General features: G+C 68.9%; 39 protein-coding genes (1 of these 39 only partly in view). 25 read left to right on the forward strand and 14 right to left on the reverse strand.

Features of this window, described 5'->3' with window-relative positions; genetic code table 11:
- Nucleotides 1–182 precede the first annotated feature (182 nt).
- Nucleotides 183–1,733, forward strand: a complete 1,551-nt coding sequence (locus DDF67_RS13970; protein WP_109101473.1) for an ATP-binding protein — start codon at nt 183–185, stop codon at nt 1,731–1,733.
- A 64-nt stretch (nt 1,734–1,797) separates the two neighbouring features.
- Here DDF67_RS13970 and ahpF read toward each other — a convergent pair whose 3' ends face one another.
- From ahpF to DDF67_RS13995, 5 genes are all read right to left on the reverse strand, one after another.
- Nucleotides 1,798–3,378: an alkyl hydroperoxide reductase subunit F gene (gene ahpF, locus DDF67_RS13975; protein WP_109101474.1), complete on the reverse strand. Its 1,581-nt coding sequence runs from the start codon at nt 3,376–3,378 to the stop codon at nt 1,798–1,800.
- A gap of 126 nt (nt 3,379–3,504) precedes the next feature.
- Nucleotides 3,505–4,068, reverse strand: coding sequence for an alkyl hydroperoxide reductase subunit C (gene ahpC / locus DDF67_RS13980; protein ID WP_101718084.1), 564 nt, complete (start codon nt 4,066–4,068; stop codon nt 3,505–3,507).
- Between the two features lie 102 nt (nt 4,069–4,170).
- Nucleotides 4,171–4,350: a hypothetical protein gene (locus DDF67_RS13985; protein WP_109101475.1), complete on the reverse strand. Its 180-nt coding sequence runs from the start codon at nt 4,348–4,350 to the stop codon at nt 4,171–4,173.
- Nucleotides 4,351–4,435: 85 nt separating this feature from the next.
- Nucleotides 4,436–6,379: a sialate O-acetylesterase gene (locus DDF67_RS13990; RefSeq protein WP_233247659.1), complete on the reverse strand. Its 1,944-nt coding sequence runs from the start codon at nt 6,377–6,379 to the stop codon at nt 4,436–4,438.
- Between the two features lie 151 nt (nt 6,380–6,530).
- Entirely contained in the window at nt 6,531–8,987 is a 2,457-nt protein-coding gene (locus DDF67_RS13995; RefSeq protein WP_109101476.1) for a glycoside hydrolase family 3 protein, read from the reverse strand.
- A 136-nt stretch (nt 8,988–9,123) separates the two neighbouring features.
- Here DDF67_RS13995 and DDF67_RS14000 point away from each other — a divergent pair, with 136 nt between their 5' ends.
- The 3 genes from DDF67_RS14000 to DDF67_RS14010 are packed head-to-tail and all read left to right on the forward strand — an operon-like array spanning nt 9,124 to nt 13,537.
- Complete coding sequence (locus tag DDF67_RS14000; protein ID WP_109101477.1) at nt 9,124–11,091, forward strand: glycoside hydrolase family 97 protein; 1,968 nt, start codon at nt 9,124–9,126, stop codon at nt 11,089–11,091.
- Between the two features lies 1 nt (nt 11,092).
- Nucleotides 11,093–12,733: an alpha-L-fucosidase gene (locus DDF67_RS14005; protein WP_233247660.1), complete on the forward strand. Its 1,641-nt coding sequence runs from the start codon at nt 11,093–11,095 to the stop codon at nt 12,731–12,733.
- Nucleotides 12,734–12,781: 48 nt separating this feature from the next.
- Entirely contained in the window at nt 12,782–13,537 is a 756-nt protein-coding gene (locus DDF67_RS14010; RefSeq protein ID WP_109101478.1) for an SDR family oxidoreductase, read from the forward strand.
- A 192-nt stretch (nt 13,538–13,729) separates the two neighbouring features.
- Here DDF67_RS14010 and DDF67_RS14015 read toward each other — a convergent pair whose 3' ends face one another.
- The 3 genes from DDF67_RS14015 to DDF67_RS14025 form a co-directional block, all read right to left on the reverse strand.
- Entirely contained in the window at nt 13,730–16,003 is a 2,274-nt protein-coding gene (locus DDF67_RS14015; protein ID WP_199229243.1) for a TonB-dependent receptor, read from the reverse strand.
- A gap of 377 nt (nt 16,004–16,380) precedes the next feature.
- The gene (gene hutC, locus DDF67_RS14020) at nt 16,381–17,085 is read right to left on the reverse strand and encodes a histidine utilization repressor (RefSeq protein ID WP_109101480.1); all 705 of its coding nucleotides are present in this window, start codon (nt 17,083–17,085) and stop codon (nt 16,381–16,383) included.
- The gene (locus DDF67_RS14025) at nt 17,082–18,548 is read right to left on the reverse strand and encodes a formimidoylglutamate deiminase (RefSeq protein ID WP_456297802.1); all 1,467 of its coding nucleotides are present in this window, start codon (nt 18,546–18,548) and stop codon (nt 17,082–17,084) included. Before DDF67_RS14025 ends, hutC begins: the two co-directional genes overlap by 4 nt.
- Before the next feature lie 97 nt (nt 18,549–18,645).
- On the opposite strand from DDF67_RS14025, the gene hutI reads away from it, so the two are divergent.
- The 14 genes from hutI (at nt 18,646) to DDF67_RS14095 (ending at nt 36,105) form a co-directional block, all read left to right on the forward strand.
- The gene (gene hutI, locus DDF67_RS14030) at nt 18,646–19,854 is read left to right on the forward strand and encodes an imidazolonepropionase (protein ID WP_109101482.1); all 1,209 of its coding nucleotides are present in this window, start codon (nt 18,646–18,648) and stop codon (nt 19,852–19,854) included.
- Nucleotides 19,836–21,389 carry a histidine ammonia-lyase gene (gene hutH, locus DDF67_RS14035; RefSeq protein WP_109101594.1) on the forward strand — a complete coding sequence of 518 codons (1,554 nt, stop codon included), beginning with the start codon at nt 19,836–19,838 and terminating at the stop codon, nt 21,387–21,389. The genes hutI and hutH overlap by 19 nt, the downstream gene beginning before the upstream one ends.
- On the forward strand, nt 21,386–22,204 hold the full coding sequence (gene hutG, locus DDF67_RS14040; protein ID WP_109101483.1) for an N-formylglutamate deformylase: 819 nt from the start codon (nt 21,386–21,388) through the stop codon (nt 22,202–22,204). The genes hutH and hutG overlap by 4 nt, the downstream gene beginning before the upstream one ends.
- A gap of 21 nt (nt 22,205–22,225) precedes the next feature.
- Nucleotides 22,226–23,890 (forward strand): urocanate hydratase, encoded by a 1,665-nt coding sequence (hutU, locus tag DDF67_RS14045; protein WP_109101484.1) that lies wholly within the window; start codon nt 22,226–22,228, stop codon nt 23,888–23,890.
- Nucleotides 23,890–24,432 carry a HutD/Ves family protein gene (locus DDF67_RS14050; protein ID WP_109101485.1) on the forward strand — a complete coding sequence of 181 codons (543 nt, stop codon included), beginning with the start codon at nt 23,890–23,892 and terminating at the stop codon, nt 24,430–24,432. The genes hutU and DDF67_RS14050 overlap by 1 nt, the downstream gene beginning before the upstream one ends.
- A 39-nt stretch (nt 24,433–24,471) precedes the next feature.
- A complete protein-coding gene (locus DDF67_RS14055; RefSeq protein ID WP_109101486.1) occupies nt 24,472–24,972 on the forward strand; it encodes a chemotaxis protein CheW in 501 nt (166 codons plus the stop codon).
- A complete protein-coding gene (locus DDF67_RS14060; RefSeq protein WP_109101487.1) occupies nt 24,969–26,384 on the forward strand; it encodes a CheR family methyltransferase in 1,416 nt (471 codons plus the stop codon). The genes DDF67_RS14055 and DDF67_RS14060 overlap by 4 nt, the downstream gene beginning before the upstream one ends.
- 8 nt (nt 26,385–26,392) lie before the next feature.
- A complete protein-coding gene (locus DDF67_RS14065) occupies nt 26,393–26,965 on the forward strand; it encodes a chemotaxis protein CheW (protein ID WP_109101488.1) in 573 nt (190 codons plus the stop codon).
- On the forward strand, nt 26,965–28,635 hold the full coding sequence (locus DDF67_RS14070) for a methyl-accepting chemotaxis protein (protein WP_109101489.1): 1,671 nt from the start codon (nt 26,965–26,967) through the stop codon (nt 28,633–28,635). The genes DDF67_RS14065 and DDF67_RS14070 overlap by 1 nt, the downstream gene beginning before the upstream one ends.
- Before the next feature lie 7 nt (nt 28,636–28,642).
- The gene (locus DDF67_RS14075) at nt 28,643–30,739 is read left to right on the forward strand and encodes a hybrid sensor histidine kinase/response regulator (RefSeq protein ID WP_109101490.1); all 2,097 of its coding nucleotides are present in this window, start codon (nt 28,643–28,645) and stop codon (nt 30,737–30,739) included.
- The gene (gene cheB / locus DDF67_RS14080; protein ID WP_199229234.1) at nt 30,736–31,809 is read left to right on the forward strand and encodes a chemotaxis-specific protein-glutamate methyltransferase CheB; all 1,074 of its coding nucleotides are present in this window, start codon (nt 30,736–30,738) and stop codon (nt 31,807–31,809) included. Before DDF67_RS14075 ends, cheB begins: the two co-directional genes overlap by 4 nt.
- A complete protein-coding gene (locus DDF67_RS14085; protein WP_109101491.1) occupies nt 31,806–33,455 on the forward strand; it encodes a response regulator in 1,650 nt (549 codons plus the stop codon). The genes cheB and DDF67_RS14085 overlap by 4 nt, the downstream gene beginning before the upstream one ends.
- Nucleotides 33,452–35,266, forward strand: coding sequence for a response regulator (locus DDF67_RS14090; protein WP_109101492.1), 1,815 nt, complete (start codon nt 33,452–33,454; stop codon nt 35,264–35,266). Before DDF67_RS14085 ends, DDF67_RS14090 begins: the two co-directional genes overlap by 4 nt.
- A 176-nt stretch (nt 35,267–35,442) precedes the next feature.
- Entirely contained in the window at nt 35,443–36,105 is a 663-nt protein-coding gene (locus tag DDF67_RS14095; RefSeq protein WP_109101493.1) for a M23 family metallopeptidase, read from the forward strand.
- A 119-nt stretch (nt 36,106–36,224) separates the two neighbouring features.
- On the opposite strand, the gene DDF67_RS14100 is transcribed toward DDF67_RS14095, so the two are convergent.
- From DDF67_RS14100 to DDF67_RS14120, 5 genes are all read right to left on the reverse strand, one after another.
- Complete coding sequence (locus tag DDF67_RS14100; RefSeq protein WP_109101494.1) at nt 36,225–37,211, reverse strand: isoaspartyl peptidase/L-asparaginase family protein; 987 nt, start codon at nt 37,209–37,211, stop codon at nt 36,225–36,227.
- Between the two features lie 109 nt (nt 37,212–37,320).
- Nucleotides 37,321–40,149: a TIM-barrel domain-containing protein gene (locus DDF67_RS14105; protein WP_109101495.1), complete on the reverse strand. Its 2,829-nt coding sequence runs from the start codon at nt 40,147–40,149 to the stop codon at nt 37,321–37,323.
- Between the two features lie 129 nt (nt 40,150–40,278).
- Nucleotides 40,279–41,928, reverse strand: a complete 1,650-nt coding sequence (locus tag DDF67_RS14110) for a DUF5597 domain-containing protein (RefSeq protein WP_332888329.1) — start codon at nt 41,926–41,928, stop codon at nt 40,279–40,281.
- A gap of 582 nt (nt 41,929–42,510) precedes the next feature.
- A complete protein-coding gene (locus tag DDF67_RS14115; protein WP_109101496.1) occupies nt 42,511–44,025 on the reverse strand; it encodes a tryptophan halogenase family protein in 1,515 nt (504 codons plus the stop codon).
- 115 nt (nt 44,026–44,140) lie between these two features.
- Entirely contained in the window at nt 44,141–46,987 is a 2,847-nt protein-coding gene (locus DDF67_RS14120) for a TonB-dependent receptor (RefSeq protein ID WP_199229236.1), read from the reverse strand.
- A gap of 401 nt (nt 46,988–47,388) precedes the next feature.
- On the opposite strand from DDF67_RS14120, the gene DDF67_RS14125 reads away from it, so the two are divergent.
- The 7 genes from DDF67_RS14125 to DDF67_RS14155 all read left to right on the forward strand — a co-directional run bounded on the left by DDF67_RS14125 (nt 47,389) and on the right by DDF67_RS14155 (nt 56,542).
- Nucleotides 47,389–48,330, forward strand: a complete 942-nt coding sequence (locus DDF67_RS14125) for a 2-dehydro-3-deoxygalactonokinase (RefSeq protein WP_109101498.1) — start codon at nt 47,389–47,391, stop codon at nt 48,328–48,330.
- Complete coding sequence (locus DDF67_RS14130) at nt 48,317–48,937, forward strand: 2-dehydro-3-deoxy-6-phosphogalactonate aldolase (RefSeq protein ID WP_109101499.1); 621 nt, start codon at nt 48,317–48,319, stop codon at nt 48,935–48,937. The genes DDF67_RS14125 and DDF67_RS14130 overlap by 14 nt, the downstream gene beginning before the upstream one ends.
- Nucleotides 48,938–48,986: 49 nt before the next feature.
- Nucleotides 48,987–50,549, forward strand: coding sequence for a sodium/sugar symporter (locus DDF67_RS14135; protein ID WP_109101500.1), 1,563 nt, complete (start codon nt 48,987–48,989; stop codon nt 50,547–50,549).
- Entirely contained in the window at nt 50,546–51,451 is a 906-nt protein-coding gene (locus DDF67_RS14140; RefSeq protein WP_158278055.1) for an SMP-30/gluconolactonase/LRE family protein, read from the forward strand. Before DDF67_RS14135 ends, DDF67_RS14140 begins: the two co-directional genes overlap by 4 nt.
- A gap of 16 nt (nt 51,452–51,467) precedes the next feature.
- On the forward strand, nt 51,468–52,193 hold the full coding sequence (locus tag DDF67_RS14145; RefSeq protein ID WP_109101502.1) for a FadR/GntR family transcriptional regulator: 726 nt from the start codon (nt 51,468–51,470) through the stop codon (nt 52,191–52,193).
- 95 nt (nt 52,194–52,288) lie between these two features.
- Nucleotides 52,289–53,425: an efflux RND transporter periplasmic adaptor subunit gene (locus tag DDF67_RS14150; protein ID WP_109101503.1), complete on the forward strand. Its 1,137-nt coding sequence runs from the start codon at nt 52,289–52,291 to the stop codon at nt 53,423–53,425.
- Nucleotides 53,426–53,434: 9 nt separating this feature from the next.
- On the forward strand, nt 53,435–56,542 hold the full coding sequence (locus DDF67_RS14155) for an efflux RND transporter permease subunit (protein WP_109101504.1): 3,108 nt from the start codon (nt 53,435–53,437) through the stop codon (nt 56,540–56,542).
- Nucleotides 56,543–56,585: 43 nt separating this feature from the next.
- On the opposite strand, the gene DDF67_RS14160 is transcribed toward DDF67_RS14155, so the two are convergent.
- A protein-coding gene (locus tag DDF67_RS14160; RefSeq protein ID WP_109101597.1) for an aminotransferase-like domain-containing protein crosses the window boundary here: on the reverse strand, nt 56,586–57,671 show its 3' portion. 255 nt of this gene lie beyond the right edge of the window; only the last 1,086 of its 1,341 coding nucleotides appear in the window; the start codon falls outside the window, past its right edge — the gene reads right to left on this strand; the stop codon is at nt 56,586–56,588.

Genomic DNA, 57,671 nt, shown 5'->3' on the forward strand with positions numbered 1-57,671 from the left:
GCGACGCATACTCGGCCCGAACAACGCCTGGAATATCGAAATTCAATTCAGCTATCGCAAAAAGAGCATCGCGAATTCAAGGCCCGTTCACGCGACTAAATATGCAATGGATTGCTGATATTGGAATTTAACCTTGATGCGCTAGGCTGAAGTCTAGTCGGCGCTTCGGGGGACTTGGATCAATGGCTCAGGCGGTCGCCAAGGACGCCCTGCTCGTCAACGCCAGTTCGTTCTTCGAGGTCTCGCTCGACCTGCTGATCATTCGCGACCTGGCGGGCGTGGTGCTGAAGGCCAGCCGCTCGTGGGAGACGCAGCTGGGCCACCGGCCCGAGGAGATGGAGGGCCGACCGCTGCTGCGCCTGGTGCATCCCGACGACATGCCGGGCACGCGCGACAGCGTCGTCGAGGTCGAGAACCGCAGGGACGGCGACCCCGTCCTGGGCTTCATCAACCGCTATCGCCATGCCGACGGCCACTACCGCACGCTGGAATGGCGGGCCCAGCGCTCGGGCGACCGCATCTATGGCGTGGCCCGCGACGTCACCGACCGCGTTGCGGCCGAACGCCAGCTGATCGAGGCCAAGGCCGCGGCCGAGGCGGCCAACCGCGCCAAGAGCGACTTCCTGGCCAATATCAGCCACGAGATCCGTACGCCGTTGAACGGCGTCATCGGCATCGTCGACGCCCTGTCGCGCACCGCGCTGACGCCCGAACAGGTCGAGATGATCGAGCTCGTGCGCGACTCCGGCGCGACGCTGGAGCGGCTGGTGTCCGACTTCCTCGACGTCTCCAAGATCGAAGCCGGCCAGTTGCAGCTGGAGAACCGCTCGTTCAACCTCGACCAGGCGCTTCGACCCGGGGTCGAGGTCATGCGCCGCCGGGCGCAGGAGAAGGGCCTCTCCTTCACCGTCGAGCGCCCGCCGATGACTGGTGGCCGCCACCTGGGCGACGGCATGCGGCTGAGCCAGGTGATCGGCAACCTTCTGTCGAACGCCATCAAGTTCACCGACCACGGCGGGATCGTCCTGCGCGTCGTCTCAAGCGAGGCCGACGGCCGCACGCACCTGACCTTCGAAATCGAGGATACCGGCATCGGCTTCGACGCCGACCAGGCCGCGACGCTGTTCACCCGCTTTGGCCAGGCCGACGAGTCGATCAGCCGCCGCTTCGGCGGCACGGGCCTGGGGCTGGCGATCTGTCGGTCGTTGGTCGAGATGATGGGCGGCGAGATCTCGGCGACGTCGCGGCCCGGCGTCGGCAGCCGCTTCACGGTCTCGGTCAGCCTGCCCCGCCTGCAGGACGCCGTCGGGGTGGACGCCGCGGCCGTGCCGCCTCCCGAGCCCGTCGACCTGTCCGACCATCCCCTGCGCGTGCTGCTGGTCGAGGACCATCCGACCAACCAGCGGGTGGCCCAATTGATCCTGGCCAGCCAGGGCGCAGATGTCGTCACCGTGGGCGACGGCTTCGAGGCGATCGCCGCCTTCGGCGAAAGCTCTTTCGACATCGTGCTGATGGATATGCAGATGCCGCGCATGGACGGCCTGACCGCCACGCGCGCCATCCGCGCCCTGGAGATCGAGCGTGGAGCCGCACGCACGCCGATCATCATGCTCAGCGCCAACGCGCTGATGAAGCACCGCAACGAGGCCCTGACCGCCGGCGCCGACCTGCACGTGGCCAAGCCGATCACGGCCGCCAACCTGCTGGCGGGGATCCAGGCGGCGGTGGCCTGAAGCCAAGCAAAAGGCCCGGACGATCGCTCGCCCGGGCCTTCGCTTTTTCAGTCTCTAAAGCCGATCAGGCCGCTTCGGCCTGCTCCGTGGGAAGGCGGATCAGGTAGTCGAAGGCCGACAGCGAGGCCTTGGCGCCCTCGCCCATGGCGATGATGATCTGCTTGTACGGCGTGGTGGTCGCATCGCCCGCCGCGAAGACCCCCGGCATGGTCGTCTCGCCGCGATAGTCGACTTCGATCTCGCCGCGGTTGGAGAGGGCCACGCCCGAGTCCTTCAGCCACTCGGTGTTGGGCACCAGGCCGATCTGCACGAACACGCCTTCCAGGTCGACGCGGTGGGCCACGTCGTGGTTGCGGTCCTTGTAGGTCAGGCCGTTCACCTTCGAACCATCGCCATGGATCTCGGTGGTCATGGCCGAGGTGACGATGGTGACGTTGGGCAGGCTGGCGAGCTTACGCTGCAGGACGGCGTCGGCGCGCAGCTGGCTGTCGTACTCGATCAGGGTGACGTGGGCGACGATGCCGGCCAGGTCGATGGCCGCCTCGACGCCGCTGTTGCCGCCGCCGATCACCGCCACGCGCTTGCCCTTGAACAGCGGGCCGTCGCAGTGCGGGCAATAGGCCACGCCCTTGTTCTTGTATTCGGCCTCGCCGGGCACGTTGACGTTCCGCCAGCGGGCGCCGGTGGACAGGATCACGGTGCGCGACTTCAGGCTGGCGCCGTTCTCGAGCTTGACCTCGATCAGGCCGCCCGGGGCCTTGGGGGCCACCAGGCCGACGGCCTTCTGCAGGTTCATCACGTCGACGTCGTACTGCTTGACGTGCTGCTCCAGCGCCGTGGCCAGCTTGGGGCCTTCGGTGTGCTGCACCGAGATGAAGTTCTCGATGGCCATGGTGTCGAGCACCTGGCCGCCGAAGCGCTCGGCGGCGACACCGGTGCGAATGCCCTTGCGGGCGGCGTAGACGGCCGCGGCCGCGCCGGCGGGACCACCGCCGATGACCAGCACCTCGAAGGCGTCCTTGGTCTTGATCTTTTCGGCCATGCGGGCTTCGGCGCCGGTGTCGAGCTTGGCCAGGATCTGCTCGACGTCCATGCGGCCCTGACCGAACGGCTGGCCGTTCAGCAGGATGGTCGGCACGGCCATGACCTGGCGCTCTTCGACTTCAGCCTGGAACAGGGCGCCGTCGATGGCGACGTGACGGATGCGGGGGTTCAGCGCGCTCATGGTGTTGAGCGCCTGCACCACGTCGGGGCAGTTCTGGCAGGACTGCGAGAAATAGGTTTCGAAGCTGTAGTCGCCGTCCAGGGCCTTGATGCGCTCGATCACCTCGGCGTCGAGGCGCGGCGGGTGGCCGCCGACATGCAGCAGCGCCAGCACCAGCGAGGTGAACTCGTGGCCCAGCGGCAGGCCGGCGAAGCGCACATCGGCGTCGCCCGCCGCACGGGTGATGGCGAAGGAGGGCTTGCGGGCGTCGGCGCCGGCGAGGTTGAGGCTGACCTTGTCGGACGTCGCGGCGACGTCTTCCAGCAGGGCCAGCATGTCCTTGGAACCCTTGTCGTCGCCGAGCGACGCGACCAGTTCGATCGGCTGGCGCAGGTTCTGCAGGTAGGTGCTCAGTTGGGTCTTCAGACCAGCGTCCAGCATGACGGGCTCCCAGAAAACGAGGGGGAGGAGGAAGTGCGTTCGATTTTCGGGGGAGGATCGAACGCGGCGAACGATCGGAGGGTTGCGCCGCCGCTGTTCAGCGGCGGCGCGGTAGCTCAAGTAGTCTTAGATCTTGCCGACGAGGTCGAGCGAGGGGGCCAGGGTCTTTTCACCCTCTTCCCACTTGGCCGGGCAGACTTCGCCCGGGTGCGAGGCCACGTACTGGGCGGCCTTGATCTTGCGCAGCAGCTCGATGGCGTTGCGGCCGATGCCTTCGGCGGTCACTTCCATGAACTGGATCACGCCTTCCGGGTCGACCAGGAAGGTGCCGCGGTCGGCCAGGCCGACGCCCGGACGCATGATCTCGAAGTTGTTGGTGATCGCGCCCGAGGGGTCGCCGACCATGTGGTACTTGATCTTGCCGATGGCCGGCGAGCTGTCGTGCCAGGCCTTGTGCGAGAAGTGGGTGTCGGTCGACACGGCGTAGATCTCGACGCCCAGGCGGGTGAAGACGTCGTAGTTGTCGGCCAGGTCTTCCAGTTCGGTCGGGCACACGAAGGTGAAGTCGGCCGGGTAGAAGAAGAAGACCGACCACTTGCCCTTGGTGTCGGCGTCGCTGACCGTGACGAACTTGCCGTCCTTGTACGACTGGGCGGTGAAGGATTTGATCGTGGTGTTGATCAGCGACATGGGACGCTCCGTTGGAAAAGGATGCGTCGTAGGTATCGCGATGCAGCAAATAGGTCCAATCGATAAAATCAGTTCCGAAGATAGATCCTGCCTATTCGGCTTTCAGGAGGCCTTCTGCTCAAGCTTTGCCGTGGCCGGCGCTTGCGGCGCATAGGGTTCGGCGTCGGGCAGGCAGCGCACCAGGACCTCTACGGTGAGCTCTCGGTCGGTGATGATCGGCGGCGCCTCGCCGAACACCGCTCGCCAAAGTTCGGCCAGTTCTTCGCAGGTGCGGTCGGTCACGTGAAATCCTCGTTTCCGAGCAAAGAAAGCCTTATGCGGCAAGGGGTTGCTGGTTAACGAGCGTGGCTGGAAGCGTTTTTTCCCCTCATCGAGAGGGGGCTTGGAGAGGCAGCTCGAACGGCGTCGCAGGCAGACGGTTCTGGCCATAGAGGTTGAGGACCGGACTGTCGGCCCAGGCGAAGCGGACCTTCACCGCGGCGTAGCCCGCCGGAACCGCGAGACGTACCTTGTCGCCGTACACGGTCGCATCGACGAAGCGGCACGACTCGGCGGCGTCGCAAAGTTCGAATCCTGCAGGGCGCGCCGATCCGTAGACGAAAGCCGGCTGATCCAGCGTCACGACGACGTCGCCGCCCTCGCGCACGGCCGAGATCGGCGCGGGACCGGAAGCGTTCAGGCCTTCGCCATAGGCCAGCTTGCGGGCCAAGCCGCCCAGGCGCAGGCCCACCTGCAACTTGTCGGCCGGGTGAATGTCGTAGGGCGAGCCCAGATCGACGGCCGAGGCCAGGCCGGTGTACGGGTCGGCGGCGACCGTGCGACGCTGGACATCGCGCAGCTCGGCCCAGCGCGAGACGCCGGGCTTGTCGACCTGCGGCCCGAAGGCGGCCAGTTGCACCATCAGGAACGGCGCGTCCGGCGCGGCGAAGGCCCGGCGCCAGTCGGCGATCAGGGCCGGCATCAGCCGGGCGTATTCCTTGGCCTCGGTGACATTGGCCTCGCCCTGGTACCAGGCGAAGCCCTTGACGCCGTAGGGGGCCAGCGGGGCGATCATGCCGTTGTGCAGCGTCGACAGGCCCGAGGTTCCCAGCCACGGGGCGTGCGGCGGCAGGCCCGTGTCGGAAAGCTTCGTCGAGACCTTATAGCGCCAGCTTCCGCCCAGCGGGACAAACGATCCGTCGGCCAGTTTCAGCCCCTTGTCCTTGGCCGGTCCCCAGGCCCCGCCCCCGCCGCCCACGTCGATGGCGCGCACGGCGATGACGTTGCGGCCGGCCTTCAGGGTTCCGGCCGGCACCGCGTAGGCGCGCTTGAAGTCCCACCCCTCCTGCGAGCCGACCTGGCGGCCATTGACGAAGCTGGTGTCGATGTCGTCGACCGGCCCCAGCACCAGGGTCGCGGCCAGCGCGGCCTGGGCCTTGGTCAGGGTGATCTCGGCGCGCAGCCAGATCGTGCCGTCGAAGGTTTCGAGGCCTGGATTGGTCTCCCAGAACTGCTCGGCCGGCATGGTCGCCCAGGCGCGGTCGTCGAAGTCGGGCTTGGCCCAGTTCGCGGCATGGGGCTCGACCCTGGCCGCCCAGCGGTCGAGCATCGCGCCCCAGCGGGCCATGCCCTTGGCCGGGTCATTGGCGTAGTCGGCCAGCACCGACAGGCCCTCGTCATAGCCGCCCAGCGCCTTCAGGCCCTGGCCGCTGATCCAGTCCTGGATGATCGAGCCGCCCCACGTGGCGTCGATCAGGCCGATCGGCGCATGGGTGCTGTTGCGGATGTCGCGGCCCATGAAATAGCAGGCGGCCGAGAAGTTGTTGGCGCTCTCGTAGGCCGAGACCTTCCAGGCGGCCTGGGCGGGCAGCGTGTCGGTCGGGTTGGGCAGGCTGGTGCGGCCGGTCTGCAGCAGGCGCACGTGCGGGTCGGTGGCGGCGGCCGCCTCGGCCTCGCCGTTGAGGGCGCGGCGCAGCGGATACTCCATGTTCGACTGGCCCGAGCACAGCCAGACGTCGCCCATCAGGAGGTCGGAGACGGTCTGCGTTTCGGCGCCAGCCTTGACCGTCAGGGTCAGGGGCTCGCCCGACGCGGGACGCGCGTTCAGCAGGGCGACCCAGCGGCCCTTGGCGTCGGCGGTGGCCAGGCCCTGCTCGCCGGAAAGATCAAGGGCGACCACGGCGTTGGGCGCGGCCACGCCCCAAATCCGGATCGGCTGGTCGCGCTGCAGTACGGCATGGTCGGTGAACACCGAGGCCAGCAGCGGAGCGGCGGTCGCCGGAGCGGCGAAGGCCAGGGCGGCCCCGGCGAGCAGGTGACGGGTCAGGCGCACGCGAGGTCTCCGCTGCTTCAAGCTTACAATACCCCCTCCCTCGACGTCATCGCCCGGCTTGTCCGGGCGACCCAAGCGACATCGGCGGATCCAGCTTGGGTCGCCCGCATGAAGCGGGCGATGACTTTCTTATGGGGGGAGCGAGAGTGAGTCAGTCCGCCTTGGCCGGGCAGGTCGTGCCGGTCGGGTCGGTGGTCAGCTTCACGCCGCTGATCGAGACCGCCAGGGTTCCGGCCGTGGCCAGCGAGAACGGGGCCTCGACCTTGGTCACGTCCGTGCCGGCCGATTGGAAGCACTTCAGCGGCACCTTCAGGCTGGTCCACTCGCCGACCTTGGCGCCCGACAGCACCGAAGTGACGTCGAGCCTGCCGGCGCCGATGCCGAGGGTGGTCTTTGCCGAAGGCGCGGCGTCGACGCGCCAGTTCACCTGCAGGGCGATCTCGGCGTTGGTCTGGAAGGTCAGGTCGAAGGCCTTGTCGGCGGCGATCTCGGCGGCGGCCGGAACTCCGCCGGCGAAGGTCAGCTGGCGGCCGGCCTCCTGCACGTTGCCGGCGTCGACCGGCTTGATGTGCACCGAGGTGGTCGGCAGCAGGCGGAACTCGAACGGCGCCGGGGTCTTGCCGCCGACGAAGTAGTTGCTGTCGTTGGCCGCGATGGCGGTCACGCCCGAGACTTCCGACAGCTTGGGAACGGTGCGGCCGGCCTTGTAGGTCAGGCCGTAGCCGTAGGCGAACAGCGGCGCGTAGTTCTTGTCGCCCTTGTTCAGCGCAAACTGGGCGGCGGTTTTGGGCCAGCTGAACGACAGCCTGCCGTTGAAGTCGCGGCGCGGCTTGCCGGCGGCGTCGCCGACCAGGACGTCGGCGATCCCGCCGCCTTCCGAGCCCGGCAGCCAGGCGGCGACGAAGGCGTCAGAGGCGTTGATCTCGGGGTTCACCCACAGCGGGCGGCCCGACAGGAACACGGCCACCACGGGCACGCCAGCGGCCTTGAGCTTCTTCAGCAGCGCAAGGTCGGTCTTGTCGCCTTGCTGGTACTCGAGGGTCTTCAGGTCGCCCACGCCCTCGGCATAGGGCTGCTCGCCGAACACCACGACGGCGACGTCAGGCTTGTCGGCGAAGCTGCCGTCGACGCTGAGCGCAGCGCTGCCGCCCGAGGCCTCGACCGCCTCCTTGAAGCCCGAATAGATCGACTGGGCGTTGGGGAAGTCGCTGTTCTTGTTGTCGGTCCCCTGCCACGACAGGGTCCAGCCGCCCGTCTGCTGGCCGACGTCGTCGGCGCCCGAGCCGGCGACCAGCACCTTGGCGCTGGCCTTGATCGGCAGCACGCCGCCGTTGTTCTTCAGCAGCACCAGCGACTTGGCCACGGCCTCGCGGGCGATGGCGCGGTGGTCGGCGTTACCGAGCACGCCCTCGCGGCCTTCCCACGGACGGTCGGCGCGGAAGAGACCGAGCTTGGCCTTCACGCGCAGGATGCGGCGCACGGCGTCGTCGATGCGGGCCATCGGCACCTCGCCCGACTTGGCCTGGGCCAGCAGGCTGTCATAGAGGCCCTTCCAGCTGTCGGGGGCCATGTACATGTCCAGGCCCGCATTGGCGGCCTGGGCGCAGTTGGTCGGCGTGCAGCCCTCGACCTGACCGTGGCCGTTCCAGTCGCCGACGATAAAGCCGTCGAAGCCCATGCGCCCTTTCAGCACGTCGGTCAGCAGCGACTTGTTGCCGTGCATCTTCTGGCCGTTCCAGCTGTTGAACGAGGCCATGATGGTCATGGTCCCGGCGTTGATGGCCGGGACGTAGCCCTGGGCGTGCAGGCGGATCAGCTCGGCTTCCGAAACCTGGGTGTCGCCCTGGTCCTTGCCGTTGGTGGTGCCGCCGTCGCCCAGGAAGTGCTTGGCGCTGGCCGCCACATGGCCCTTCTGCAGAGCCTGGCCCTCGCTGACGGCGCCCTGCAGGCCCAGGATCATCTCGCGGGCGTACTGGCGGACGATCGCAGGGTCTTCCGAATAGCCCTCGTAGCTGCGGCCCCAGCGGTCGTCGCGCGGCACGGCCAGGGTCGGACCGAAGGCCCAGTCGAAGCCTGACACCGCTGTCTCCTGGCCCGTGGCGGCGCCGATCTTGCGGATCAGTTCAGGGTCATGGGCCGCGCCCAGGGCGATGTTGTGCGGGAAGAGCGTCGCGCCGACGAGGTTGTTGTTGCCGTGCACCGCGTCGATGCCGAACATCAGCGGGATGTTCGTCCCGCCGCGCTGGGCCGCCGCGTCGCGGAAAGCCTTGACGGTGTCGACCCAGGGGCCGATCGGCGAGCGGTCGGGCGCGCCCAGGGGCGGAGAGCTGCCGCCGGCCAGGATCGAGCCCAGCGGATAGGTCTTGAGGTCCTCGGCCTTGATCGAGGCGGTGTCGGCCTGGATCATCTGGCCGATCTTCTCCTCCAGCGTCATCTTGGCCAGCAGGCCGTCGACGAAGGCTTCAGTGGCCGGATCGACCAGGCCCTGGCTCTTGGCCGCGGGCCACAGGGCCGGATGGGCGGTGCTCTTGGGACCGTCGGCGGCGAAGGCCGGAGCCGACAGAAGGGTGGTCGCCATCAGGGCGATGGTCAGGGTCCTGGTGTTCATGCTCCCCCGCTCTTCCTTGCTTTGGGCGGTCTGGAAGCCGCCTGGATGTTACCGGTATCGAAAGCTCGACGCCGATGCATACACGGTCTAATTAATACGACAAACACTGAGACAACGAATTTTAGGGAGACGTTGCATGGGGGTCGTTCGGAGCGCCTTTCTGGCTGGAGCCGCATTGACAGCGCTGTATGGCGCGAAAGCCTCCGCCGAAACCCGCACCCTTTCCTCCCCAGATGGCGCTGTCTCGATCCAAGTCTCCGACGAGTCGGGACAGGCGCGCTATGCAGTCGCTTACCGGGGCAAGACCCTGATCGCCCCCTCGGGCCTGGGCCTTGAGCTCTCCAAGGGTGGTCGCTTTTCATACGGCGTGAAGATCGTCGGCGCGCAGACGTCGAGCGGCGAGGACGCCTACGACCTGCCGGCCGCCAAGGTCAGCCACGTGGCTCAAAAACGAAACGAACTGGCCGTCGACTTCCAGGAGGAAGGCGGCCGCAAGCTGCGGGTGATCTTCCGGGCCTACGACCAGGGGGCAGCCTTCCGCTATGTGCTGCCCGAGCAGGAGACGACCGCCGCCACGAACATCAACGACGAAGTGACCGGCTTTTCCTTCCCCAGGGACTACGGCTGCTGGGGGCTCAATCTCGGCAAGTTCGGCACCAGCCATGAAGGCGAGTTCGACGCCGTGCAGGCCTCGAAATTCCGCGAGCACAACCTGTTCGACGCTCCGCTGGTCTGCCAGGGCGACAACGCCGCCTTCGCCATCGCCGAGGCCGATCTGAAGGACTGGGCCGGCATGTACCTGACCGGCCGCGGCGACGGGCGCCTGGGCCTGTCGGTCAAGCTGTCGCCGCGCCTCGACGGTTCGGGCACGGCGGTGAAGACCCGGCTGGGCGCCGACGTGATCTCGCCCTGGCGGGTGATCATGATCGCGCCCAAGGCCGGCCAGCTGGTCGAGAACACGCTGCTGACCACGCTGAGCGCGCCGTCGGTGGTCGAGGACACAAGCTGGATCAAGCCGGGCAAGGCCGCCTGGGACTGGTGGAACGGCCCGGCGCTGAAGGCCGTGCCCGACGCCGGCATGAACCCACAGACCATCAAGGCCTATATCGACTTCGCCGCCGCCAACGGCCTGGAATACATGCTGATCGACGAGGGCTGGAACGTCGGGGCCGGCGGCGCCTCGGTGGTGCGTCCGGGCGTCGACGTCACCCGCCCCAAGCCCGAACTCGACCTGCCCGGCCTGATCGCCTACGGCCAGGACAGAAAGGTCGGCGTCTGGCTGTGGCTGAACTGGAAGGCCCTGGACGCCCAGATGGACGAGGCCCTGGCCCTCTACGAGCGGTGGGGCGTCAAGGGGATCAAGGTCGACTTCATGGACCGTGACGACCAGCAGATGGTCGACTTCTACCATCGCCTGCTGAAGAAGGCCGCCCAGCACCACCTGATGGTCGACCTGCACGGGGCCTATCACCCAACCGGCCTGATCCGCACCTATCCCCACTACCTGACCCAGGAAGGCGTGCTGGGGGCCGAATACAACAAGTGGAGCGCGCGGATCACCGCGAGCCACAACGTGATGCTGGCCTATACGCGGATGCTGCTGGGGCCGATGGACTACACGCCGGGCGGCTTCCGAAACGTGACGCCCGAGGCGTTCGAGCCGCGCGACCGCCTGCCGTTCGTGCAGACGACCCGCGGCCAGGCCCTGGCGATGTTCGTGGTCTACGACAGCCCCTTCACCATCGTCGCCGACAGCCCCGACACCTATGCCGAAAGCCCGGCGGGCCTGGACTTCGCCGCCGCCGTGCCGACTGCGTGGGACGAGGTGCGCTATGTGACCGGCGAGATCGGCCAGTCGATCGTGATCGCCCGCCGCAAGGGCTCTGAATGGTGGATCGGCGCGCTCAACAACGAGACCGCCCGGACGTTGAAGGTCCCGCTCGGCTTCCTGGGCAAGGGCGCGTGGAAGGCCGACGTCCGCCAGGACGGGGCGACGCCGACCTCTATCGAGGGTTCGACTCCATCCGTCTCCGCCACCTCGACCCTGACCCTGAAACTCGCCGCCAGCGGCGGCGCGGCCGTGCGCCTGACGCCGGTCCAGTAGAATGAGCCTGTCCATGCCCTTCACCCGCCGCGCCCTTCTGGGCGCGACCGCCGGCCTCGCCGCCTCGCCCGCCCTGGCCGCGCCCCAAAGCGGAACGGGACGCGGTCCCTTCAAGGCTTCCTGGGAGTCGCTGGCGGCCGGCTACAGGACGCCGGACTGGTTCCGCGACGCCAAGCTCGGCATCTGGTCGCACTGGGGTCCGCAGTGCGTGCCAGAATACGGCGACTGGTACGGCCGCCAGATGTACCAGCAGGGCAACCCCTTCTACGAACACCACGTGAAGACCTACGGGCACCCGACGCAGTTCGGCTTCATGGAGTTCATTCCACGCTGGAAGGCCGACGCCTGGGATTCCGAAGCCCTGATGAAGTCCTATGTCGCCGCCGGCGCGAAGTTCTTCATGTCGATGGCCAACCACCACGACAATCTCGACCTGTTCGACAGCCGCCACCACGCCTGGAACTCGACGCGGGTGGGGCCCAGGCGCGACATCGTCGGGACCTGGGAAAAGGTCGCTCGCCGTCACGGGATGAAGTTCGCCGTCTCCAACCACGCCGCCCACGCCTGGCACTGGTGGCAGACCGCCTATGGCTATGATGCAGAAGGCCCGCTGAAGGGCCAGCGCTACGACGCCTTCCGCCTGAAGAAGGCCGACGGCAAGGGCAAGTGGTGGGAGGGCCTGGATCCGCAGGAGCTCTATACCGGCCCGAACATGGTGATCCCCGATGGGATCAATTCCATCGCGCAGGCCAACGCCTGGCACGACAAGCACGACGGCGAGTGGATCGAGACCCCGCCGCCCAACAACCCCGCATTCGTGCGCAACTGGCTGCTGCGTCAGAACGACCTCGTCGACCGCTACAGGCCCGACATGGTCTATTTCGACAACTACGCCCTGCCGCTGGGCCAGGCGGGGCTGGAGGCGACTGCGCACTTCTACAACAACGCCATGCGCCAGTTCGGCAGGACAGACGTGGTGGTGACCGGCAAGAAGCTGACGCCTTTCCAGCGCAAGGCCATCGTGGAAGACGTCGAGCGCGGCTTCTCCGACCGCCTGCGCGACGAGCCCTGGCAGACCGACACCTGCATCGGCAACTGGCACTACGATCGCGGGCTCTACGAGCGCAACGGCTACAAGACCGCCAAGGACGTGATCCAGCGCCTGACCGACGTGGTCAGCAAGAACGGCACGCTGATGCTGTCGATCCCCCAGCGCGGCGACGGCTCGATCGACGACAAGGAGGCCAAGGTGCTGGCCGACATGGCCGGCTGGATCGCCGTCAACGGCGAGGCGATCTACTCGACCCGTCCGTGGAAGATCTACGGCGAGGGCCCGACGCGTCTCGTCGAGGGCATGCAGAACGAGGGCGACGCCAAGCCGTTCGAGGCTCGCGACATCCGCTTCACCACCAAGGCCGGCGCGCTCTACGCCCTGCCGCTGGTCGAGCCGGGCCGCGAGATGGTGATCGAGAGCCTGGCCGTGGGCGCGCCGCATGCGAGCGGCGAGGTGCGCAGGGTCTCGCTGCTGGGCGGCGATCCCCTCCCCTTCACCCGAGACGCCAAGGGCCTGCGCATCACCCTGCCCGAACGCCGCCCGGCCTTCACCCCGGTGGTGAAGATCGAAGGACCGGGGCTGGCCTAAGTCTTTCAAACGCCCGTATGCTCCCTCCGGAACGAGGGAGCATAAGCCATGACCGATCTTTCCGGCCGCACCGTGCTGATCACCGGAGCCTCATCGGGCATCGGCGCGAACCTGGCGCTCGCCGCCGCCAAGGCCGGCGCGCGGGTGGCGGTCGCGGCGCGGCGGGCCGACCGGCTGGCGGCGCTGGTCGGCGAGATCGAGGCGGCCGGCGGCGCGGCCCTCGCCGTCTCCATGGACGTCGAGGACGAGGCCTCGGTGATCTCCGCCTACGACGCTTTGGAAGCCGCCTGGGGCCCGCCCAACTCGGTAATCGCCAACGCCGGGATCAACGTCCGGGCCTCGGCTCTGGATATCGCCATCGAGGACTTCGACAAGATCCTCGGGGTCAACACCCGCGGCGTGTTCCTGACCGCACGCGAGGGCGCGCGGCGGATGATCAAGGCCGGCGTCGAGGCGCGCGGCCGGGTGCTGCTGGTGGCCTCGATCGGGGCGCACAAGGTCCTGCCGGGCATCACCGCCTATTGCGCGTCCAAGGCCGCCACGGCCCACATGGGCAAGAGTCTGGCTCGCGAGTGGGCGAAGGCGGGCATCAACGTCAACGTCCTGTGCCCCGGCTACATCCGCACCGAACTCAACGACGAATGGTTCGACAGCGAGGGCGGTAAGAAGCTGGTCTCGGGCTTCCCGAGGAAGCGGCTGATGGACACCTCCGACCTGGAGGCGACGGCGCTGTACCTGTCCTCGGACGCCTCGCGCTCGGTGACGGGGTCGGTATTCACCGTGGACGACGGGCAGTCGCTATAAAGACCCCCCCTGAAGGGGGAGGAGATCGCGTAGCGATCGGTGGGGGGAGTTGGTGCGAAGCCGGCCAACGCAGCGGCAGCTGAAAACGTCCCCCACCGGCCTTCGGCCGCCTCCCCCACAGGGGGAGGTTCCAAGAAAAACGCCCCCCGAACCGAAGTTCGGAGGGCGCTCTTTCAGTTCAGAAGCTCAAGATCAACGCAGTTTGGCGCTGAGCGAGATCCCGACGATGCGCGGCTCGTTGTAGACGGCCGCCATGTAGTTCTCGATCACGCCCTTGAGGTTCTTCTCGTTGGTGATGTTGCGACCGAAGAGAGCGATCTCGTAGGCGCCGTCGCCGCCTTCGTAGCCGAGCTTCAGCCCGCCTTCGAAGTTGCCCTTCGAGTAGAACTCGGCCGTGTCGTACAGCACGAAGTTCGTATAGCCCTGCTTGTTCCAGTCGGTGGCGGCGAACAGCTTGCCGTCGGCGCCCACCGGCAGCTCATAGCGCGCCGTGAAGCTGAGGTTGTACTCGGGCGCGTTGGGCAGCGGCTGGCCGTCGATCTGGGTGAAGTAGTTCGTGCCGAAGGCGCCCGGGATCGCGATCGTCGGCGTCTTGACGGTGCAGACCACCACGCTGTTGAGCGCGCAGACCTGGGCGTAGACCCGCTTGTCGTTGATCTCGCTGTGCAGCAGGCTCAGGCCCGCCGTCAGGGTCAGGTTGGCGATCGGGCGCCACTCGGCGTCGGCTTCCATGCCATAGGCCTTGGCCTCGTCGGCGTTGAACAGCACGCCGTTGCCGTTGGCGTCGTTGCCGTTCAGCTGGATGTCGCTGACCTTGTAGGTGAAGGCCGAGGCGTTCAGGCGCAGGCTGTTGTCGAGCAGGACGCTCTTGAAGCCGGCTTCCCACGACAGGATCGTCTCGGAGTCGGCGGTCGTGAAGTCGGAGTTGAACACCGCCGAACGGCCCTGGATGGTCGGACCGCGGAAGCCCTTGGCCACCCGCGCATAGACGCTGAGGTCGGGGTTCACTTCATAGAGGGCGCTCAGGTCCCAGCTGGGCTGCTCGTCCGACAGGCGCACGAAGCGACGACCCGTATAGGTGTCGGCGCCGGCGGCGGTCAGCGAGGTCTTGGCCAGGCGGGTCTTCTTGGCGTCGTAGGTGTCGCGCGCACCGGCCGTGATGGTCAGGGCGTCGGTCACCTTGTAACTGACCTGGCCGAACAGGGCCCACGAGGTGTTGAGGTTGTCTAGGCGCACCCAGTTGTTGGGATTGCGCGCCGCCACGCCGGTGTTGAGGAAGTAGCCGCGCTGGTAGAAGTCGGTGGTGTCGCGCGAGTCGAAGTACAGCGCGCCGACCTGCCATTTCAGGCGGTCCTCGCCATTGCTGGCCAGGCGGATTTCCTGGGTCAGCTGGTCAAGGTCGCGGATCTGGCCCATCGACTGGCCAAAGCCGTTGGCCACGCCGCCGACCGGGAAGTTGGCGCCGGCGCCGCCGTCGGTGTCGCCGCGGCTGTAGCCGCTGGTCGTCTCGTAGGCGCTGATCGAGGTCAGGGTCATGCCGCCGAAGTCGTAGGCGACGTTCAGCGAGGCGCCTTTGGTGTCATAGGCCTGCGGATTGTCGTGCGCCTCGTCGTAGGCGACGCTGTCGCGCGGGGCGTTGACGACGTTCGAGCCCTTCTTGATGGCGTTGCGCAGGAAGAGGGTCGAGGTCCCCTCGTAGTTGCGCACGTGGGCCGCGGCCAGGACCGTCAGCTGCTCGGTCGGCTTGGCCAGGATCTGCAGACGCGCGTCCTTCTCGTCGAAGCCGCCCATGGCGTTCTTGCGCGGGGTGACGGTGCCGTCGAGACTCGTGCCGGCGAAGGTGTTGTCCACCCAATCGTCGCGGTGCTGGTACAGGGCCGAGACGCGGAACATCAGCTTGTCGCCGGCGATCGGGCCGCCGATGCCGCCGTCGAAGGTGGTCGTGCCGTAGGTGCCGTACGAGGCGCTGGCGCGGCCCTGGAAGGTCTCGCTGGGGCGGATGGTGTCGAACTTGACGATGCCGGCGGTGGTGTTGCGGCCGAACAGCGAGCCCTGCGGACCGCGCAGCACTTCAACCTGCTGGACGTCGAACACCGGGTTCGACTTCAGCACCACGTGCTCGAGGACGACGTCGTCTTGGATGATCGACACCGGCTGGGAAGCGCCGAGGTAGAAGTCGATATTGCCCAGGCCCCGGATGTAGAAGCGCGGGAAGATGCGGCCCGTGGTGGTCTCGGCGTAGAAGCTCGGAACCTTGCCCGACAGCGAGATGATATCGTCGCCGCCGCCCTGGATGGCGCGCAGCTGGTCGCCGGCGACCACGCCGACCGACACCGGCGTGTCCTGCAGGTTCACAGAGCGGCGCTCGGCGGTGACGATGATCTCTTCGAGGCTGGTGGAGTCGTTGGCTTCCTGGGCGTTGGCGGCGGCGGCGAACGCGAGCGCGCCGAGCGCGCTGGTCAGCATCAGCGCCGACCGGCCGAGGGTGGTCTTGAACACGAAGTAATCCCCTTTTTACGTGGAAGTGTCTGCGGTTGTTGATTATTTCCGCAACACGCCGTTCGGATAACAGCCGCTTGCAAAGCTGTCATGACACCCGCCGCGGACAGACGGGGATAAAGTCCGCCCGCGAACAATAAATCGGCAGAACGCCGTCAGATCTGCGACAGCCCCAGCCACAGCACGCCGGCCAGCACGAACACGAAGGCCAGCTGGGGGTGAACCAGACGATCGTGGTCTTCGCAGCGCGCCGAACAGGTTGGAGGCGTAGACGCGCACTTGGTCCCGGGCGGCGGCGCGGCATGGGCCGAGCGGTCGACGCGAGGCGCCTGAAAGACCGCGCCTCAGCGCGCCGGGCCGAACCGCGCGATCAGGTCGTAGGCTTCGCCGGGGAACAGCTGGCGCACGCGGGTGACCGGCTCGCCGGCCCTCCAGGTGCGGCGCTCGACGGCCAGCAGGGCCGCGCCGACGTCCAGGGCCAGCAGCTCGGCGACGGCGGGCTCGGCGCCGATGGCGCTGATGCGGCTTTCCGCTTCCGTCCACGGCACGTGGTGCAGCAGCCAGGCGCCGGGCGGCTCGGCGGCGAAGTCGGCGGCGGCGGCCTCGGGCACGGCCGCGAGGCTGATCAGCCGATCCTCCAGGGCAAACGGCCGGCCGCCGGCTACATGCAGGCCGCGCAGCGCGACCAGGTCGCCCTCCCCCGCCAGCTCGACCTCGTCGCCGTCATCAGGATCGGCGGGACGGCGCTCGGCCGCCAGCAGCACGAAGCCATAGGTCTCGCCCCGGGCGGTGATCTCGGCCTGGATGTCGGGAATGTCGAGGACGGTGGAGTGCACCCTTGGCCGGGCGACGAACGAGCCGGCCCGGCGGCGACGGACGATCAGCCCGGCCTCGGCCAGGGCCGACATCGCCTTGTTCACCGTCATCCGCGAACAGCCGTACTGGGCCATCAACTCGGTCTCGGAGGGCGCGCGATGACCCGGCGCCCAGGCGCCGGAACGGATCAGCCCCTCGATCTCGTCGCGAATGCGCTGGTGCAGCGGGATCACGACAGCAGGTCCTTCAGAACCCGGCGATAGCGCTCGGCGATGGCCTCGCGATGCCGGTGGCGACCGCCCGAAACCACGGGTCGACCCGCACGCCAGACGCTGTCGATCGCCCCGAAGCGACCGGCGAAGACGAGGCTGTCGATCAGGGCGTCGCCGTTGCGACCGACGATGGCCGGATGCTCGCGATCGAGGGTGACGAAGTCGGCCGGCGCGCCCCGGCGCAGGCCCGGTCGGCCAGCGCCCAGGGCCTGGCTGCCGCCCGCCACGGCCGCGCGCCACAGCTCGCCGCCGGTCGAGCGCCTGGGGCCGCCGGCCAGCACGTTGCGGGCCCGGCGGGTCAGGCGCTGGGAATATTCCAGCACCCGCAATTCCTCGGCCGCGTCGATCAGCACGTTGCTGTCCGAGCCGATCCCGAAGGCGCCGCCGGCGGCCTGGTAGTCGTGCGCCGGAAAGACGCCGTCGCCGAGATTGGCCTCGGTGATGGGGCAAAGACCCGCGACGGCGCCGCTCTTGGCCAGACGCTCGGTCTCCACCGCGTTCATATGGGTGGCGTGGACCAGGCACCACTGCTTGCCGACCTCGGCGTGGTTCATCAGCCAGCGCACCGGACGCTGACCGGTGGCGGCCAGGCAGTCGTCGACCTCCCTGGTCTGCTCGGCGATGTGGATGTGGATCGGTCCGCCGGCCGCCAACGGCGTGATGGCGGTCAGCTCGTCGGCGGTGATGGCGCGCAGGCTGTGCGGCGCGATCCCGACAACCGCGTCGGGCAAGCCGGCGATGGCGGCGCGGCTGGCCTCCATCAGGCGGGCATAGCCGTCGACATCGGTGACGAAGCGCTTCTGGCCCTCGCCGGGCGCGGCGCCGCCGAAGCTCGAGTGGGCGTAGAACACCGGCAGCAGGGTCAGGCCGATGCCCGTCTCCTGCGCCGCCGCAGCGATCTTCGCCCCCATCTCGGCCGGGTTGTCAAAGGTCGCGCCGTCCCTGTCGTGGTGCAGGTAGTGGAACTCGCCGACGCGGGTGAAGCCGCTTTCCAGCATCTCGACCTGACCCATGGCCGCGATGGCCTGCAGGGCGTCGGGATCCAGCCGCTCGACGAAGCGGTACATAAGCTCACGCCAGGTCCAGAAGCTGTCGCCCCCCTCTCCGCGCGCCTCGGTCAGGCCGGCCATGGCCCGCTGGAAGGCGTGGCTGTGCAGGTTGGGCATGCCCGGCAGGGCCGCGCCCAGGCGAGGTTCGCTGCCGGCCGCGACGTCGGTGTCGATGCGGGCGATGCGGCCCTCGGAGAGGGTCAGGCGCACACCCTTGGCCCAGCCGTCGGCCAGCAAGGCGCTTTCGCACCAGACGACGACGTCCTTTGGAGCGGCCTCGGTTGCGACGGGCTGCGGAGCCGGGTCGCAGGCGGTCTCGATGACGACCTCTTCCGGCGCGTCGTCGGGGCCTTCAAGATTCTCGGCGTCGCTCACTGGACAATCCTCGTCGCTCGCGAATATGTCTATACATATTGAACCGCGCCGCAAGGGTCGCGGAGCACGACTCAGGACGTCACGGGAGGCGCTGGCGATGCGGTGCGATCGGGTTTGGATCAAGGCCCGGCTTGCGACCCTGGCCGAAGGCGCGCCTGGACTGGGCATCGTCGAGGACGGGTTGATCGCCGCCATGGACGGCCGGATCGTCTATGCTGGCCCCGCCGATGAGGCCCCCGCCTTCGACGCGGCCGAGACTGTCGATTGCGAAGGCCGCTGGATCACGCCGGGCCTGATCGACCCCCACACCCACCTGGTCTTCGGCGGCGACCGCGCCCACGAGTTCGAACTGCGGCTGGCCGGCGCCAGCTACGAAGAGATCGCCCGGGCTGGCGGCGGCATCGTCTCGACCATGAAGGCCACCCGCGAAGCGAGCCAGGACCAGTTGGTCGCCGCCGCCTTGCCCCGCCTGGACGCCCTGATCGCCGAGGGCCTGACGACCATCGAGGTCAAATCCGGCTATGGCCTGTCGCTGGAGCACGAACTGAAGAGCCTGCGCGCCGCCCGGGCCCTGGCCACGGCCCGCCCGGTGTCGGTCAAAACCACCTTCCTCGGCGCCCACGCCCTGCCGCCGGAATTCAAGGGCGACGCCGACGGCTATATCGACCTGATCTGCAACGAGATGATCCCCGCCGTGGCCGCCGAGCGGCTGGCCGACGCGGTGGACGGCTTCTGCGAAGGCATCGGCTTCTCGCCCGCCCAGATCCGCCGCGTGTTTACGACCGCCCGCGCCCACGGCCTGCCAGTGAAGCTGCACGCCGAGCAGTTGTCGAACCTGCATGGCGCCGCGCTCGCAGCCGAGTTCGGAGCGCTGTCGGCCGATCACCTGGAGCATCTGGACGGGTCGGGCGTCGCCGCCATGGCCAAGGCCGGCACGACGGCGGTGCTGCTGCCCGGCGCCTACTACTTCGTCCGTGAGACCAAGCCGCCGCCCATCGACGCCCTGCGCGCGGCCGGCGTGCCGCTGGCCCTGGCGACCGACTGCAACCCCGGCACCTCGCCGCTGACCAGCCTGCTGCTGACCCTGAACATGGCCGCCACCCTCTTCCGCCTGACTGTGGACGAGTGCCTGGCCGGCGTCACCCGCGAGGCCGCCCGCGCTCTGGGCGTGCTCGCCGATCGCGGCACGCTGGAGGCCGGCAAGGCCTGCGACCTTTCCATCTGGGACGTCGAGCGTCCCGCCGAACTTGTCTACCGCATGGGCCTCAACCCGCTCCATGCGCGCGTCTGGAGCGCCCAATCGTGACCGAAGTCGTCGTCCTCAATCCCGGCGAGGTCAGCCTTGCCCAATGGAAGTCGGTCTATCGGGGCGCGGCCGCGCGGCTGTCGGATCAGGCCTGGCCGGTAATCGCCGAAAGCGCCGCGGCGGTGACCCGCATCCTGGCCAAGGGCGAGCCGGTCTACGGCATCAATACGGGCTTTGGAAAACTGGCCAGCGTGCGCATCGGCGACGAGGACCTGGCCACGCTCCAGCGCAATATCGTGCTGTCCCACGCCGCCGGCACGGGCGAGCCCTCGCCGGTCGCGGTGATCCGCCTGATGATGGCCCTGAAGCTGGCGAGCCTGGCTCAAGGCGCCTCGGGCGTGCGGGTCGAGACGGTGAAGCTCCTGGAGGCCATGCTGGCCCTGGGCCTGACGCCGGTAGTGCCCGGCCAGGGCTCGGTCGGCGCCTCGGGGGACCTCGCGCCGCTGTCGCACATGGCCGCGACCATGATCGGGGTCGGCGAGATCGACGTCGGCGGCGTCAGGAAACCGGCTCTCGAAGCGCTTAGCCGAGCCGGCCTCGCGCCCGTCGAGCTGGGTCCCAAGGAGGGCCTGGCCCTGTTGAACGGCACCCAGTTCTCGACCGCCAACGCCCTGGCCGGCCTGTTCGAGGCCGAGGTGCTGTTCCAGTCGGCCCTGGTCACCGGCGCGCTTTCGACCGAGGCCGCCAAGGGCTCGGACACCCCCTTCGACCCGCGCATCCACGCCCTGCGCCGCCACGCCGGCCAGATCGAGACCGCCGCCGCCCTGCGAAGCCTGATGGCGGCCTCAGACATCCGCGCCTCGCACCTGAAGCAGGACGAGCGGGTTCAGGACCCCTACTGCCTGCGCTGCCAGCCGCAGGTGATGGGCGCCGCGCTCGACGTCCTGCGCCAGGCGGCGTCGACACTGGCCACCGAGGCCAACGGCGTGTCGGACAATCCCCTGATCTTCCCGGAGGCGGACGAAGCCCTGTCCGGCGGCAACTTCCACGCCGAGCCCGTGGCCTTCGCCGCCGACATGATCGCCCTGGCGGTCTGCGAGATCGGCTCGATCGCCGAGCGCCGCATCGCCATGCTGGTCGACCCCGCGCTGTCGGGCCTGCCGGCGTTCCTGACGCCCAAGCCCGGCCTCAACTCCGGCTTCATGATCCCGCAGGTCACGGCCGCGGCCCTGGTCTCGGAGAACAAGCAGAAGGCCTATCCGGCCAGCGTCGACTCCATCCCGACCTCGGCCAACCAGGAAGACCACGTGTCGATGGCCGCCCACGGGGCGCGCCGCCTGCTGTCGATGGTGGAGAACGCGACGGCGGTGATCGGCATTGAACTCCTGGCCGCCGCGCAGGGCTGCGACTTCCACGCGCCGCTGACCTCCGGCATCGCTCTCGAGGCGGTGCGCAAGGCGGTGCGCGAGAAGGTGCCGCATCTGTCGGACGACCGCCACTTCCATCCCGACATGGAAGCGGCCAACATCCTTGTGCGGACCGGTGCGATCGTGAGCGCGGCGGCCGGCGTTCCCTTGCCCGGAGCGACCACATGAACGACTGGCTGGAAGTCTGGCGCGGCGACGCGCCCCTGATCGTCAGCATTCCCCACTCGGGATCGTACATCCCCGACGAGATCGAAAAGCGCCTGGTTTCGCCCTGGCTGGCCCGCAAGGACGCCGACTGGTGGGTGGAGCGGCTCTACAACTTCGCCGACGACCTGGGCGCGACGACGGTGCGCACCTGCCTGTCGCGCACGGTGATCGACGTCAATCGCGACCCGTCGGGCGCCTCGCTCTATCCCGGCATGGCGACCACCGCCCTTTGCCCCACCGACACCTTCGACGGCGAGCGGCTCTACGCCGAGGGCCAGGAGCCGGACGCAGCCGAGATCGCCGCCCGCCGCGAGCGCTGGTTTGTGCCCTATCATGACGCCCTGCGGACCGAGATCGATCGGCTGCTGGCGCAGCACGGCAAGGTCGTGCTCTACGACGCGCACTCGATCCGTTCACGGGCGCCCAGGCTGTTCCCCGGCGAGCTGCCGGTGTTCAACATCGGCACCAACAGCGGGGCCAGCTGCGACCCGGCGCTGGCGGCGGCGGTCGAAGCCGCCTGCGAAAGCTCCGGCCAGCCGTTAGTCACCAACGGCCGCTTCAAGGGCGGCTGGATCACCCGCCACTACGGCAAGCCGGAGCGCGGCATCCACGCCGTGCAGATGGAACTGGCCTGCCGAGGCTATATCGACGACCCCTCGCCCCGCATCACCCCGCAATCCTGGCCCTCGCCCTACCGCCCGCTGAAGGCCGCGCCGATGCGCAGCGTTCTGGGCGACGTGCTGAAGGCCTGCGTGGACTTCGCTTTCAAGGCCTGACGGCTGCGCCGAAAGATCTGAATGACCCGCCTCGACAACACCCGCGTCATCCGCCCGGCCACCGGTACGGAACTCACCGCCAGATCCTGGCTGACCGAAGCCCCGCTTCGGATGCTGATGAACAACCTGCATCCCGACGTCGCCGAACGGCCCGAGGAGCTGGTCGTCTATGGCGGCATCGGCCGCGCGGCGCGCGACTGGGAAAGCTACGACAAGATCGTCGAGACCCTGCGCCGGCTGGAAGACGACCAGACCCTGCTGGTCCAGTCGGGCAAGCCGGTCGGCGTGTTCCGCACCCATGCCGACGCGCCGCGCGTACTGATCGCCAACTCCAACCTAGTGCCGCGCTGGGCCAATTGGGAGCACTTCAACGAACTGGATAAGAAGGGTCTGGCCATGTACGGCCAGATGACCGCCGGCTCGTGGATCTATATCGGCGCCCAGGGCATCGTGCAGGGCACCTACGAGACCTTCGTCGAGATGGGGCGTCAGCACTATGCGGGCGACCTCTCCGGAAAATGGCTGCTGACGGCGGGCCTGGGCGGCATGGGCGGCGCCCAGCCGCTGGCCTCCGTGTTCGCCGGCGCCTCGTGCCTGGCCATCGAGTGCCAGCCGTCGCGGATCGAGATGCGGCTGCGCACCGGCTATCTCGACAGGTCGACAAACAGCCTGGACGAGGCCCTGGTCTGGATCGAGCAGTCGTGCGCGGCCAAGACCCCGATCTCGGTCGGCCTGCTGGGCAACGCCGCAGAACTGCTGCCGGAGATGTTCAAGCGCGGCATCCGTCCCGACCTCCTGACCGACCAGACCAGCGCCCACGACCCGATCAACGGCTACCTGCCGGCGGGCTGGAGCCTAGAGCAGTGGGCCGACGCCAGGGAGCGTGACCCGGCCAGCGTCAACAAGGCCGCCCGCGCCTCGATGGCCGTGCACGTCCAGGCCATGCTCGACTTCCAGGCCGCTGGCGTGCCCACCGTCGACTACGGCAACAACATCCGCCAGATGGCGCTGGAGGAAGGCGTGGCGAACGCCTTCGACTTCCCCGGCTTCGTGCCGGCCTATATCCGCCCGCTGTTCTGTCGCGGGATCGGCCCTTTCCGCTGGGCCGCGCTGTCGGGTGATCCGGAAGACATCGCCAGGACCGACGCCAAGGTCAAGGAACTGATCCCCGACGACCGACACCTGCACAACTGGCTCGACATGGCCGGGGCGCGGATCAAGTTCCAGGGCCTGCCGGCCCGCATCTGCTGGGTGGGCCTGGGCGATCGCCACCGTCTGGGCCTGGCGTTCAACGAGATGGTCGCCAAGGGCGAGTTGAAGGCGCCGGTCGTCATCGGCCGCGACCATCTCGACAGCGGCTCGGTCGCCTCGCCCAACCGCGAGACCGAGGCGATGATGGACGGCTCCGACGCCGTGTCGGACTGGCCGCTGCTGAACGCCCTGCTCAACACCGCCTCGGGCGCCACCTGGGTGTCGCTGCACCACGGCGGCGGGGTGGGCATGGGCTTCTCGCAGCACTCGGGCATGGTCATCGTCTGCGATGGCACCGACGCGGCCGCCAAGCGCATCGAGCGGGTGCTGTGGAACGACCCGGCCACGGGCGTGATGCGCCACGCCGATGCGGGCTACGACATCGCGTGGGACTGCGCGCGAGAGCACGGCCTGGACCTGCCGGGTATTCTCTAGTGCGCCACCTGCCCGCCGCCGATCGCACACCCGCGCAGTGGAAGAACGGCGGTGGGACGACCTGGGAGATCGCCGCCCAGCCGCCGGGGGCGGACCTATCCGCCTTCGACTGGCGGCTGAGCGTCGCGCAGGTCGCTAAGGCCGGTCCGTTCTCGGTCTTTCCCGGCGTCGACCGGGTGCTGACGGTGATCGCCGGAACCGGCCTGCGGCTGACCATCGAGGGACAGGGCGAGGTCGTGCTGGACGAGACCTCGCCCCCCATGCCCTTCCCCGGCGACGCGGCGGCGTCCGCAACGCTGGACGCGGGCCCGATCCGCGATCTGAACCTGATGGTCCGACGCGGCGCCTGGCGGGGCTCGGTCCGGCGCATCGACGGCGCAGCGACGGTCACCGCCGAAGCACAGATCACCGTGCTGGTGGCGCTGGCCCCGGCGCGGGTCGGCGACCAGATCCTGGAGGCCGAGGACGCGCTGATTGTCGATACCGATGCAACCTTGACCATGAACGGGCGTTTGCTGCTGATCGGCCTCGATCCGGCCTGACTCGCGGGCAGGCAGGATCGATCCGTTGCGGAGCCTAGAATGACCAGCAGTCTCTATGTGACCTTCCGCGCCGGCGCGCTGGAAGCGGCCCTGCCGCAGGCCGCGGTAGCCGAGATCCTGCCTGTGCCGGAGCTGGTCGCCGCGCCCGGCGCGCCGCGCGTGCTGGCGGGCTTCGTCAATCTGGGCGGCGAGGCCGTCGCGGCCCTGGCGCTCGACCGCCTTCTGGAGTCGGAGGGCGGCGACCCCGCCCCCGCCCTTTACCGCCACCTGATCCGTCTGCGCCCACTGGCAGGGGCGCCGGCCGTGACCCTGCTGGTCGACCGCGTCACCGACGCCGCCGCTCATGCGCCCGACACCCACCCCGTCGAGGAGGCCGACAGCCTGGGCGGCTGCGTAGCCGAAACCGCCCTGATCGACGGCCGCCTGACGCCGGTCCTGTCGCCTGAGCACCTGCTGCTGGCCGAAGAGAAGGCCCGCCTGGACGAGTTCGCCCGCCGCGCGCAGGAGCGCCTGGCCCAGTGGGAAAGCACCCCCGCGTGAAACCGCCACGGGCGGCGCCCCTCGCTCTCGCCGCCGACGAGCCGTTCCAGCGCCTGAAGCGAGCGGTGATCGCGCGCACCGGCCACCACTATTACGCCGACAAGGACGACGTGCTGTGGGACCGCGTACAGCGTCGTCTGCTGGCCAACCGCGACCGCGACGTCACGGCCTATCTGCGACGACTGGACGGCGACGACGGCGAGGCGGAGTGGGCCGCGCTCGAGACCGAGATCACGATCGGGGAAACGTTCTTCTTCCGCTACGCCGAGCAGTTCACGGCGCTGCGCGAAACGATCCTGCCCGACATCCTGGAGCGTAAGGCGCAGGACAGGCGGATCCGGATCTGGAGCGCCGGCTGCGCCACGGGCGCCGAACCCTATTCGATCGCCATCCTGCTGTCGCAGATGCTGGGCGAGGCGATCAGCGACTGGCGGATTTCGATCCTCGGCGGCGACATCAACGCCGCCTTCCTCGACACCGCGCGCAAGGGCCAGTTCGGCCGCTGGGCGCTGCGGGCGGTCAGCGACGCCGATCGCGGCAAGTGGTTCACCGAGACCGCCCGCAACACCTGGACGCTGAAGAGCGCCTATCGCGGCCTCGTCCGCTTCGAGCGCCAGAACCTGCTCGACCTCCTGGGCCCCGCCCCGCCGCTGGAGCTGACCGAGTTCGACCTGATCCTGTGCCGCAACGTGCTGATCTACTTCCACCACGATGTGGTCGAGCAGTTGGTGGGCGCGCTGGGCGGCCGGCTGGCGGCCGACGGCTGGCTGCTGCTGGGCCATGCCGAACCCAACCCAGCCTTCGGCAAGCTGCTGGACGTCACCCAGCTGCCGGGCACGGTGGCCTATCGCCCGCCAAATCCCGAACGACCGCTCCAGCCGGGCCCCAGCTTCGAGGCCTTCGCCGCGCCGGAGCCCGAGCCCGCGCAGCATCTCCCCCCGGCGGAGGCTCCGTTGCCCCCGTGGCGGCCCGCGCCGATCCCGACGTCCGTCCCTACGCCCGCCCCGCCGGCCACCGATCTGGTGGAAACCGTTCGACGCCTGGCCGACGGCGGCGACTATCCCGCCGCCGAAGCCGCCTGCCGCCAGGCCCTGGCGGTCGCGCCCGAGGATCCGGCCCTGCACCTGCACGACGGCCTGGTGCTGCGCGCGCTGGGACGTCCGGCTTCGGCCGAGGCGGCGTTCAAGCGGGCGATCTATCTCGATCGCGGCTTCGCCATGGCCCACTATCACCTGGGGCTGCTGCTGCTCGACCAAGGAAGGGCCAAGGCCGCCGCCCGCTCGCTGAAGACCGCCGCGCAGATCGCGGGAACCGTTCCTGCCGACACGCGTTTGGCCCACGGCGCAGGTCTGGACGCCGGCCAGCTGCGCAAGAGCGTCCGTCTGCTGCTGCAGTCGCTCGTGGGGGTTTGAAGAACGACATGAGTAAGGCCGACGCCTCAGGCGGCGACGGAACGGGGGGACTTTTGGACGATGCGCGCGCCCGGGCGATCCTGGCGGCGCGCACCCGTCGGCTTGCCGAACGCCGGACCGCGCCCGAACCCGAAACGGCCCTCGAAGACGTGATGCTGTGCCAGGCCGGAGCGGGCCTACTAGCGCTGCCCCTGGCCGCTATCGAGCGCGTCACCCCGTTCGAGCCCCGCCGCCTGACGCCGACCGGCGGCCGGCCCGGCCTGCTGGGCCTGGCCAGCGTCAACGGCCGCCTGCGCCGCGTGCTCGACCTTTCCCGCCTCACCGGCTCGGCGCCGGCCGCGCCAGACGCCCTGGGCTTCGTAGTCGCCCTGCGCGGCGCGGGGAACCTCGCCCTGCGCGTCGACGCCGCGCCCGGCGCCGCCAAGATCGCTCGCGAGGCCTCCGGCGACGCCTTCGAGGGCGGCGTGCGGGGCGTCGTCGCGCAAGGCCCCGGCGATCTCGCCGGGCGCACCGTCACCCTTCTCGATCTCGACGACCTCGTCGCCGACCACGTTTCCGCCGCCTTGGGGGCAAGAGCCTAGTGACCATCGCCAACCGCATCATCCTCGGCTTCGCGGCCGTCACCGTCCTGCTGCTGGGGGTGGGCCTGTTCGGCCTCGTCCAGATCGGCGTGGTCAAGGACACCACCGAGACCATCGTCACCCGCGACATGGCCGTGGTCCGTCAGATCGCCCAGATCCGCACCACCGCCAACGAGATGCGCGCGGCGAGCGACGCGGTGATCACCAGCTACCTGTCGCGCTCGGCCGGCGGCGTGGGCGGCAACGAGGAAGACCCCGTCACCCGCTGGCGTCAGCGCGGCGTCGACATGGACACGGCGCTGGAAAAGGCCGCCTCGGCCGCCCGCGACTATCGCCAGGGCGCCCTGTCGGCCGAGCGCGCCGACGCCTGGCGCCGGATCGAGGATTACCTGAACCAGACCGCCGCCTCTTCGCGCCAGGGTCGCACCGACACCGAGAACCTGTTCAGCGCCATTCGCCGCAACGACAGCGCCGGCGTGGCCGCCGCCCAGACCGCCCTCGTCCAGCGTCGCGGCGAGTTCGGCCGCGGCATCCAGGGCGCGGAAGACGTGCTGGACGACGCCATCCTGTCGGGCCAGCGCCGCATCAACGACGTCTACAAGGTCAGCCAGGTGTCGATCATCGTCGCCCTGATCGTGGCTTCGATCGTCGCGGGCGCCATCACCTGGGCCATCCGCGGCTCGATCGTCGGGCCGCTGGGCGCCTTCATGGGCTTCGTGGCCAAGGTGGGCGAAGGCGACCTGACCGGCCGCGCCGCCGCCGTCAGCACAGACGAGATCGGCAAGCTGGGCGGCACGCTGAACACCATGGTCGACGGCCTGATCGTGCTGGCCCGCCAGAGCCGCGAGGCCACCGAGAACCTCAACGCCGCCACCGCCGAGATCCGCGCCTCGACCCAGGAGCAAGCCGCCAGCGTCGAGGAGCAGTTGGCCGCCGTGCAGGAGACCGCCGCCACCGTCGACGAGATCACCCACTCCGGCGCCCAGATCGGCAAGCGCGCCCAGGAGGTCATCGCCTCGGCCCAGGCCACCGCCCACACCAGCAACGAGGGCCTGCGCGCCGTCGACGAGACCGCCAAGGCCATGGACGCCATCCGCGAGCAGGCCGAGGCCGTGGCCGAGAACATCGTCGCCCTGTCGGAGAAGACCCAGGCGATCGGCGACATCATCGCCACCGTCAACGATATCTCCGAGCGCTCGCACCTCCTGGCCCTGAACGCCGCCATCGAGGCCGCCTCGGCCGGCGAGAATGGGCGCAGCTTCGCGGTCGTGGCCTCGGAGATGAAGATGCTGGCCGACCAGGCCAAGGAAGCCACCACCCAGGTGCGCTCGATCCTCGGCGACATCCAGCGTGGCATCAACGCCTCGGTGATGCTGACCGAGGAGGCCGTCAAGCGCGTGGCCGCCGGCAAGGAGCGTACCGACACCACCCAGCGCACGATCACCGAGATCACCGGCCGGGTGCAGGAAAGCGTCCAGACCTTCCAGCAGATCGTCGCCTCGACCAACCAGCAGCAGCTGGGCATCGAGCAGGTGATGGGCGCGCTGCAGAACATCCGCCAGGCCAGCCAGCAGACCGCCGCGGGCACCCGTCAGCTTGACGAGGCCGCCGCCAATCTGTCGGACCTGTCGCGCCAGCTGCTCGCCCTGTCCGAGCGCTACCGGACCTGATCGCGACGTGCCCGACATCCGGCGACAGCTTCTGGCGGCGTTCGACCTCGAACACCGCGAGCACCTGCAGGCGATCCGCCAGGCCATAGCGGCCGGCGGCGAGGCAGACGCGCGCGAGATCTTTCGCCGCGCCCATAGCCTGAAGGGCGCGGCCCGGGCCGTCGACCTGCCGGTCGTCGAGGAGCAGGCCCACGCGCTGGAAAGCCTGTGCGCCGAACTTATGGACGGCGCGCGCATGCTCGACGCGGCCACGGCCGCGACGCTGGAAGGGCTGCTCGACGCGGTCGAGGACGCCGCCGCAGCAGCCTACGCCCCACCCGCGCCCAAGCCCGCCGAGACGACCGCCGCGGCTCCCGCGCCCGAGGAGGCGGTCGAGCTGGTGCGCATCGACGTCGAGGCCGTGGCCGGCCTGTCGCGCGCCATGCAGACCCTGTCGGGCGACGTGCTCGACCACGGGGCCATCGACGAGGACCTGCGCCGCCTGGCGTCCGACGCCCGCAAGCTGGAGCGTCGCTGGCGCGACGCCCGCTCCGCCGCCGGCCGCGTGCGCGAGGTCGAGCAAGGCCTGAAGGACCTGTCGCGCGCCCTCAACGAGCTGTCGGTGCGCCGGGTGAGGGCCGGCTGGGCGCTGGACCAGGGCCTGTCGGACCTGCGCGGCCGCGTGGAGGAGATCAGCCAGGCCCCGGCCGAGACCGTGTTCGGCGGCTTTTCCTCGATGGTCCGCGACATCGCCCGCGAGGCCGGGGTTCCCGTCGACGTGCGCGTCAGCGGCCTGGAGACCCGGGCCGATCGCCGGGTGCTGCAGGCGCTGAAGGACCCGGTGATGCACCTGCTGCGCAACGCCGTCAGCCATGGTCGCGAGGCGCCCGAAGCCCGCGCGGCGGCGGGCAAGCCCGATCGCCTGACCGTGGTCATGGCCGTCTCGGCCGCGTCGGGACGCCTGCGCATCGAGATCGCCGACGACGGCCCCGGCCCCGACCTCGCCCGGCTGGAAGCCGCCGCCGTCGACAAGGGCCTGATGCAGCCCCGCCCCGAAGGCGCGCCCGCGCCCACGCCCGAGGAACTTCTGGCCCACGCCTTCGCGCCGGGCGTCTCAACCGCACAAGGGATCGACCGCCTGGCTGGACGCGGCATGGGCCTGTCGGTTGTCGCCGAGGCCGTCCGCAAGCTGCGCGGCGAACTGCGCCTCACCGCCGGCCGCCCCTGGGGCGCGCGGGTGGTGCTGTCGACCCCACTGTCGGCGGCGCGACAGTCGCTGCTGTTCGTCGACATCCAGGGTCGCCAGGCCGCCCTGCCCTCGCTGGGCGTGCGCCGATTGTTGCGCCTGGACGCCACCACGCTGGAAACCGTGGAAGGACACCCGGCCGCACGGATCGCCATCGATGGGGACGACGTTATCGTCCCAATGGTTCCGCTTTCCGCTCTCCTGACCGGCGTCGCCGCCGAAGTTCCCGTTCACGCCGGCGCGGTGTCGGCCGTGCTGCTCAGCCACGGCCGCCGCCACGTGGCCATGGCTGTCGACGCCCTGTGCGACGTCCGCTCGGCCCTGGTCGAGGACCTGGACGCCGACGATCTCGACGCTGACTTGATCGCCGGCGCGGTGCAGCTCGACGACCAGGCCCCGGCCCTGGCGCTCGATCCTGACGCCCTGGTGCGCCGCTGGCTGCGCGACCAGCGCCATCTGGCCGCGGGGGGCCTCGGCTTCGCCGAGAGCGCCGACGACGCCGACGAGACGGCCCGCACCATCCTGGTGGTCGACGACTCCATCACCACCCGGACGCTGGAGAAGAGCATACTGGAGGCTCAGGGCTATCGCGTGCTGCTGGCCGTCGATGGCCTGGACGCCCTGAACCTGCTGCGCTCGGGCCAGGCGATTATCGACCTGGTGGTCGCCGACATCGAGATGCCGCGCATGGACGGCTTCTCGCTGCTGCAGGCGGTGAAGGCCGACGCGGCCCTGGCCGCCACGCCGGTGATCCTGATGACCTCGCGCGCCGACGCCGCCGACGTGCGCCGGGGCCTCGACCTGGGCGCCGAGGCCTACATCACCAAGCAGAAGTTCGACCAGCGCGAGCTGCTGGCCGCCATCGGGCAGTTGCTGTGAAGGCGTCGGGCAAGCCCGTGCGGGTGATGATCGTCGAGGATTCGACGGTGGTGCGCACCCTGCTGACCCACATCGTCGAGCGCGACCCGCGCCTGACCGTGGCCGCCGCCGTCGCCTCGGCCGAAGAGGCCCAGGCCTGCATCGGCCAGGTGAAGCCCGACGTCATCTCGATGGACATCCGCCTGCCCGGCATGGACGGGCTGGAGGCCACCGCGCGGATCATGTCGGACCACCCGACCCCGATCGTCGTTATCGCCGATGCGGTCGAGGACGCCTCGCTGAAGATCTCGATGAACGCGCTGCGGGCCGGCGCCTTGACGGTGGTGGAAAAGCCCGTGGGCCTGGCCACCGACGGCTATGAACGGCTGGCCGACACCATCTGCACCCAGCTCTTCATCATGAGCAGCGTGCCGGTGATACGCCGCCGGGCGATCGGCGGAGCCGCCCGCGCGCCGCGCGAAGCCACGCCGCCTTCGCCCTCCGCCGACTTCCAGGACCTAGGCTATCTGGCCCTGGCCGCCTCGACCGGTGGGCCGCCGGCCCTGGCCCGGGTGCTTGACGCCCTGCCGGCCGACTTCCCCGCCCCGATCCTGATCGTCCAGCACATGGGCGCGGCCTTCATGGAAGGGTTCGCCGGCTGGCTGGACGGGCTGTCGCCGATCCGCGTCGCCGTGGCCAGGGACGGCGAGCTGGCCTTGCCCGGCCGAGCCTATGTCGCGCCCGGCGACCGCCACCTGACCCTGACGCCAGGCGGCGTGCTGCGCCTGTCGGGGGCTACGCCGATCAGCGGCCAGCGGCCGTCGGCCACGGTGCTCTTTCAGTCGCTGGCGCGATCTGTGGGCTCGCGTACCGTCGCGGCCCTGCTGACCGGCATGGGCGAGGACGGCGCCAAGGGCCTGTCCGAACTGCGCGCGGCCGGCGGCTTCACCATCGCCGAGCATGAGAGCAGCGCCGTGGTCTACGGCATGCCCGCCGCCGCCGTGAAGCTGGGCGCGGCCCGCGCCGTGCTCGGCCTCGACCTGATCGGCCCGCGCATCGCTCAGTTGGCTCGGCGGAGGGAGGACGCATGAGCGCGTCGGTCCTGGTCGTCGAGGATTCCGAGACCCAGGCCCTGCGCCTGCGAGGCCTGCTGGAGGCGGAGGGCTTCTCGGTGTCGTGCGCGGCCAGCGGCGAGGCGGCGCTGGAGCATTTGAACGCCCACCTGCCCGATCTGATCGTCGCAGACTTCCACCTGCCCGGCATGGACGGCCGCGAGCTCTCGCGCCAGATCCGCCTCAACGGCCGCACCCGCGCCCTGCCGGTGCTGATGCTGACGGGTGCGCGCGAGAGCGACCTGGAACGCCAGGGCCTGGAGAGCGGTGCCGACGCCTACGTCGCCAAGTCGGCCGACCCCAAGGTGGTGATCGTGCGGTTGAAGGCGCTGCTGCGCCGGGCTCGTTCCGAAAGCGCCGCCCCCAAGGCGTCGGAACCTTTCCGTCGCGCCCGGGTGCTGGTCGCTCATCCCAGCGCCACCCTGCGCCTTCGCCTCGGCCACCTCCTCGAGCACGACGGCTACGAGGTGGCGGCGCTGGACCGGCTGGACCCCGACGCCCGCGCCCTCGACGGCGAGCTGGATGGCGTGGTGGTGGGCGTGCGCGGCGGCGATCGCGACGATCTGGCCCTGCTGGCCGCGCTGGACGCGCGCCGCGCGCGGCTGGGGGCGCCGTTCCAGCTGCTGGCCTTCGGCGGCGAGGAAAGCGACCGCGACCTGCTGACCGACGCGCTCGAGGCCGGCGCCGACGACGTGGTTCCCGCCTCGGCCAGCGACGAGGTGGTGCGGGCGCGCGTCCGCGCCCAGCTGCGCCGCAAGCTGATGGCCGACGAGGCCCGCCGCAGCGCCGGAGAGGCCCGCTCCCAGGAACTGGCGCTCGCGAGAGCCGAAGCCCGCGCCGCCGTCGCCGACGACCTGGCCAGCGCCAACCGCCAGCTGAAGGACGCGCAAGGCCAACTGGTCCAGGCCGCCAAGATGGCCTCGCTGGGCGAACTGGTCGCCGGCATCGCCCACGAGATCAACAACCCGCTGGCCTTCCTGCTGGGCCATCAGGACACCGTCGAGCGGCTGATCGCCACGGCCGCCGACGAGAGCCCCTCTCCAGGCCTGGACAAGGCCAAGGCGCGCCTGGCCTCGATGCGGGTGGGCATGAAGCGCATCCAGGATCTGGTTCTGAACCTGCGCAAGTTCTCGCGCCTCGACGAGGGCGACCGCCATGTGCTGGACGCCGCCGACTCCATCGAAACCGTGCTGGCCCTGCTGACCCACAAGCTGGGCGACGGCATCGAGGTGCGCCGCGACTACGCCGCCCGCAACACCCTGGAGGGCTCGCCGGCCCTCCTGAACCAGGTCGTCATGAACATCGTCGGCAACGCCGCCGACGCGCTGGGCGGTTCCAGCGGCGGCCAAGGCGTGATCGCCGTCTCCACCCGCGACGAGGGCGGCGACTTCGTCATCGTGGTCGAGGACTCCGGCCCCGGCGTGCCGCCCGATCTACGCGACCGCATCTTCGAGCCGTTCTTCACCACCAAGCCCGTGGGCGCGGGCACGGGCCTGGGCCTGGCTATCGCCTACAACGTGGTGCGCGCCCATGGCGGAGCCATCGCCATCGACCAGGGCGAACTGGGCGGCGCCCGCTTCACCATCACCATTCCGCCCCCTGTCACCGACGGAGAAGGCCGATGATCGCTTCCGGGAGCGAACGCCCGACGATCCTCGTCGTCGACGACGAGCCCGACATCCTCGTCGCCCTGGAGGACCTGCTGGAGGACCGCTACCGGGTCCTGACCAGCAACGCCCCGGGCAAGGCCCTGGACATACTGGCCCAGGAGCCTTCGGTCGCCCTGATCCTGTCGGACCAGCGTATGCCCGGCCTGACCGGCGACCAGTTCCTAGCCGCCGCCCGGTCGATCAGCGACGCCGACTCCATCCTGCTGACCGGCTACGCCGACCTGTCGGCCGTGGTCTCGGCCCTGAACCTGGGCGGCGTCAGCGGCTATGTCGCCAAGCCGTGGGAGCCCGAAGCCCTGCGTGCGGCCGTGGCCGCAGGGGTCGAGCGCACGCGGCTGCGCCGCGCCCTGCGCACCGAGCAGGCCCTGCTGCGGGGCCTCATGGACAGCATCCCCGCCGTCATCGCCTTTAAGGACGCCCAGGGCCGGGTTGTGCGCACCAACGCCTCGGCCGATCATCCCTTCGCCGACGCGCCCCAGGCCGCCGAAGCCCTGGCGGCCGGCCAGCCGGTGCAGGTGGTCGAGGAAGAGGCCACCCTGGCCGGCCCGGTCTGGACCGAGCGCCAGTACGTGCCGCTGCGCGACGAGGCCGGGCACCTGCTGGTCATCGAGCGCGACGTCACCGACCAGAAGATGGCCGAGATCCGCCTGCGCCAGGCCGACAAGCTGCAGGCGCTGGGCACCCTGGCCGGCGGCGTGGCCCACGACTTCAACAACCTGCTGACCGCCATCCTGGGCAGCCTGGAGCTGGCCGGTCGTCGCCTGCCCGACCCCGACAAGGTGCGGCGCTATCTCGACAACGCCAGCCTGGCGGCGCGCAAGGGCGCGGCCCTGACCCACCGCCTGCTCGGCTTCAGCCGCCAGCAGGAAAGCCAGCCCAAGGTCGTCGACGTGGCCGACACCCTGATGGGCATGGACGCCATCCTCGTGCGCACCCTGGGCGGCTCGGCCCGGATCACCTGGGACCTGCCCAAGGACCTGTGGTCGGCGCATGTCGAGCCCGACCAGCTGGAGCTGGCGGTGCTGAACCTGTCGGTCAACGCCCGCGACGCCATGCCCGACGGCGGGGTCATCACGATCAGCGCCCGCAACCTGGCCATGGCCGGCGCGACCTCGCGCCACGACCTGCCCGACGGCGACTACGTGCTGGTTACGGTGCGAGACACCGGCGAGGGCATTTCGCCCGAACTGATGGCCCGCATCTTCGAGCCGTTCTTCACCACCAAGCCTGTTGGCAAGGGCACGGGCCTGGGCCTGTCGATGGTCTACGGCTTCGCCCAGCGCTCGGGCGGGGCGATCGACATCGACAGCCAGCCCGGCGAAGGCACGGCCGTGAACCTCTACCTGCCCCGCGGCCTGGGCGACTGCGGGCCGAGCCAGGACTGCGCGCCGGTCGAGCAGGCCCTCGACAGGCAGCCCTCGCGCAGCGTGCTGGTGGTCGATGACGACCCCACCGTGCGCGCCGTCACCGTGGCCATGGTCCGCGACCTGGGCCACCGGGTGATCGAGGCCGAGGACGGCGAGCAGGCCCTGCGCAAGGTGGCCGACGTCCGCCCAGACCTGATGATCGCCGACTTCGCCATGCCCGGCATGACCGGCGTGGAACTGGCCCGCGCGGCCAAGGACCTGTCGCCCGGCATCCGGGTGATCCTGGTCACCGGCCACGCCGACGTCACGCCCGAGCGGACGGACCTTTCGCTGGTGCGCAAGCCCTTCGAGAACAGGGAACTGGCCGACCGTATCCGCTCAGTCCTGGCCGGCGCGTAGGCCTGCTTTCGATCAATGTTCGATTGAATCTCGAGTGCTTAGCTTGAGCATATCCAAGCACATGCGCGTCGTCCTGACGCAGTAGGCCTGCCTTTTCATCGCCTTATCTGAATGGTTAACGACGCCCGTGGCGCGCTGAACGCCCCACGACGTGAAACGATCCATAGGATGGCGAAATGCATTTTCCGGCGCTGAAGAAGCTTCCTCCCCAGGCGCGGATCGCCCTGGGTCTGACGGTGCTCTTCGCGCCGATGGCGGGTCTGGCGATGGAAAGCCCGCACGTGAACCGCGGCGCCCGGCCGGCGGTTCAGACCTTGCTCAACAAGCTGGACGAGGCGCCGCCGCAGCCCGTACGCATGGAGACGGTCTGGAAAGGCGCCGACGTCGACGGCGACGGCGCGCCAGACTTCGCCAACCCCACGGGCGCGGCCCCGCGTGAGCATGACGACTTCGGCGACGGCGCCTTCGGCGCCCGCCGCGACGGCGGCTCGCGAAAGCACGAGGGCGTCGACTACGTCGCTGTCGCCGGCCAGGCCGCCAAGGCCCCGATGTCGGGCTACGTGACCAAGATCGGTTACGCCTATGCCGACGCGCCGGACCTGCGCTTCGTCGAGATCACCAACCCGGCCCTGGGCTACGTCGCCCGCGCCTTCTACGTCGATCCCGACGTCGAGGTCGGCCAGACCATCCGCCTGGGCCAGGTGATCGGCCACGTGGCCAGCCTGCAGAAGCACTATCCAGGCATCACCGACCACGTGCACCTGGAAGTCATCAAGCCTGGCGGCCGGCGGATCAACGCCGCCGCGCTGATCCAGCCGAAGCTGGTGGCGGCGGCTTAAAAAATCCCCCCCCCGAAGAGGGAGGTGGCCGCGAAGCGGTCGGAGCGGGAAGTCATCCCCCTCGGCAGCCACTTCCCCCTCCGTCGCCTTTGGCGACACCTCCCCCTTCAGGGGGAGGATCACTTTCCCTCGTCCGCGTAGATCGCCGTGCCCCGGCCCTTGGCGCTGGCCCAGCCGCGGTACATGCCCGAGCTGTTCATCGGGAAGGCGACCTCGCCCCTGGCGTTCATGGTGATCATGCCGCCGTCGCCGCCGATATCGCCGATGGCCTTGATCGTCGCCTCGCCGGCGGTCTTGAGGTCCTCGCCCTTCCAGGCGATGCGGGCGCAGACCTGGTGGGCGGCGCTGGTGCGGATGAAGTATTCGCCAGAGCCCGTGGCCGAGACCGCGCAGACGCCGTCCTGGGCATAGGTTCCCGCGCCGATGATCGGGCTGTCGCCGATACGGCCCCACTTCTTGCCGACCATGCCGCCGGTCGAGGTGGCGGCCGCCAGATGGCCCTTGGCGTCGATCGCCACGGCGCCGACCGTGCCGTAGAGGTGGGTCGGGTCCAGCGCCGCCTTCTGCTTGGCGCGCCAGGACTCCAGTTGCTTCCACCGCTCCTCGGTTCGGAAGTAGGACGGATCGACCTGCTCCAGGCCCTGCTCGACCGAGAACTTGTCGGCGCCCTCGCGAGCCAGCATCACGTGCGGCGACTTCTCCATCACAGTCCGCGCCAGGCTGATCGGATGCTTCGTACGGGTCACGCCCGCCACCGCGCCGGCCTTCAGGGTCGCGCCGTCCATGATCGAGGCGTCCAGCTCGTTCCTGCCGTCGGCGGTGAAGACCGCGCCGCGGCCGGCGTTGAACAGCGGATTGTCCTCCAGCACCTTCACCGCCGCCTCGACCGCGTCGAGGCTGGAGCCGCCCTTTTCCAGCACTTCCGAGCCGGCCTTCAGCGCCGCGTCGAGACCGGCGCGATAGGCCGCGTCCTTCTCGGGCGTCAGGCTGCCGCGATTGATCACCCCCGCCCCGCCATGAATGGCCAGCGACCAGTCGCCCGCGAAGGCGGCGGGCGCGGCGGCGAGCGAAGCCGCGAGCGCGGCGGCGGCGATGAACTTGGACATGGAGCGGCCCTCTTCGGATTCGTCGCCGCCAAGGTGGACCGCCCTTCCCCGCAAAGCAAAGCCCCGGCGCTTGCGGCGCCGGGGCTCCACGATCGCAGGTGGAGACCGCCTACTTGCGGGTCAGCACCACCGGCTTGCCGTCGTACTCCACCGTCAGGTCGGCCGCAGCGTCGAAGTCGGTCGGCTTTGCGCCCTTGCCGATGAAGCGGACGTTGAAGGTGCGCTTTTCCACCAGGCCCTTGAAGCCGCCCGAGCGAGCGCCGATCGTCACCCGGCCAGTGGCGTCGTCATAGGAGATCGGCGTGCGGGCCCAGGCGCCGCGGGCGTAGCCGTTGGACAGGCCGTCGTCTTCGTAGAGCTCGTACCTGCCGTCCTTGCCGGTGAACACCAGCAGGGTGATCGGAGCGTCGGGCTTCTCGCCGACATACTGCTGGACGACCGTGGTCGGCACGATGGCGCCGGCCTTCACGAACAGCGGCATGCGGGCCAGCGGCGCGTCGGCCTTGACCGTCTGGCCGCCCTTGAAGGCCTTGCCCGTCTCGAAGTCGTACCAGGTTCCCGCCGGCAGGTAGACGCCGCGCGAGCGGGCCTTGAAGGCGGTGACCGGCGCGACCAGGAAGTCCTGGCCGAACAGGTACTGGTCGTCGACGTTCCGGGCCTTGGCGTCGGTCGGATAGTCCATCACCAGGCCGCGCATCATGCTGCCGTCGCGGTGATAGGTGTCGGCCGCCAGGGTGTAGACGTAGGGCATCAGCCGGTAGCGCAGCTCGTCGTACCAGGCCAGCGACTTGTAGATATCGCTGCCCTCGTCGGCGAGTTCGTAGATTTCGCGGAACGGCAGCTCGCCGTGGCTGCGGAACAGCGGGCTGAAGGCGCCGAACTGGAACCAGCGCAGGTTCAGTTCCTGCCACTCGGCCCAGTGGGCGGGGTCCTTGGTCTCGTAGCGCTTCTCGACGGAGAAGCCGCCGATGTCGGTGGTCCAGTTGGGAATGCCCGACATCGACAGGTTCACGCCCGCCGAGATCTGGTCGCGGAAGTCGTCCCAGCGCGCCACCACGTCGCCGCTCCAGACCGCCGAGGCGTTGCGCTGCAAGCCGCCGAAGCCCGAGCGGGTCAGGATGAACGGGCGAACGTCCGGATTGTCCTTGATCTCACCTTCATAGACGCCGCGGGTGTGCTCCAGCGCATAGCTGTTGAAATACTCCGCGCCCGGGCCCAGCGCCGTCGGGCTCATGCGCAGGGTGCGCTCTGGCACGTCGACGTTGGAGTGCAGGTCGGGCTCGGAGGCGTCCATCCACCAGGCGTCGACACCGTAAACCTTGAGGTCGCGCTTGACCTGCTTCCAGTAGATGTCACGGGCTTCTTGGCTGTAGGGATCGTAGAACGAGTTCAGGTAGCCCGGGCCGACCCAGTCAAGCGCGCCCTGCTCGATATTGCGCTTGTACATGTGGCCCTTGGCGTCCAGCTCCTTGAAGTTGTCCGTGGTCGGATAGAACTTCGGCCAGATCGAGATCATGAAGTGGGCGTTCATCCCGTGGATGTCGTCCACCATCTTCTGCGGGCTGGGGAAACGCGTTTCGTCGAACTTGTGCGTGCCCCACTCAGGGTCCTTCCAGTAGCGCCAGTCCATGACGATGTTGTCGAGCGGCAGGCCGCGCCTGCGGTACTCCTTCACCACGCCGACGATCTGGTCCTGGGTCTCGTAGCGCTGGCGCGACTGCCAGAAGCCGTAGGCCCAGCGCGGCATCATCACCGCCGAGCCGGTCAGGTCGCGGTAGCCCGAGACGACCTGATCGAGGTCCTCGCCGCCGATATAGTAGTAGTCGATGGCCTTGCCGACTTCCGACGTCAGTTGCAGCGAGTGACGGTCCAGCGCCGGCATCGGGTCGTTGTGCAGCAGGCCGATATAGCCGTCGTCGGGCGTCCACTCGACGCGCACCTTGTGCTTCTTGCCCGGCGTCAGCTTGGCGTCGAAGTTGTGATACCAGGGGTTCCAGTTCTGCCGCCAGCGGTCGATGACCAGCTGGCCGTCCAGCCAAACCTTGGCGTAGCCGCTGGAATAGAGCTTGAAGTTGTGCTCGCCGGCCTTGTCGGTCTGGACGAAGCCCTCCCATGTCACGGTCTGGCCCGGCAGGTTCTTCTTGGCCGCGTCCTGCAACTCTCTCGGCCAGTTCGGCAGGTCTTTCAGGAAGCGGTAGTCGATGTCCTTCTCGACCCGCGTAACCTTCAGCTGGCCGTTCTGGTAATATTTGGCTGTGAAGCCGCCAACCTTGCCGTCGGCGTCGAAGATCTTCAGGTCGCGCGAGGCGACGTCGTAGGGGATCGGATTGCCGAAGCGGGTGATCGAGTTGTTGTCCCACAAGAGGCCGTAGCCCTTGGACGACAGCAGCATCGGCACGGCGATGGCGCGGTTGTACTGCAGCAGCTCCACGTCGCGGCCATTGTAGTTCATCTGGCCGTTCTGGTGCTGGCCAAGGCCGTAGAAGGCCTCGTCCGTGCCCGGATTGAATTGCTGGCGGACGGCGTAGAAGTCCTGCCCCTCGACCTTGACCGGCGTGAAGGCGCCGCGGTCGCGCTCGGCCAGCACCTTGGCGCCCTTGGCGTCGAGGAAGTCGACCGTGCCGTCCTTCAGCGAGACTTGCGCCGTGGCCTTGGCGGTTTTCAGCGTCAGCACCCCGCCCTTCTCGTCGACCGTGAAGCCGGTCGACACCGGCCTGGCCGTGACCATCAGGCTGGGCGGCGCGTCGAAGCTGTCGGTCGGCGAGGCGGTGACGTGGATGATCCGCTCGCCCATCACCTGCAGCCGCACCTTCCTGGCCGGACCCGAGGCGGGGGTCACGACCACGCCGTCGGCGGTCTTCTCGAAGCCGCCGTCGAGGGCGAAGGCGCTGGTCGAGGCCAGCAGGGCCAGGGCGAGGCCGGCGTAAAGACTGCGCATGTCGTTCTTCTTCCCTGTTGTCTTTAGTTCTAGCCGCGGCCCTTGGACGGACCGACGTTACTCTTGAGAGTCTCGCGTCCCTCGTCCTCCGACACGCTCGGGACAAGGGGCGCGCGCGCCGCCGGCGACTTAGTAGGTCGCCAGTTTCACCTTCAGGATCTGGGGCAAGGTGGTCAGGTTCAGGCCGTAGTCGACCTGGTCGCCGTTCCACACCCGGTCGAACACCCACTGGCCCGCCTCATCGAAGTGGCCTTCCTCGACCCGCGAGACCATGAACCGCTCGCCCTTGGCCGAGCCGAAGGTCAGGCGCGCGCGATAGCCGGTGACCAGGAACTCGTCGGGCGACAGCTGGGCGATCAGGGCGCCGGCGTCGGGGATCTCGCGGTCGGGCTGCTTCTCGGCCTTGGCCATCCACGGGGCCTCGATCGAGCCGAACTGCCACTCGCCATAGGTGACGCGTACGTTCCAGCGGCCGCCCAGATCGATGGTCTCCGGCTTGCCACCCTCCTGCTCGCCCACGCCCCAGACCTTGCCCTCGTAGGACAGACGCGCCCACTCGCGGGCCATCGGCGACAGCAGGCGGTAGTGGACGGCGAAGTTCTCCAGCGTCTTGGCGTCGACCGTCTTGGCGCCCAGCGGGTAGTTGGAATAGCCGGTGAAATCGAGGCCGAACGGGGCGAAGCCGATGCCCTGATGGCCCAGCACGTCGTAGATGTAGCGGGCATAGGCCTTGTCGCTGCCGATCTCGGGCACGAACAGGGCGTTGTCGGGACGGCCGTACTGCTCCAGCGTTTTGCGGACCTTCTCGCTCTCGCGCATGTAGATGTCGGGCGCCAGGGCGTCGATCGACGGCGCGGCGGCCTTCCAGACGTCGAGCACGTTCCAGGTCGGGCCGCCCGACGAATAGGTGAACGGGTCCTGGTCGTTGAAGGGGTCGCGCAGAGCGGCGTTGACGTACATCGGCAGCGGCAGCACCTGCTTGCCGGCGGCGGCGATCTCGTCGACGTAGCGGCCGATCGACCAGGCGTAGAAGAACTCGTCGGCGTCCTTGCCGAACACATCCTTCCAGGTCCCCGGCTTCCTGTTCATCGCCTTGACGAGCTCTTTCGGAACCGGGCCGTTGAAGATCTTCTGGGCGGTCGGCGAATAGTCGCGGACGGCGCTGTAGGCGCCGACCTCGTTCTCGGGCTGGACCATGATCACGGTGTGGTCCGGATCGTTGGCCTTGATGAAGCGCATCAGCTCGACGAAGGCCTTCTTGTCGGCCTCCAGGGTCGCGCGGAAGTGCGGCGACAGCGAATTCTTGACCTCGCCCTTGCCGTTGATCAGGCGCGGGAAACGCTTGTTGTCGAGCTTGACCCATTCGGGCGCGTACTGCGGGCCGTTGTTCTTCCAGGTGGCGAACCACAGGATGACCAGCTTGGTGTCGTTCTCGCGGGCCTGCTTCAGCAGCAGGTCGAGATAGGAGAAGTCGAACTTGCCCTCGACCGGCTCGATCTGCTCCCAGGCGATCGGGATCTCCAGGGTGTTGGCGTGCAGGGCCTTCACGGCCGGCCACACCTTGGGCATCTGCGAGGGATAGTTGGCGGCGTTGTTGGCCTGGACGCCCAGCATCAGGAACGGCTTGCCGTCGACCATCAGGGCGTGCCTGCCGTCCTTGGTCACCAGCCTCGGCAGTTGGCCTTGCGCGAACGACGGCGCGGCGACGGCCAGGCTGAGGATCGCCCCCAGGGCGGCGAAGCCCTGCCGACCCCAGTTGGGCTTCCGAGAAGACGTCACGCGAGAACCTCCATGCTGGCGAACCGGTCGGAACCTATGCCTGCATCGATCGCCCTCGGCGGAAAGTAAGCGCTGTCAATCAGGATGGACATCCGTTCGCCTCCTCCCCATTCCGGCGGACGCGCGAGAGACTTCAGCCCCGCCAACTCGTTACCGCTACCATTCTTATAAATAGGACAATTAGCCGAGGCGGCCGCGATTGCAACCGGTTTTCACGGTGCGGCCTGGACGCATGAACGCCGGCAAACCTTTGTAACGATTGCGAAAAGGCAAAAAAAATCCGCGCATCGCCCGCAGGAGGCGATGCGCGGTTGAAAAGACTCGCGCGGAACCGGGGAGGTGGTTCGCGCGGCGCGCTGGCAAACCTCGCAAGAGGATCGCACGGCCGGACAGTCGCTTTCGCGACCCCGGCGCCACGGTCAGATATGTATAATCATACAAATGAATACGCAAGGGACTTGATAGCGTTGTCAGCCCATTTTTTGCGCCTTCCCGCCTCAGCGCGGCAATCTTGGGCGATGAAGCCCTCACCAGCGGGCATGGCCTCGGCGGAGGGGCGTCACTCCCCCTGCCCCGCCCGGCTCAGCCCAGCGGCGCGGCGGCGCAGTGGCGGGCGATGAAGGCCGCCTGCGTGGGCATGGACTGGGCCGTATGCCGGATCAGCGCCCGGCGATGCTCCATCAGGCGGCGCAGCTCGGCCTCGGGAATGCGGTCGGCCAGCGGGTCGTAGGCCTCGGGCACGACGCCCAGGCCGTTGTAGATCGAGATCCAGCTGGGCCGCGCGAAGCCATCGCCCTCCAGGATCGCCACATGGCCGCGGGCCTTGTAGAGCGCGATCTTGGCCTGCAGGCTGTCGGGCAGCTCGACCTCGCGCACCTGCCGCCACATCGGCTCGTCCCGCTGGTTGATGCAGTAGTGCAGGATGATGAAGTCGCGGATGCGCTCGTACTCCTGGGCCGAGACACGGTTGAATTCATCGGCCAGAAGCGGGTCGCAACGGCGGTCGGGGAAGAATTCCAGAAGCCGGGCTATGCCGTTCTGGATCAGGGCGATCGAGGTCGATTCCAGCGGCTCCAGGAAGCCGCCCGACAGGCCCACGGCCACGACGTTGCGGTCCCAGAACTTCCTGCGGCGTCCGGCCAGGAAGCGCAGCGGGCGCGGATCGTCCAGCGCCTCGCCGTCGAGGTTTTCCATCAGGGTGCGGGCGGCGCGCTCGTCGTCGACGAAGGCGCTTGAATAGACATAGCCGTTGCCGGTGCGGTGCTGCAGCGGAATGCGCCACTGCCAGCCGGCCTCGCGCGCGGTCGAGCGGGTGTAGGGCGTCAGGCCGTCGCCGCCCGTCCGGCACGGCACGGCCAGGGCGCGGTCGCAGGGCAGCCAGCGCGACCAGTCCTCGAAGCCGGCCTTCAGCGTCCCCTCGATCAGCAGGGCGCGGAAGCCCGAGCAGTCGACGAAGAGGTCGCCCTCCACGCGGCGACCGTCCTCCAGCACCACCGCCTCGACGAAGCCGTCCTGCCCGCGCACGGCGACGTCGACGATCTTGCCCTCGGTGCGCGTCACGCCCTGCGCCTCGGCATAGCGGCGCAGGAAGGCCGCGTAGAGCCCGGCGTCGAAATGGTAGGCGTAGGCGTAGTCGTGCAGCGGCGAGCGCGGGTCGGGGCTCGGCGGGATGAAGCGGTTCAGCATCGCCGCCGCCGTCGGCAGAGACCAGTCCTCCAGGCCGCCGGTCTCGCCCAGGGTCCGCAGGCGGCCCCACAGCTGATGCGCCTGGACGGCCGCGTGGTCGGCGCCGAAGTCGCCGAAGCCGTGGAAGTATCGATGGCCCACCCGCCCCCAGTCGCGGAAGTCGATGCCCAGCTTGAAGCTGGCCTGGGTGGCGCGGATGAACTCGACCTCGTCGAGGCCCAGCTTTTCGTTGAAGTTGCGGATGGTCGGGATGGTGGCCTCGCCGACGCCGACCGTACCGATGGCCTCGGACTCGACAACCTCGACGCTTACCGCGTCACTGACCAGCAGCCGGCTGAACGCCGCCGCCGTCATCCAGCCGGCGGAGCCGCCGCCCACGACTACGACCTTGCGAATGCGCTGGTCCACCACGTCCCTCCCCGGGGGCTTTTCGTATGCCGCCCCAAAAACAGAAAAGCCCTCCGACGGCCCGACCAGCCTGTGGTCGGATCGTCGGAGGGCCCTCGTCTTCGTCAGTCAGACCAGCTTAGAAGCTGGCGCGCAACGCCACGGCGACGCGACGGTCGGTCTCCACCCAGTTGTAGGGGGCGACGCGGTCGGGGTTGCCGACCTCGAGCACGGTGCGTTCCTTGAGGATGTTGGTCGCCTGGACGCCGACCTTGTACTGCTTGTTGATGCTGTAGAAGATCGAGCCGTCCAGCTGGCCGTAGTCACGCGACCAGACCGGGGCGTTGACGTTGGCGGCCGAGCTGGTCAGCAGGTAGCGCTGGCGCCAGTTGTAGGCCAGGCGGGCCGAGATGCCATACTTCTCGTACATCACGGCCACGTTGTAGCTGCGCGACGACATGCCTTCGAGCGGCAGGGCGGCGTTGTCGGCGCCCCCCGTCTGGTTGGTGTCGTCCACGTCGACGGCGGTGTTGCGGCCGCCCTCGTTGTCGATGAACGTGTAGTTGGCCTGCACGCCCAGGCCCGACAGCGCGCCCGGCAGGAAGTCGTAGAACTGCTGGTAGCCGATCTCGAAGCCCTGCACCGAACCCTTGTCACCGTTGTAGTAACGCATGACTTCGAAGTCGAAGGTCTGGCCGTTCGAGGTGTAACGCTCGGTGGCCGTGTCGGTGAAGATGTAGTCCTTGATGTTCTTGCGGAAGACCGCGAACGTCAGGCTGCCCGTGGGGGCGAAGTACCACTCTGCGCTGAGGTCGAACTGGTTGGCCTTGATCGGGCGCAGGTTCGGGTTGCCGCCGGTGCCGTTGGCGCCGTTGTAGACCGTGGTCGTGCCCGAGGTCGTGAAGTCGAAGCCCAGGGCCGTATACGGCTGCAACTGCGACAGGGTCGGACGGACGATGGCCTTCGACGCGGCGAAGCGCAGTTGCAGCTGCGGCGTGACGTGCAGGCGCAGGTTCAGGCTGGGCAGCACGTCGGTGTAGTCGGACTTGGTGCTGCCGGAGACGATCGTGCCGCCGGCGGCGAAGGCCTTGGCGGCCGCGCAGGTGGCGTTGGTGAGTTCATCGCAGGTAGGCGACGAAGGCACGATGCTGCCGCCGTCGGCCGAGGCCTCGGTCTTGACCACGCGGATGCCGATGTTGCCGTCCAGCGGCATGTCGCCGAACAGGTTGTCCGAGCCGAAGCGCAGCAGGCCGTAGCCGGCGTAGGTCTTCTCGTTCTGGGTGTTGTCGTTGGCGTCCAGGAACGAGGTCACCGGCGACCAGCCCCAGCCGGCCGTCTCGGTGTCCTTCAGCAGGTCGTAGGCGTGCTGCGAGCCGTTGGTGACCACCGCGGCGGTCGGGAACCAGGCCACGCCGGGCACGCGCACGTCGCCGCCGAAGAAGTTCTTGAAGGTATAGAGCTCGGTGAGGTTCGCCGTCTTGCTGTCAGTCAGGTAGACCGGCGTGCCGCCGCCCCAGTACTGGGCGCTCAGCAGGCTCCAGTTCCAACCGGACTCTCGGGTCTCGAAGTCCTTGTCGGTGGCGCGGACGCCGAAGCGGAAGCTCTTGAGCCAGCCATCCTCGGGGAACTCATAGGTCACGTCCAGGCGGGCGACCTTCTCGGTGGCTTCGCTCTGGTCGATGTGATCCATCGCCGCGCCCCAGTAGTACTGGTCCTTGACGTAGGTGTTGTTGGCGCCGATCGTCGTGACCGTGGGCACGCTGGTGCCAAGGTTCCAGTTGACGTCCGGCAGGTCGCCGTCGACGCCGGCGACGTCCTGCAGCTGGGTGAAGACCGTCAGGCTCGAGGTCTTCGAGGTCGACTTCACATATTGCAGGTCGCCCGAGATGGTCAGGGCGTCGTTGACGTACCACTTGCCGTTCAGGGCGATGTCGCCCGTCTTCTTGTGGCCTTCGCCGGCGCGGGTGTCGGCGGTGTACTGGGCGTCATAGACGGTGCCGCCGGTGAACACGCCGGCCGAGTTGTAGGTGTAGCCGTCGGCGTTCGACTGGTTCATCGTGTTTTCGACGAGGGCGGCGCGCTCCAGATCCTTGGGATCGGCCTTGGAGCCCATGGCCTGCAGCGAGAACTCGAACTTGTCGTTCGGACGCCATTGGGCGGCGAAGGCCAGCGACTGGCGCTTCTGCTCCCAGTCCACCGAACGCCAGCCCATGGCCTTGGGCACATAGACGGTCTTGCCGTTCACGGTCATCGGGTCGTAGCGGTCGACCGAGATGCTGTTGGTGCGGTTGCCGACGCTGCCGTAGCTGTAGGCGATCAGGGCGCCGAACTCGCCGAGCTTGGTGTCCCAGCGGTCGCTGGCGATCACGTTGCCCGAGTAATAGCCCTTCTTCTGCAGTTCGCCGTAGTTGTAGTCGCCCGAGAAGGCCAGCAGGCGCCCCTTCTGGTCGAACGGCAGGCGGGTGCGCAGGTTGACCGTGCCGCCGATGCCGCCTTCGATCATGTCCGACGACGGGTTCTTGTAGACGTCGACGCCGGCCAGCAGGTCGGCAGACACGTCTTCGAAGCTCAGGCCGCGGCCGTTCTTGGCCGAGAAGATGTCACGGCCATTGGTCTCGGAACGCACCCACGACAGGCCGCGAATGGCCACGCCGCCGCCTTCCGCGGCCATCCGGGCCGGGTCGCGCGCTTCGTTGGTGCGTTGCAGGGTGATGCCCGAGATGCGCTGCAGGGCCTCGGAAACCGAGCGGTCCGGCAGGGCGCCGATATCGACCGCGGTGATCGAGTCGACGATCACTTCGGCGCTCTGCTTGATCTTCTGCGCGGACTGGATCTGGGCCCGCTGACCGGTGACCACGACCTCTTCGACGGTCGTGTCGGCGGGCGCTTGAGCGCCCTGCGCCAGCGCTGTCAACGGAGCCACGGCGCAGAGCGCCAGGACCGAAGCGCCGAACATGAAACGATGTGAGTTATGAAGGCGTCGCATGCCTGTTTCCTTCCCCCGTGAGTGAAAACCGCCCCGGCGTTCTCATCGGCGCCGGTGACGTGCGGGACCAGGGCCCCACACAATCTGATTGGTAGCTATAGTCATATAATTGTGGTCATCAAGATAAAATTGATAGCGCTATCATTTCCGCTAATGGCCGCGCTTTTTCCGCCACAGGCGGGGTCTTGCAAACCCTAAACCCCTAGGCGAAACAATGGTCTGACCACACTTGCAAGAGGCTGGACCACCCTGTCGTTTGCACCGGTCATTATTATATTATAAATGCCTTGCGACCCGGTCTGGAGCCTCCGGCCGGGCGCGCGTTTAGGGACGAACATGACGCAGGCTGAAAGCTCCGGACGGCTTCACGTGGGAAGCGCTGGCGACGGAGGAACCTGCTGATGGTCGCGTCCGATCCCTCGATCACGATCTTCGGCGACTGGGGCACCTCGCGCCTTCGCCTCTACCTGCGCCAGGGCAAGAGCGTGCTGGACCGCCGCGACGGCCCCGGCATCGGTTCGCTGAGCGCCTCGCCCGAGCAGACCTTCCTCGATCTGGTGGGCGACTGGCGCGAGGCCGGTCCCGAGACGATCCTGCTGTGCGGCATGGTCGGCTCGCGCAACGGCTGGGTCGAAGCGCCCTACGCCCCCTGCCCCGCCGACGCCGCCGCGATCAGCGAACGGCTCGTGAAGGTCGAGGCCCGGGGCCTGACCGTCTCGATCGTGCCAGGCCTTTCCTGCACCAACCCCCTGGGCGGCCCCGACGTCATGCGCGGCGAAGAGACCCAGATTCTCGGCGCCCTGGCCTTGAACCCCGAACTGAAGACCGGCCGCCACCTGCTGGCCATGCCGGGCACCCACACCAAGTGGGTCGTGGTCGAGGACGGCGCGATCACGAGCTTCCTCACCGCCCCGGTCGGCGAGATCTTCGCGGTGCTGCGCGAGCATTCGATCCTGGCCAAGGCCGCAGCCGGCGACGCGCCGGCGACGCCCGAAGGCTTCGACCTGGGTCTCTCGCGGATCACCGAAAAGGGCGCGGCCCTGCTGCCCCACATGCTGTTCGAGACCCGCAGCCGCCAGCTGATCGACGACCTGCCCAAGGCCGACGCCATGGGCTTCCTGTCGGGCCTGCTGATCGGCGCCGACGCCGCCGGCGCTGCCGGGTGGTTTGGCCAGCTGGGCAAGGTCGCCCTGATCGGCGCCCCCGCCCTCAACGCCCTCTACGCCAAGGCCATCAAGGCCGCCGGCGGCGACAGCTTCGAGATCGACGGCGACGCCGCCGTGCTCGCCGGCCTGTCTTCCCTTTCCTCCTCAATCACGCGTGATGCCCATGTCCTTGCCTGACGCCCCGCCCATCGTCGCCATCCTGCGTGGCGTGAAGCCCGACGAGATCGTCGAAATCGCCGGCGCCCTCGTCGACGCCGGCATCGGCTACATCGAGATCCCGCTGAACTCGCCCGAGCCGCTGGTCAGCATCGGCAAGCTCTGCGAAGCCTACGGCGACAAGGCCCTGTGCGGCGCCGGCACCGTCCTGACCCCGCAAGCGGTCGACGACGTGGCCGCGGTCGGCGGCAAGCTGATCGTCACCCCCAATATCGATGCCGACGTCATCTCGCGCGCCGTCGAGCTGGGCCTGACCGTCATGCCCGGCTTCTCGACCCCGACCGAGGCGTTCGTCGCCGTGAAGGCGGGCGCCAAGGCCCTGAAGCTCTATCCGGCCGGCTCGTTCGGCCCGGGCCACCTGAAGGCCGTGCGCGACGTGCTGCCCAAGGACATCGCGATCTATGCCGTCGGCGGCGTCGGCGCGGCCAACCTCAAGCCCTGGCTCGATATCGGCGTGGCCGGCATCGGCGTGGGCGGCGAGCTCTACCGCCCCGGCTACACCGCCGCCGAAGTCGGCGAACGGGCCCGCGCCCTGGTCGCGGCCTGGACCGCGCAGACCGCCGGCTGAGCCGTCTTACCGTCATAACGAAGAGCAGCCCTAAAGGGGGGAAGCCCACGTGACACTAGCAACCATCGACCTCGCGATCCTAGCGATCTATGCCGTGGCGATCTTCGCCCTGGCGCAGTGGGTTTCCCGCGACAAGGGCGGACACAAGAAGAACTCGACCGACTACTTCCTCGCGTCGAAGGCCCTGCCCTGGTGGGCGATCGGCGCCTCGCTGATCGCCGCCAACATCTCGGCCGAGCAGATCATCGGCATGTCGGGTTCGGGTTATGCGATCGGCCTGGCCATCGCCTCCTACGAGTGGATGGCGGCCCTGACCCTGCTGATCGTCGGCAAGTTCTTCCTGCCGATCTTCCTCAAGAACGGCATCGTCACCATGCCGCAGTTCCTTGAGCAGCGGTACGGTTCGAGCGTTCGCACGCTGATGGCGCTGTTCTGGCTCGCGCTCTACGTCTTCGTGAACCTGACCTCGATCCTGTGGCTCGGCTCGATCGCCGTCCACACCGTGACGGGCATGGACCAGATGTGGGCCCTGGTCGCCATCGGCGTCTTCGCCCTGGCCTATCAGCTGTGGGGCGGCCTCAAGGCCGTGGCCCTGACCGACATCGTGCAGGTCACCCTGCTGGTGCTCGGCGGCCTGATCATCGTCTTCCTGTCGCTGAACAAGATCGGCGACGGCGGCGGCGTGGTCGCCGGCTTCAACCAGCTGACCACGAAGTTCCCCGAGCACTTCCACATGATCCTCGACAAGGCCAGCCCGCACTACAAGGAGCTGCCCGGCCTGTCCGTCCTGTTCGGCGGCCTGTGGGTCATGAACGTCAGCTACTGGGGCTTCAACCAGTACATCATCCAGCGCGCCCTCGGCGCCAAGGACCTGCCGGAAGCCCAGAAGGGCATCGCCTTCGCGGCCTACCTGAAGCTGCTGATGCCGGTCATCGTGGTGATCCCGGGCCTGGCCGCCCTGATCCTGGCGCCGAACCTCGCCAAGCCCGACCAGGCCTATCCGGAGATGATGAAGCTGCTGCCGCCCGGCCTGCTGGGCTTGGTGTTCGCCGCCCTCGTGGCCGCGATCGTCGCGTCGCTGGCGGCCAAGATCAACTCGATCGCCACCATCTTCACCCTCGATCTCTACGCCAAGGCCAAGCCGGGTTCGAGCGAGCAGCACCTGGTGCTGGTCGGCCGCATCACCGCCGTCCTGGCCGTGATCGTCGGCATCCTGACCGCCAAGCCGCTGCTGGGCGCCGCCGATCAGGTGTTCCAGCTGATCCAGGAATACACCGGCTTCTTCACCCCGGGCATCGTGGTGATCTTCATGCTGGGCCTGTTCTGGAAGCGCGCCACCACCGCCAGCGCCCTGGTCGCCACGGCCGGTTCGGTGATCCTGTCGCTGGCCCTCAAGTTCGCCCTGCCGGACATGCCGTTCATGAACCGCGTGGGCCTGGTCTTCGTCCTGGCGCTCGTCGCGGCGGTGATCGTCTCGCTGGTCTTCCCGCAGAAGAAGGAAGTGAACGTCGTCAGCCTCGAAGGAGTCAGCTACCAGACCAAGACCACCTTCAACATCGCCGGCCTGGGCGTGATCCTGATCCTGATCGCGCTGTACGCCACGTGGTGGTGATCGCAAACCAAACGCCGGCCGCGATCATCGCGGCCGGCGACGTGCTCGGCGAGGGGCCGGTGTGGGACGCCGGCCGCCTGCTGTGGACCGACATCCAGAGCCGCCGCCTGCGCGCCTTCGACCCCGCCAGCGGCGTGGTCGAGACCTTCGCCGCCCCCGAGCGCATCGGCTCGATCGCCCTGCTGCCCGATGAGAGCCGCCGCGTGATCGCCGCCTTCGAGACCGGCCTTGGCCTGTTCGACCTGGCCTCGGGCCAGGTCGAGTGGCTGCACCGCGTGGAAGCAGAGGCCAACGGCCGCCGCTTCAACGACGGCCGTGTCGACCGCGCCGGGCGCTTCTGGGCGGGCACCATGGTCGAGGACGAAGCCATCCGCCATCGCGCGGAAGCCAGCGTCTGGCGCCTGGACCACGCCGGCGGCTTCGCGCCCCACTTCGGCGGCGTGCAGATCGCCAACGGCCTGGCGTTCAGCCCCGACGGCAAGACCGCCTATTTCTCCGACAGCCCGCTGCAGACCATCTTCGCCTTCGACCTGGACGAGGACGGGACCCTGAGCAACCGCCGGGTCTTCGCCGAAGTGACCGAGGGCTATCCCGACGGCGCCACGGTGGATTCCGAAGGCTGCCTGTGGAGCGCCCGCTGGGCGGCCGGGACCGTGGTTCGCCACGCCCCCGACGGCGCGGTGCTGGAAACCCTGCGCGTTCCGGCCAGCCAGCCCACCTGCGTGGCGTTCGGCGGCGACGACCTGCGCACGCTTTACGTCACTTCGGCGCGCGACGAGCTCTCCGACGACGAATTGGTCAGACAACCACACGCAGGCGATGTATTCGCTTATGACGTGACCGTTCCGGGCATGCCCGAACCACGTTACACAGGGGTGATTCCCTCCGCGTCCGACGTATAGAAAAGAAGACTTGGCGATGCGCACCCAGCCCGGACTGAGTTTGACTTACGGCCTCGTGGAATCGCTTGGTCAGTCCATCGTCACGGGCGAGTACGCCGAAGTTGGCTTCCCCACAGAGGGCGAGCTGTCCAAGAAGTTCGGCGCCAGCCGCACGGTCACGCGCGAAGCGGTGAAGATGCTCACCGCCAAGGGCCTGCTCAGCGCCCGCCCCCGCCACGGCACGGTGGTCGAGCCGGAAGCCAACTGGAATCTGCTCGATCCCGACGTCCTGCGCTGGCTGCTGGAACGCAAGTTCTCGCTGAAGCTGCTATCGGACTTCACCGAGATGCGCCTGGGCATCGAGCCGGTGGCCGCGGCCCTGGCCGCCCGCAACGCCGACGAGGACGGCCTCAACGGCATCCGCAAGGGCCTGGCCCGCATGAAGGCCGCCGGTGAGGGCGAGGACGATCCGCTGGCAGCCGACATCGCCTTCCACATCGCCATCCTCAGCGCGACAAAGAACCCGTTCTACAGCGAGCTGCACGAGCTGGTGAACACCGCCCTGCGGATCTCGATCCGCTTCACCAACCGCATCAAGGGCCGCACCGCCTCGATCCCGTCGCACGAGGACGTGGCCAACGCGATCATCGCCCGCGACGCCGTAGCCGCCCAGAGCGCCATGCAGGCGATCATCGTCGACGTGCTGGAGCTGATCCGCGCGGCCTCGGCCAGCGACACGCAAGGCGTCCGCAAGGAGGCCTGACCCGCCTCTGCGCGCCTTACCCCGATTTAACTCGTCGAACCCCGTTTCTCGTCTAGAAGTCGCAGCTGGGAATCTGACGAAAAAGGGGCGATGTCGTGGGTTACGGGTTCAAGGGGTCCTTCGGGCGCACAACGGCGCTGGCCCTGGTTCTGACGGTCTCGGCCGCCGGTCTTTCCGCTTGCGGCAAGGACAAGAATGCGCAGGCCAAGGACAAGAAGCCCGTCGCCGCCCAGACCGTCAGCGTCGCCCCGGTCGCCGTGCTGCCGCTGCCGCGCGTGATCAACGCCTCGGGCACCATCTCGGCCTGGGAAGAGGTGCCGGTCGGCGCCGAGACCGGCGGCCTGACCGCCACGGCCGTCAACGCCGAGGAAGGCCAGTTCGTCCGCCAGGGCCAGGTGCTGGTCGCGCTGAACGACACCCTGCTGCGCGCCCAGCTGCGCCAGCAGGAGGCCTCGGTGACCAGCGCCCGCGCCACCCTCGCCGAGGCCGAGGCCTCGCTGAAGCGCTCGCGCGAACTGCTGGCCAAGGGGTTCCTGTCGCAGGCCTCGCTCGACACCGCCACCGCCCGCCAGGCCACCGCCGCCGCCCAGGTGGCCGCCGCCGAGGCCGCCCGGGGCGAGACCGCCGCCCGCGTGGCCCAGGCCTCGATCCGCGCGCCGGTCTCGGGCCTGATCGTCCGCCGCAGCGTCACCAAGGGCCAGATCGTCAGCGCCGGCAGCGAACTCTTCCGCATCGTCCGCGACGGCCGCATGGAACTGGACGCCGAACTGCCAGAGACCGACCTCGGCGTGGTCAAGGCCGGCATGCCCGCCAGCGTCACCTCCGAACAGGTCGGCCAGGCCGACGGCGCGGTCCGTATCGTAACCTCGGAGGTCGATCCGCAGACCCGCCTGGGCGTGGCCCGCATCGCCCTGACCTCGATGGGCGCCTTCCGCCCGGGGATGTTCGCCCGCGCCCAGATCAAGGCCGGCGACCAGGCCTCGCCCGTGGTGCCGAGCGCCGCGATCCTCTACCGCCAGAACCAGCCGGGCGTGTTCATGGTCGACCGCAATAGGAAGGCCCAGTTCCGCAAGATCGGCATCGTCGCCCGCACCGGCGACATCACCGCCGTCTCCGGCGTCTCGGCCGGCGAAGAAGTGGTCGTGGACGGCGCCGGCTTCCTGGGCGACGGCGACGCGGTCCGGGTGACGGTGCACAAGCCCGCTCCCACCCTGTCCTCCGCCAAGCGCTAGGCCCTGGCCATGGACACCAACAACATCTCGCGCTGGGCGATCAAGAACCCGATCCCCGTCCTCATGCTGTTCGTCATGCTGACCCTGGCCGGCATCGTCGGCTTCAACAGCATGCGGATCAACAACAACCCCGACGTCGACCTGCCCCTGGTGGTGGTGTCGGCCTCGCGTCCGGGCGCGGCCCCCAGCGAGCTGGAGACCCAGGTCACCCGCCTGATCGAGGACTCGATCGCGGGCCTTGGCCAGGTGCGCCACATCACCTCGACCGTGGGCGACGGCTTCTCCTCGACCTTCATCGAGTTCGAGCTGGGCGTCGACCACGAGCGCGTCACCAACGACGTGCGCAACGCCATGTCGAACCTGCAGTCCGCCCTGCCGCAGGACATGCAGATCCCCAACGTCACCCGCATCGACATCTCGGGCGACCCGCTGATCACCTATGTCGTCCAGGCGCCCGGCCTGACACCCGAGCAGCGCAGCTGGTTCGTCGACAACGACGTGGCCCGCACCCTGCTGGCGATCCGCGGCATCGGGGAGGTCAACCGCCTGGGCGGCGTCAGCCGCGAGATCCAGGTGGCCCTGGATCCCGACCGCCTGTCCTCGCGCGGCGTCACCGCCGCCTCCGTCAGCCAGGCCCTGGCCAGCACCAACGCCGACCTGCCCGGCGGCCGGGTGACGGTCTCGGGCTCCGAGCGCGCCATCCGCACCCTGGGCGCGGCCGGCTCGGTGGAGCAGTTGCGCGAGACCCGCATTCCGCTGCCTTCCGGCGGCGCCGTGCGCCTGGGCGACCTGGGCGAGGTCACCGACCGCTGGGCCGAGCCGCGCAACCGCGCCCGCTTCGACAACCAGGAAGTCGTCACCTTCAACATGGTCCGCTCGCGCGGGGCCAGCGAGGTCAAGGTCGCCGAGAAGGTTCGCCAGGCGATCGAGAAGCTCGACAAGGAGCACCCCGAGCTGACGATCCAGGAGATCACCTCCAACGTGAAGTACATCGAGGAGAGCTACTGGGCCTCGATGGAAGCGCTGATCCTGGGCGCCGTGCTGGCCGTGCTGGTGGTGCTGTTGTTCCTGCGCGACTGGCGGGCCACCTTCCTGGCGGCCGTGGCCATCCCGCTGTCGCTGCTGCCGACCTTCGCGATCATGGCGCCGCTGGGCCAGTCGCTGAACGGCGTCACCCTGCTGGCCCTGTCGCTGACCGTGGGCATCCTGGTCGACGACGCCATCGTCGAGATCGAGAACATCGTCCGCCACATGCGCGGCGGCAAGTCGCCCTACAATGCGGCGATGGAGGCCGCCGACGAGATCGGCCTGGCCGTGGTGGCCACCACCTTCACCATCGTGGCGGTGTTCGCGCCGACCGGCTTCATGCCCGGGATCATCGGCCAGTTCTTCAAGGCCTTCGCCCTGGCCGCCTGCGTCTCGGTGCTGTTCTCGCTGCTGGTCGCCCGCATGCTGACGCCGCTGATGGGCGCCTACATGCTCAAGCCCCACCACAAGCCCGACACCGACCCGTTCTGGATGGACGGCTATCTGAAGAGCTTGGGCTGGGCGCTGAACAACAGGTGGAAGGTCGCCCTGATGGCGATCCCGATCCTGGTCGGCTCGGTGCTGCTGGCCAAGAGCCTGCCGTTCGAGTTCCAGCCGGCGGCAGACCGCGGCCGCGCGCCGTTCTCGATCGAGCTGCCGCCCGGCGCCACGCTGGACGAGACCGACGCCATCGCCGAGCGCGTCACCCGCGAACTGAAGGCCCGTCCGGAGGTCAAGAGCGTCTACGCCTCGGTCGGCAACGACGGGGTCAACAAGGCGCGGATCACCGCCGACCTCGTGCCGAAGGGCGAGCGGATGAACCAGCAGCAGTTCAGCCGCCTGATGGTCGACCAGTTCAAGGCCATCCCCGGCGCGCGCATCGGCGCGGGCAACAACAGCGGCGGCGGCCCCGGCGACGGCGGCAGTTACACCCTGCGCCTAGTCGGCGACGACGGCCCAGAACTCGAAGCCGCCGCCCGCAAGGTCGAGGCGCAGATGCGGACGGTCCCGGGCCTGGCCAACGTGGTCAACACCGCCTCGATCGCCCGTCCGGAGATCATCGTCACCCCGCGTCCCGACCAGGCCGCACGCATGGGCGTCTCGGCCGGCGCGATCTCGCAGGCCGTGCGGGTGGCGACCATCGGCGACATCGACCAGTCCCTGCCCAAGTACAATCTGGGCGACCGCCAGGTGCCTATCCGCCTGCGCCTGACGCAGAACGCTCTCGAGGACCTGTCGGTGCTGGAGACCCTGAAGGTGCCGTCGGCCACCGGCGCCTCCGTGCCGCTGAACGCGGTGGCCGACATCCGCTTCGGCGCCGGCCCCTCGCAGATCAGCCGCCAGGACCGCTCGCGCGTGGCCGAGATCACCGCCGAACTCGACGGCATCGTGGTCGGCGAGGCGGGCAAGCGCGTCCACGCCCTGGACTCGGTCAAGAGCCTGCCCAACGGCGTCAAGGAAGTGGCCGCCGGCGACGCCGAGTTCATGGCTGAGATGGCCGCCGGCTTCGCCATGGCGCTCTTCACCGGCCTGCTGCTGATGTACGTCGTGCTGGTGCTGCTGTTCCGCAGCTTCGCCCATCCGGTGACCATCATGGCCGCCCTGCCGCTCGCCATCGGCGGCGCTTTCGCCCTGCTGAAGCTGGTCAACAGCAGCTTCTCGATGTCGAGCCTGATCGGCATCCTGATGCTGATGGGCATCGCCGCCAAGAACTCGATCCTGCTGGTCGAGTACGCGATCATGGCGATGAAGGACGGCAAGATGACCCGGCGCGAGGCCCTGCTCGACGCTGCTCACAAGCGGGCCCGCCCGATCCTGATGACCACCGTGGCCATGGGCGCGGGCATGGTGCCGGTGGCCGTCGGCTTCGGCGCCGACGTCGAGTTCCGGGCCCCGATGGCGATCACCGTCATCGGCGGCCTGATCACCTCGACCTTCCTGTCGCTGCTCTACATCCCGGTGGTGTTCGTGTTCATGGACCAGATCAAGAACTGGTCGACCAGAATGCTGGGAAAGGTCTTCGGCCACTCCCACCACCATCCGGGCCACGGAACGCAGCAGGACGAACCGGTGCTGGTCAGCCGGGACTAGAGATCGAGGGGCGGGCTTTCGGGTCCGCCCCTTTTTCTTGATCTCAGGCCAGCGAGGCCGCCACCCGCCGCAGGGCCGAGGCCAGCACGGCCCGCTTGCCCGGCGCCCCCAGCGACAACCTCGCGCCCTGCGCCGACACGCCCGGCGCGGCGAACAGGGACGCCGGCGCAAGCGACAGGCCCTCGGCCGAACCGCCGGCGGCGCACTCCAGCCAGACATGCAGGCAGCCCTCCGGTCCCAGCGCACGGGGCAGCAGTTCGGCGGCCAGCGCCCGACGGGCGGCCGCCTCGCCCCGGACCCCGGCCAGGATGGCCTGGGCCGTTCCATCGCGGATCCACGCCGCAGCCACGGCCGCCATCAGCGGCGCGGGCATCTGGCACAGGGCATGGCCTGCGGCGGCCAGGCTCTGGGCCGCTCCGGCGTCGGGCGCGGCGACATAGGCGATGCGCAGGCCAGGCGTCAGGGCCTTGGCCAGGGTCGCCACGTGCCAGGTCCGCTCGGGCGCGAGGCGGGCCAGTGCAGCGGGCGCAGGGTCGGGCAGCCGGCCATAGGCGTCGTCCTCGACGATGCGGGCGCCCGCCGCCGCGCAGGCCTCGACCACCGCCGCCCGGCGCGCCGGGCCCATGGTCGCCGTGGTCGGATTCTGCCAGGTGGGCGTGACCACCACCAGCCGCGCGCGGCTGGCCGCCAGACGCTCCGCCAGGGCTTCGGGGACGATCCCTTCCCCGTCCATCGGACAGGGCAGCGCGCGGAGGCCGCGTGCCGCCAGGGCCGCCAGCAGGCCGGGATAGGTCAGGGCCTCGACGATCACGGCGTCGCCAGGCTGGGTCTCGATCGCCAGGATCGCCGACAGCGCCGCCTGGGCGCCGGCGCAGACCGCCACGCGCTCGGGATTCACCGCGCCCAGCCCCGGCGCCAGCCAGGCCGCTCCCGCCGCCCGCTGCGCCAGGGATCCGGGGCCGGCATGATAGGCCATCAGCGTCGCCGGATCGGTGCGGGCCAGCACCCCGGCCGTCGCCTCGCGCAGCAGGGCGGCCAAAGACAGTCCCTCCGGCGGCGGCGGCAGGTTCATGGACAGGTCGATCAGCCCGGCCTCTTCCTCGCCCGCCCGCCGGCGCACGAAGGTGCC

It is taken from the genome of Caulobacter endophyticus (assembly GCF_003116815.1).
Classification (GTDB): Bacteria; Pseudomonadota; Alphaproteobacteria; order Caulobacterales; family Caulobacteraceae; genus Caulobacter; species Caulobacter endophyticus.

Coding starts and splice junctions, on each gene's coding strand:
- DDF67_RS13970 (WP_109101473.1), top strand. CDS start 183: ATGGCTCAGGCGGTCGCCAAGGACGCCCTGCTCGTCAACGCCAGTTCG.
- ahpF (WP_109101474.1), bottom strand. CDS start 3,378: ATGCTGGACGCTGGTCTGAAGACCCAACTGAGCACCTACCTGCAGAAC.
- ahpC (WP_101718084.1), bottom strand. CDS start 4,068: ATGTCGCTGATCAACACCACGATCAAATCCTTCACCGCCCAGTCGTAC.
- DDF67_RS13995 (WP_109101476.1), bottom strand. CDS start 8,987: ATGAACACCAGGACCCTGACCATCGCCCTGATGGCGACCACCCTTCTG.
- DDF67_RS14000 (WP_109101477.1), top strand. CDS start 9,124: ATGGGGGTCGTTCGGAGCGCCTTTCTGGCTGGAGCCGCATTGACAGCG.
- DDF67_RS14005 (WP_233247660.1), top strand. CDS start 11,093: ATGAGCCTGTCCATGCCCTTCACCCGCCGCGCCCTTCTGGGCGCGACC.
- DDF67_RS14010 (WP_109101478.1), top strand. CDS start 12,782: ATGACCGATCTTTCCGGCCGCACCGTGCTGATCACCGGAGCCTCATCG.
- DDF67_RS14015 (WP_199229243.1), bottom strand. CDS start 16,003: ATGCTGACCAGCGCGCTCGGCGCGCTCGCGTTCGCCGCCGCCGCCAAC.
- hutI (WP_109101482.1), top strand. CDS start 18,646: ATGCGGTGCGATCGGGTTTGGATCAAGGCCCGGCTTGCGACCCTGGCC.
- hutG (WP_109101483.1), top strand. CDS start 21,386: ATGAACGACTGGCTGGAAGTCTGGCGCGGCGACGCGCCCCTGATCGTC.
- hutU (WP_109101484.1), top strand. CDS start 22,226: ATGACCCGCCTCGACAACACCCGCGTCATCCGCCCGGCCACCGGTACG.
- DDF67_RS14055 (WP_109101486.1), top strand. CDS start 24,472: ATGACCAGCAGTCTCTATGTGACCTTCCGCGCCGGCGCGCTGGAAGCG.
- DDF67_RS14065 (WP_109101488.1), top strand. CDS start 26,393: ATGAGTAAGGCCGACGCCTCAGGCGGCGACGGAACGGGGGGACTTTTG.
- DDF67_RS14085 (WP_109101491.1), top strand. CDS start 31,806: ATGAGCGCGTCGGTCCTGGTCGTCGAGGATTCCGAGACCCAGGCCCTG.
- DDF67_RS14090 (WP_109101492.1), top strand. CDS start 33,452: ATGATCGCTTCCGGGAGCGAACGCCCGACGATCCTCGTCGTCGACGAC.
- DDF67_RS14095 (WP_109101493.1), top strand. CDS start 35,443: ATGCATTTTCCGGCGCTGAAGAAGCTTCCTCCCCAGGCGCGGATCGCC.
- DDF67_RS14100 (WP_109101494.1), bottom strand. CDS start 37,211: ATGTCCAAGTTCATCGCCGCCGCCGCGCTCGCGGCTTCGCTCGCCGCC.
- DDF67_RS14105 (WP_109101495.1), bottom strand. CDS start 40,149: ATGCGCAGTCTTTACGCCGGCCTCGCCCTGGCCCTGCTGGCCTCGACC.
- DDF67_RS14120 (WP_199229236.1), bottom strand. CDS start 46,987: ATGCGACGCCTTCATAACTCACATCGTTTCATGTTCGGCGCTTCGGTC.
- DDF67_RS14125 (WP_109101498.1), top strand. CDS start 47,389: ATGGTCGCGTCCGATCCCTCGATCACGATCTTCGGCGACTGGGGCACC.
- DDF67_RS14130 (WP_109101499.1), top strand. CDS start 48,317: ATGTCCTTGCCTGACGCCCCGCCCATCGTCGCCATCCTGCGTGGCGTG.
- DDF67_RS14145 (WP_109101502.1), top strand. CDS start 51,468: ATGCGCACCCAGCCCGGACTGAGTTTGACTTACGGCCTCGTGGAATCG.
- DDF67_RS14155 (WP_109101504.1), top strand. CDS start 53,435: ATGGACACCAACAACATCTCGCGCTGGGCGATCAAGAACCCGATCCCC.